Origin of the sequence: Dyadobacter luteus, assembly GCF_003383615.1 — a bacterium.
GTDB lineage: Bacteria > Bacteroidota > Bacteroidia > Cytophagales > Spirosomataceae > Dyadobacter > Dyadobacter luteus.
Genome location: NZ_QNUL01000031.1, coordinates 1 through 57671 on the forward strand (window position 1 = coordinate 1; position 57671 = coordinate 57671).

A 57671-nucleotide genomic window follows, 5' to 3' on the forward strand; every position below is an offset into this window, starting at 1 on the left:
CCATCAGCTAACGATAAGTACTGCAACTCTCGTTCGGGACTTGCACCCTATAGATATAGAACATGCCTGACACACACAAAAAGCAGACACCGGAGCGTCTGCTTTCATGTTTATACAACGTTGAGTAAATCAGCATTTTTTATTCCTCTGCTTTAAGCTGCCCGCGGATTTCGCCATCAGGAAATCTGGCAGTATGAATATTCACATAGTATAACCCGGCTTTCAGGTCAGCCACCTGCTGTTCGGTAAGTGTATCCTTGAATGCAAACGGAGTTGTAAAAGTGCTTCCAAGATTAATCACCACGGCACCAGTTGTATCCACAGCACCTTTATGTATGTGCCATGCGGTCGGTCGGAATAACGAATCGGCCGAAGTGGAATCGGCGGCAGCCGAATCACTATAAGTAATATTCAAACTAAGAATTCTTGTCTCCTGATCCAGTAACCCGTCCACTGCTCCTGTCGCAGTAGAAGTATTGCTGGGTACCTCATTTGCTCCTGAGAGCGTGGTTGTCACCTTTAAGTCAGCAAGCGGAAGCGGATCCGTCACGGTGTTTTCATCATCTTTACAGCCCAACGCCACAACAGCCAGAAAGGAACCCATTAATGCTAATTTTCTCATATGGTAAGCCATTTAGTAAGAAATTGGTTTGACGCCTCAATGGTAAATTTTAGTACCCAACAATCCAAAAACATACTAAACAACTACATATCAAACACTTAATACCAATCCAACAAAGTTAAAAAGTGAGTAAAAATGTAACTGATTGCCCACTAATACAACACAATATTGCCTGGCACGCAGTTATACCCTCGCACGGAACTGCCACCGATTATGCGACCAAAGCCACAATTCCGGTTCGCGCCTGATGGTAGTTTCAAGACAATTAAAGTAACGATCCATGATCTCAGCCTTCGTCGCGGTACCATCCGACAATTCCACAAATCGGAAACTGTATACATTACGTTTGCTTTTTCTTACATCCAGATAAAATGTAGCTGCAGATTTTCTTTCGGCAAGTCTTGCTCCGCCACATTGAACAAAGGTTTGTTGATTGAAAAAAGAGACTGCATCCTGCGTTTTACGAATGGGTCGCTGATCGGTAATCGACAAATAAACAGTGGGTGTATTACTTTGATGGCGAAGACAATGCTTGTACCAATCCTGCTTATCAATAAGCCTCATTCCATATCTGCCTCGCATACTTCTCAGTAAGTTGTTCATCCATTTCCATCCAACGGGCGAATAGCCGGTAATAACTTCACAGTCTACCACCTCAGGTAATGAAAGCAAATATTCCCAATTTCCATAATGCGAAGCAAGAATGACCACATCCTTCCCGTCGTTCAGAATACTGCCCGGAAAACCAGGGTTCTCATATCTAACCAAGCGATTTACCGCTTCTTCCGAACCAAAATGAATCAAAAAAAATTCTGTAAACAGATCAGCCAGATGCTGATAGTACCGTTTGAGAAACATTTTCCGTTCACGGGGTGATGTTGCTGGAAACGTACGCATGATGTTGCTGCCAATCACCTTTCTTCGGTACGGTAGCACATATACGAACAGTAAACTAACCATAGCTGAAACCAGATGGCAGGTTGCTTTTAAAAGGCTGAACCCAACTTGCCACTGCGGGAGAACAAAACGGACCAGTCCGGTTCTCCGGCGGGTATTGACGATTTCCATCACAAAATAATCTGGATTCCGCCTGTTACACCCACATACAATCCCTGAAAGTCACGGCGACCATTTTTACTCCACAGATAATTGCTTTTGAAACCGTATCCCCGATCTTGTGAATAATTCACGTAATTGACAGACGGACCGGCAAAGATTTCCATTTTCCCAAATCTATAAGCTGGCAGGATTCTGAAATGATGTTTGGAATAACTTCCCTTTTTAAAATCGGAGAGTTGTTGGGATACGATTTCGGTATTAATTCTGAAACGATTGCTTACGGGAATATGCGCCCCCAAACCAGATTCAATTCCAAACAGTGATTTATTGTCATCCATCAGATTGTAGCCTACTCCAAGAATTCCATACATGACCCTCCCCCCTGAACGAAATGTAGCCATGGTGGTAAGTGTCTCGTCTATAGATAAGCTGATCGACTTCTCCCCGGTTTTTATAAAATTTAATATTGCAATGGGGTAATCACTGCTGTCTGCTATATTGATCAGCCCTGCCAACTGCACTCCCTTCACTGTTTTGGCAATGTTGATCCCACCAGCGATTTGGTTTCCCGTATTTTCTGCTTTATTCAAAAATCCTGACACTTGCAGGCCTTTCGCATTGGCTTTGGTGATATTGGAAAATCCTGCAATCTGTACACCTTCGGAACTGCCCGAGAGATTCATAAATCCTGCCACCTGAGCTCCCGAAGCTTCATTTCTGATGATATTGGAAAACCCTGCGATTTGTGCTCCATAAGCAGTATTGCCAATCAGATTCACGGCTCCTGCTATAGTCGTTCCTTTGGAATTTTCTTTGATGATGTTGACACCACCTGCAATGGCAACGGCCAGCTCGTTATCAGATACGCCGGCGATAGTGTGAAGCGAGAAACGATTGGAATAATCGGCAGCCTTTACACCATTGGAACTAATCGGATACACGATACCTACATGTACCTGCCGCACGCTGTCGGACTGCCCGAATGATGATGAAATACTGAAAAGTATATGGTAAACCAAGGCTGAAATGAGTGATATCTTTTTCATTGTGTTTGTCTTTAATTCTGATTTTTTCAAACACATAGCAGGCAACCTTTCTATTGCAGGCCTTCAATAAGGTGGTTCTTCCTGTATGCGAAGTACCGACACTATTAAGGGGTTTTACCCTAAATTTTCAGCAAAATATTTCAGAAGAATCAGAGCATTTCGCTCTAATTAATAGGATTACAACAACTTACCATATTCATAAACCAAACCAAATTGCCAGCCCAGCCAAGCCGATGAAGATTTACCCGTGCCAAAATTCAGATAAGATTTGGGAGGATAAGCACCAAATCCAGCACTCCGGTCAGTTTGTTTTTCGGTCATGACCGATAGAGCCGGACCGGCAGAAAGAAGCAGTCTTTTGTTCAAATGCAAATTAAGTAAGGTCTGCAAACGAAGGATTCCGGGCATCGAATCTATATTTCCTGTATAGGCATTGTTCGTTGAAAGCTCAATAGCGCCGGATAAACCTTTATTGATCCTGAACTCTGTTCCAAGCCCGTAGCCGAAAAGATATGCTTTTTTGTCAGGTCGCCAATCAGCCCCCAGACTCAGGATGCTGTAAAGTCTGTTGGTTCCGGTCTTCCAGGAGACATTGGTTAAAGCAGATTCATTGGTGTAAACCGAAACAGCACCTTTTCCATGTTTGACAATGTTGATCAGACCAAAACTATAACCGGAAGAGCTATCTGCCACATTCACCACACCAATCTGCAGCCCCCTGAGATATTTCGCATAATTAACAGGAGCAAGCTGCAAACCACTTGATCTCCGGCTGGCGACATTCAATATTCCGCTGATCTGAGCACCGGAAAAATCGCGCTGTGCAATGTTCGCTCCACCGGTAATCTGGACGCCTTTGATCACAGACCGCATGTAATTAACACCGGCGGATATCTGAACAGCATGTATCAGAGAATCCGTCTTTGACCGTGTTCCTGCGACGTTGAAGAAACCTCCAATTTGTACTCCCCGCATTTCTTTGTTGACCAGATTTCCAAAACCTGATATCTGAACTCCTGCGAGTGAATCAAGCACATGGTTATGAAAACCCGCAACCTGTACACCCTGGACAGATCCGGCCACCACATTGAATATCCCCGCCAATTGCGCAACACGTACATTATTTTTGCTGATATTAAACCCTCCCGCTATTTCCAGCCCATTCACTCCGGCCGTGTATCCGCCCATCAAATTCATGGAAAATTTATTGGTCACCTGTCCGCTCATTCTGCCATGTGTTCCCAGGCCAGGCGTAAGAGAAGCCTGATACGGCAAAGCGACAAAAAAACGGCCGATATTCCTGCTTTGTTCTCTTAATCGGGATGAGACAAACAGCCTTGCCAGCCAGGTTCGGTCGCCGGCACTGTTATAAACCATCACTTCATCCAGATCGACTGCTTTGGGTATCAAGTCCAGACTCAGTTTGGTCTCCCTTTCATTTTTCACCACCAGCACCGTGTCTGCATAGCCGATTTTACTTACAGTCAGCTCCAACGGAAAAGTACGATCACGGAGTTTAAGTCTAAAGGTGCCGTCGTCCTGGCTCATTGTGGCAGTCAGAATTGTTTTGGAATAGATACTCACAAAATCAACAGGCTTACCGGTTTCCAGATCATGAATAACGCCGGTAATGTAAATATTTCTATCCTGAGGCGCTGGTTGAACTATAATGTAGTTACCCGTTTCTTTATACATGAAATTTCCGGCCAGCAACTGATCCAGCACGGCTTTCAAAGGCTTGTCGTGTACCGATATGGTAACTACGCTGTCCCCTGGTATGGAAGCTGTGTTATAGGAAAAATAGAAACTTCCCCGCGTACTCAAGGTATTCAGCACCTCCGAAACACGTTGCTTGTTAGCAGTAATACTCACAACCTGATTCAGTAATTTCTGCGCTGCACTAAACGACAAACTACTGACTGCGAAAAACACAGTCAGTAGTCCTATCCTTATTTTTTTAAAGGAAAAATATTTCATTCCGGAATGTAAGACCTATTTAAGTATCAAAGTGTCGCCGTTTTGATGGATGGTACAGGAGAATGTTTCCCTTATCACATGTAAATCTGCGGACAATGATTTAAGCTCCAAAGTTGTATTGAATTTTTGATCTGCCAGTTTTTTATTTTCAATGATGATGCGGGTATTGTAAACTTCGTTCAGCTTTGAGATTACTTCAGAAAGCGGAATGTCATTACAAACCAATTTACCCGTGCGGTAATATTTATAGAGTTCATCACCGCTTAGCTCCTTTTCAAGCTTGTTCTTTTCTTTGTGAACAATCACTTTTTCCTGAGGATGCAATTTTACCATCTCTGTTGATTTCTCCACCTCCACAAGCCCGGTTTCCACAATCACTTCTGTACTGCTTTCATTACTTTTTATATTGAAAGAAGTTCCTACTACCGTGACAGTAACGTCATTCACAGTAATAACGAATGGCTTCGACTTATCGGGCTGAACATCAAAGAAAGCTTCTCCTCTCAGTGTGACAGGTCGCGAGGCCCCGTGAGCAAAACCTTCAGGATATGAGATAGATGACCTCCGGTTTAGCGTTACCACCGAACCGTCAGGCAAAGTATCTACGAGCGCCTCAGCGCCTGCCTTTACAGTCACTAGTTCTTCAGGACGATTTCTGAACATGGAGAAATATACCGCCCATCCAACTCCCGCCATAACAACAATAGCAGCGGCTATTCTGAACAGATAATTGGGTCTGTTGCTATTCAATTCAATAACAGGCCTTTCATTTTCCGCAGTCCGCTTTTTGAAACGTTCCCAGGCTTCTTCTTCATTGACATCACTCGCCGACGCAAGCTCTCTGCTCTGTTGCCATATCAGTTTGAAGTGATTGTAATACTTCTCGTTTTCCGGATGCTGAGCCCGCCATTTGTCTACCTCGTCTCGTTCTGCAGGCAAGGCCTCATCCAGTATACATTTTACCAGAAGATCATCCATGCTATGATTAGGGTTTGTATTCATGACCATCTGTACAGGTTAGCCTAAGAAAAATAATAAAAATGAAGCCGGTAGAAAATCAACCAGTTTAATGCGAAGCAACCTTAGCGCTTTTCCCATTTGGTTTTCCACCGTTTTGAGTGGCAGTTCAAGCCGGTCAGCAATTTCCTGGTATTTCAATTCTTCAAAACGGCTCATCTGAAAAATGGTACGGCACTTTTCCGGTAACTCCTTCAATGCCACATCCAGTCTTTCTTCCAGTTCCCGCAGTTCAATGTTGTGTGAAGTGTTGTTCGTATTTTCCATTTGACTTACCGCATAAGTTTGGTAGGCGTCTCTTACTTTTAAATGCTTGATGTAATTCAGACTTTCATGATAAACAGACCGGTACAAATAACCGCTCACAGATTCTCTTATCTCAATCTGTTCCGTTTTTTCCCATAATCTGCAGAAGACATTCTGGACCATTTCTTCTGCCATCACCTCATCATGCAGAATTGTGCATGCATAAGCATGCAGCCCTTTGAAATATTTTTTAAAAACAATTTCAAATTCCTGTTCTCTGTCTTTACTCAGGTTTTGTCCTGCTGGTTCGGCAATATTCATACTGAAACTGTGTTCATATCATCACAAAAATAAGCGCCCGGCTTTGTTGTTCATCAGGATGACAACAAGTCGGACGCTTACCCTAATTTTTTTCAGAATTATTTTTTCTTCCTGGCAGTCGTGGTTGTATCTGGTCTGGATGTTTTGTAGCGTTTATCCGGAGTACCATCCTTTTTCAGGTTTTTGTTCTCTGTATAGCGCTTATCCGGCGTGCCGTCTTTCTTTAGTTTCTGGTTTTCCGAATAACGTTTGTCCGGCGTACCGTCAGCTTTGGTTTTGATCTCCTTTTTCGCCGGTGTAGAAGACGTGGCAGGAGTGGCAGTTTGTGCGAATATGTTTCCCCCTGCTACAAGAAGCGCCGCGACTAAAAGTGCTTTTAACTTTTTCATACTTACGAATTTTGAGTGAGTGATAGTTTTTTTATGTATTGTAAAAATACAGGAAGTATTCGTATTGTGTATATCTGATTGAACAATCCTGTTCAGGTCAGATGGTTCTCCGGTCTGAACGCCTCAAGGCGGTCTGAACGATATTACAACAGGAACCATAACCAACTACTTCACCGTTCAGCCTGCTGGCGCATGCAGACCGAAAAATGCCTCCGGTCTGAACGCCCCAAGGCGGGCTGAACGGTATAACCAATAAAATGCTCTAAACTCCGTTCAGCCTGCTGACGCATGCAGACCGGGAAAGCGCCTCCGTTCTGAACGCCCCAAGGCGGGCTGAACGGTATAGCTAACAGGAACATAACCACCTGCTCCGTTCAGCCTGCTCGCGCGTGCAGACCGGATCTAACTGATCAACAAAACCAATTATTAACTACTTTTGCATAGAGGAAATTTATACCCTTAATAAAGACTGAATCACAGATATGAATATCCAACAACTCGAATATATTGTTGCAGTAGACAATCACCGGCATTTTGTTCAAGCTGCAGAACATTGCAATGTGACCCAACCTACACTTTCGATGATGATCCGTAAACTGGAAGAAGAGCTGGGAATCAAAATATTTGACAGAACAAAACAACCAATTGTTCCTACCGGAGTCGGGCGCCAAATTATTGATCAGGCCAAGGTGATTTTGAGGGAAACCGGACGGATGAACGAAATCGCCAAGCATTTCAACGGAGATCTTTCCGGGGAACTCAAAATAGGTATTATCCCCACCATCGCTCCTTATCTTTTGCCACATTTCGTTCAGCCTTTTATAGAAGCTTATCCCAATATCAGGCTTCACGTATCGGAAATGATTACGGAAAGAATTATGTCTGAACTCAAAACGGGCAATATTGACGTAGGGATAGTTGCTACCGTATCAGGAGAAAATAGTTTGCAGGAAATTCCATTATACAAGGAGCGCTTCTACGCGTATGTCTCTGCCAATACTGATCTGTATAATAAGCAATACATTTTACCAGGAGATATCGAACCCAATGAGCTTTGGCTGCTGGAAGAAGGACACTGCTTTCGCACCCAGATACAACGCCTTTGCGAGTTGAGCAAAAGCAGTCGGTTTGGCAACAGCTTTAACTACCGTTCGGGTAGTATTGAAACACTGATTCGTATGGTGGATCGCAATGGCGGCATTACTATTTTGCCTGAACTGGCCGTTGCTGAGCTGTCCGAGGAACGAAAAAAACATATCCGCCACTTTCGCTATCCGGAACCTGCGCGGGAAGTTTGTCTGGTGGTGAACAGAGAACTAGTGAAATCGCGACTGATCGATGCTTTACACAAAGGTATTCGCGAATATATTCCCCAGATAATTGCAGAAAGTGACGAACAAATCAGGATTTATTGAAAAAATTAAATTTACTGATCAGGATCTAATCAAAACCAAATTTTTCTGATCTGGTACACTTTCTGCCAGATCAGGATCAAATTGGATTACATTTCTCAAATCCTACTCAGAAAAAGCCAAATACAGGTATAATTTAACACAAAAGCAGCCTCCATCACTCCTTTTCATTCTGTCCTCTTTCTCTGTGTATTTTAGGGGTTCTTGCCTAAATTCGCCGTGATACACCCTCACCCATGGTTTTTAGACTACATTCTTAAACAATCGAAAAGTGGATAAAGTACAAGCGTTTATGTCCCGTGTGATAAGTCGCAACCCGGGAGAAAATGAGTTTCATCAGGCAGTTCAGGAAGTAGCTGAATCAATCATTCCTTTTATAGAAGACAAACCAGTCTATCAGAAAGCCAGGATTTTGGAAAGGATTGTTGAGCCTGAAAGGATTATCATTTTCCGCGTTCCCTGGATCAACGATAAGGGAGAAATTGAAGTAAACCGTGGCTATCGTGTACAGGCGAATAGTGCAATCGGCCCCTACAAAGGTGGATTGAGGTTTCATCCATCGGTCAATCTGAGCACGTTAAAATTTCTTGCTTTCGAGCAAACCTTCAAAAACAGTCTTACTCAACTACCTATGGGTGGTGGTAAAGGAGGGTCTGATTTTGATCCTAAAGGCAAGTCGGACCGTGAAGTAATGACGTTTTGCCAGAGCTTTATGACTGAACTTTTCCGTCATATCAGTTCAGACAATGACGTTCCTGCCGGTGATATAGGTGTGGGAGGCCGCGAAATCGGCTTTTTATTTGGACAATACAAAAGACTTAAAAATGAATTTACCGGTGTTCTTACAGGAAAAGGTGCCAGCTACGGAGGTAGTCTCATCCGTCCTGAAGCAACCGGATACGGCGTTGTCTACTTTGTTGAACAAATGTTGAAACTTCGTAATGACAGCATAAAGGGAAAAACAGTTGTTGTATCAGGTTCAGGGAATGTAGCTCAATATACACTTGAAAAATGTATCGAACTGGGAGCGAAAGTGGTGACACTGTCTGACTCAGCAGGATACATCTACGACCCAAAAGGTATTGATGCTGAGAAATTTGCCTATATCATGCATTTAAAGAATGAGGTTCGTGGGCGCATAAAATCGTACGCTGACAAATTCGGTTGTACCTATGTGGAGGGCAGAAAACCATGGGAAGTACCATGTGATATTGCTTTGCCCAACGCTACGCAGAATGAGCTGAATGAGGATGATGCAAGATTGCTCATTAAAAACGGCTGTAAACTGGTCGCAGAAGGAGCAAATATGCCATGTACCAATGAAGCAATAGCTGTATTTGAAAATGAAGATATTATGTATGCTCCCGGCAAAGCCGCAAATGCTGGTGGAGTAGCTGTTTCCGGTCTGGAGATGTCTCAAAACTCACTGCGCCTGTCATGGACCCGTGAGGAAGTTGATCAAAGATTGCAGGACATCATGTTCAATATACATGCAACCTGCACAAAGTACGGACATACGCCCGACGGCAGAATGAGCTACGTACAAGGAGCCAACATTGGTGGGTTTGTGCGCGTGGCTGATGCAATGCTTGCCCAGGGTATCGTTTAATTTCGCTTTTAAATATAAGGTAAATGGTCAGGGAGCCGCACCCGCCATTTGCCTTTTTTTCTTTCTGACCTTGCTCCTTCTCTGAGCAAGCCTGCATAGCTTCCGCATATCCTACCCCACTTACCGTCTGGTCTGATTTTTTCTGATGTAAGATAAAAACGTATAGCCATGAAGATATCATTTTCACATTGAAGAGATTTCCGGATGGCTTTACTTTTAGTAAAAAGTAACATTATTTCCATCTTAAAATTCAGAAATACATGGGCCTGTTCGATTCATTTTCTCAGATAAGAAACATTCTTAAAAATATAGATCTGGCGGCGGTACACAAGCTTTCTCAGAAAGTTGACCTCAACAAACTCATGGGCACAGTGTCAAAAATGAGTGAGGAAGATTTGGCGAAAATGCTGAAATTCATGCAGGCAGGCTCCGGCGACAAACGCCCTAAACCGGAAGTCAACGGAGATTTTTACGATTTAAGTAAAACCTTGTCTGCGGAAGAAAAAGCGATCCAACTGAAAGTACGGGAGTTTATGGAAACTGAGATTAAACCTATAGCCAATGAATATTGGAACAAGGCGCACTTTCCTATGCACATCATCCCATTGATGGCTAAGCTGGACATATGCGGGCTTACCTACAAAGGGTACGGTTGTGCTGGAAAATCTTCGCTTTTGGAGGGGTTCATTGCCATGGAAATGGCCCGTATCGATTCTTCAATTTCCACATTTTTCGGAGTACACAGCGGACTCGCTATGGGATCCATTTACCTCTGCGGCTCAGAAGAACAAAAACAATATTGGTTACCGATCATGCAGCGTATGGAGGTCATCGGCGCATTCGGCCTCACGGAGCCGGAAGTAGGATCGGCTGCAGCGGGAGGGCTCACTACTACCTGCCGCAAAGAAGGTGATGAATGGGTCTTGAACGGACAAAAGAAATGGATTGGTAACGCCACATTCTCAGACATTACCATCATTTGGGCGCGTAATCCCGAGGACAATCAAGTAAAGGGCTTTATTGTACGGAAGGATAATCCGGGCTTTAAGGCAGAAAAAATGGAGGACAAAATGGCGCTGAGAACCGTGCAGAATGCATTGATCACACTTACGGACTGTCGTGTCAGCGAAGTGGATCGGCTTCAAAACGCCAATTCCTTTAAGGATACAGCCAATGTACTGCGCATGACGCGCGCAGGTGTAGCCTGGCAGGCAGTTGGATGCGGACGCGGCGCTTACGAACTGGCTTTGAAATATACCATGAAACGCAAACAATTTGGCAGACCAATTGCCAGCTTCCAGCTGGTGCAGGATCTACTGGTAACCATGCTCGGAGACCTCACTGCAATGCAAACCATGGTACACAGACTTTCCCAGTTACAGGACGGGGGTGATATTACCGACGAACATGCATCACTGGCCAAGGTTTTCTGTACACTGCGGATGCGCTCCATTGTGGACCATGCCCGTGAACTTTTCGGAGGAAATGGTATTCTGCTGGAATACGACATCGCCCGCTTCGTAGCGGATGCCGAAGCCATTTATTCCTATGAAGGGACGAAGGAAATTAATTCGTTGATTGTGGGAAGGGCGATTACGGGGGAGAGTGCATTTGTATAAATTCCTGCGCATGTCCGCAGCAGACAACTTATAAGACTGACTGCTGCGGACACTTTACTTTTCCCTATTCACAGATACTGGAATGAAAATTTAGATTCTTTGTTAATAATATGAAACGCCAATTAGCTTCAATAATTAACATGAATTGGATTACCATTACAAGTGAAGAACAAATACAGGATATTGCCAGATCTCAGGAAACCGCTATTATCTACAAGCATAGTCCACGCTGTATGACTAGTCTGATGGCTTACAGGCAGCTTAAATCAGAAGTAAGCGGTCAGCAGGATTTGAACGTTCCGATCTATATCGTAGACGTGATCAGCAACCGAAGAGAATCGCAGTTTATTGCGCATGCATTTGATGTTGAGCATCAATCACCACAGATACTTGTAGTAAAAAACGGGCAAAGCGTATTTGATACATCCCATGAAGGAGTCTCACTCCGTACCGCATTGTCACACCTGGCATAGGCCGTCATTTTTTTGATTGGGAAGTCGAAAGAATAAAAAATGGATCCAGTCCAAATATATGGAATAATTCCATATATTTGGACTGGATCTTATACTTATGGAAGAGCTCAACTACATTATTATATCTCCGGAAATGGTTTGGTTTGGCAATGGTATTACGATGAAAACCGTGGAAAGCATTTTAAAGAACTGTTGGGACAAGATGCCCGGACTTTCATTAAACTGCTTGAAAGTGGCAGGGAAGTTTACATTGAAGATATACTTCCCCGCACCTGACATATAAAAACAGACGTAATTACTTCCCTTTGGGCTTTAATGCAGAGTGAGGTTCGGGTAAAGGAATATACCCCGACTCCCCTTCTATAGCAGGATAATTTTGCTGTTGCCAATTGAGCTTTGCAGCTTCTATCAACTCGCGGTTTGTGGCCACGAAATTCCAGTAAATCAGCCGTTCCTCAGGAAATGGCTCTCCACCGAAAATATAAACTGTTGTACCAGCTTCCATCACAAATTCACACAGAGAGCTGTTTTTGGCTACCAAAATCCGCTTGGGTTCATGTACGACTCCTTCACTCTCCACTCCTCCTTCCAATATATACATCCCAGCCTCGCCAAAAAGATCCTTCCCAATGTTGATGGACTTACGTTCATCCGTTTTAATCTCTATCAAAAAAAGAGGACTGTAGACAGGGACAGGCGACTTTCTTCCAAAGGCTTCCCCGGCGATCAGTTTATACCGCACACCGTCCTGCTCCCACGCAGGAATATCAACTGAATCGGCATGGTAAAACTCGGGATCCATCTCCTCCAGCTCCTTGGGCAAAGCAACCCATATTTGTAAACCGTGTAATTCCTTATCGGTATGTCTCAATCGCTCAGGAGTTCTCTCTGAGTGAACAATACCTTTTCCGGCTGTCATCCAGTTCACTTGCCCTGGCGTGATCTCAATATGGTTATTGAGGGTGTCACGATGCATGATGGCTCCGTCAAACAAATAAGTAAGCGTTGACAAACCAATATGCGGATGAGGACCTATATCAATATTCTGATAATCTTTCAGATTGGCCGGACCCATGTGATCTATAAAAATGAACGGACCTACCATTCTTTTATTCCTGAAGGGAAGCAGTCGCCCCACCAGAAAATTCCCTATATCAGCCGGCCGCTCTTCAATAATGATGTTAATATTGGACATGGTGTTTTAAGATTTCGTTAACACAACCACAAGTTAGGTAACCTGCCGAAGTTTTGGAATGTATATTCTGCAAATTTCCGTTATTGCTTCCATTTGGCTGCATTAAGCAATAAAGGAACTCAAACAAAGCAAACTTTGGTTACATATATTTGTCGGGCTATACGTTTAAGAATCTGGAACGATTTTTGTTTGCAATAGAAAAGCCAAAAATCTGGATTTTCCAGCGCAGCTGCTTTTTCATACATTTGCCCCACAGCACCATGACTGAATACGAAGAAAACATACAGCACGAATTGCTGAAATGGCAGGAAAAGATGCAAAAGCGGCCTTCAGGATTGAACAGGCTATCTAAAAATGTACAGGATAAAATCAATAGTATGATTCCCGATCGTGTGCACGACATCATCACCACCAGCATCAAGCAAATGACACGGGGCGTTCTCTACGGAGCGGGCTTCACTACTACCCGTAATGTTCTTTTCAAGTCAATGGAAACTGCTGAGTCAGCGGTAAAAGAAAGAATTGAATTTTATAAAAAAGCAGGTGCAGCTGAAGGTGGTATTACGGGTGCGGGTGGCTTCATGCTCGCATTGGCAGAGTTTCCAATTCTGATAGGTATAAAGATGAAATTGCTTTTTGATATTGCCTCTTTGTATGGAAAACCTATCGACGATTACCGGGAACGCCTTTTTATACTGCATATTTTTCAGCTCGCATTTTCCAGCCAGAAAACCAGACAACGCGTATTTGAGCAGATGAAGAACTGGGATTCCAAGGCCGCCACATTACCTGAAGACATCCACCAGTTCGACTGGAAGGGATTTCAGCAGGAATACAGAGACTATATTGATCTTGCAAAAATGGCACAGCTTATTCCCGGAATAGGCGCAGCAGTTGGTTTGATTGTTAACTACCGTTTACTGAACCAGCTGGGTAAAACAGCCATGAACGCTTACAGAATGCGTTGGTTTGAGAGCACAAACCTGGCCGCCAGCCATGCTACGTCTGCCCTGACTGGCAATATCAGCTCATGAAAACAAAAAAGTATATTATTAACAGTTACAAGTTTATTCAGTCGTTAAACCGAATTTAATGAGCTCAAAGGAAAAAGTATTTACAAAAAGACTCGACTACGCTTTTCTGTCGGTGTACAACGGCTATGTATTCTTTCTGCGTTTTTTCAGAGAAGCCTTTCGTGGCAGAATGGAATTCCCGGAACTGGTAAAACAGTGCTACGCGATCGGATACAAGGCTCTGCTTCTGATCAGTCTTACCGGATTCATTACGGGAATGGTATTTACCAAACAGTCCCGCCCGTCTCTGGCAGAGTTCGGAGCAACATCATGGTTACCATCCCTTGTTTCTATCGCCATTGTACGTGCCCTCGCAGCCCTTGTTACAGCTTTGATCTGTTCCGGAAAAGTAGGGTCGAGCATTGGAGCCGAGCTTGGCTCTATGCGGGTGACGGAACAAATTGATGCGATGGAGGTGTCGGCTGTGAATCCATTTAAATTCCTGGTCGTGACACGTGTATTGGCCAGCACCATTACCATCCCGATACTGATGTTCTATTGTACCCTGGTGAGTTTATTGGGAGCTTTTTTGAACGTGACGCTTAATGAAGGCACAAGTTTTATAGCTTTTTTCGAAAACGCATTCGAACAAATCACTTTTCTGGATATCGGAACATCACTTGTAAAAGCCATAGCCTATGGATTCACGATCGGAATTGTAGGTTGCTATCAAGGATATAACGCAAGTAAAGGTACAGAGGGAGTAGGAAAAGCCGCTAACGCATCTGTGGTTATATCGATGTTCCTGATCTTTATTGAGGAAGTTATCATTGTTCAGGTATCGAATTATTTCAGAATATAGAAAGGCATGGCAAAAACCATAGATCACAGCACTCAGGTTATATCTGTCAAAGATTTATATAAATCATTTGGTGACCTCCATGTACTGCGGGGCGTTAATCTTGAAGTAAGTAAAGGGGAAAACGTAGTTGTACTTGGCCGGTCGGGAACAGGAAAATCGGTACTGATTAAAATACTGGTTGGATTGCTTAAACAAGACAAAGGATCCGCGCTGGTTCTGGGACAGGAAGTTTCGCAATTAAATGAGAAAGAGTTACGTCAATTGAGACTTAAAATCGGCTTTTCTTTTCAAAACAGTGCGCTATACGATAGTATGACCGTGCGGGAGAATCTGGAGTTTCCTTTGGTACGAAATGTCGAAGGGCTTTCAAGGGCAGAGATCAACGACAAAGTGGAGTCAGTACTTGATGCCGTAGGCCTTCTGCAAACAATCAACCAGGCACCATCTGAACTATCCGGCGGTCAAAGAAAACGGATTGGTATCGCCCGAACACTTATTCTCGAACCCGAGATTATGCTTTACGATGAGCCTACGGCCGGTCTGGATCCGATTACCTGTATTGAAATCAATGAACTGATTAACGAAGTCCAGGAAAAATTCCATACAAGTGCCATCATCATTACGCACGACCTTACGTGCGCCCGCCAGACAGGCGACAGAATCGCAATGCTTCTGGATGGCCACTTCACAAAACAGGGCACATTCGAAGAAGTTTTTGCCGAAAATGACGAAAGAATTAAGAGTTTTTACGATTATAATTTTATACAATAAGAATGGAAACATCAGCCAGAAAACGCTCTATCACGGTAGGTCTGTTTGTAGTTATAGGAATTCTCATCTTTGTCGTTGGAGTACTTACCATTGGCAGTATGAAAAAAGTATTCGCCACCAGCATTGCTGTGACAAGTATTTTTCATGATGTAAACGGGCTCAAACAAGGCAATAATGTTTGGTATTCCGGTGTCAAAATTGGCACGGTAAAAAAAATCCGATTCCTGGATAACTCTCAGGTAGAGGTAGTTATGAACATTGAGGAGAAATCTCAGGAATTTGTTCGTAAAAATGCCAAAGCCAAAATCAGTACAGACGGACTAATAGGTAACAAAATCATCGTTATATATGGCGGCACACAAAAAGTCCCGGCTATAGAAGATGGGGATCAGCTCGCGGTAGAGAAGATCGAAAGCACAGAAGAAATGCTCGCAGTGCTTTCAGAAAACAATAAGAACCTGTTAGGAATTACAAGTGCTTTCAAGACAATCAGTAAAAATATCCTTGAAGGAAAAGGCACAGTGGGGATGCTTTTAAACGATGAACGTCTCTACAACGATGTGGATCAGACCCTGGGCGCACTTAAAAAGGCATCAGTGAATGCACAAACACTTACTGCCTCCCTTGCCGGGTTCACTTCCAAGCTGAATCAGAAAGGTGGGCTTGCCAACGACTTCGCAACAGATACTGTAATTATGCGTGATATCCGCTCTACAATTGGAAAGCTAAATGAAACTGTATCCTCAGCAGGCGTAATGGTTGATAACCTTAAATCAACAACAGCAGAACTTAACTCAAATACGACAAGTCCGCTTGGCGTACTACTACATGATGAAAAAACAGCATCGAACCTGAAAGGGACGCTTCAAAACCTGGAAAGTAGCACCGAAAAGCTGGATGAAAATATGGAGGCGTTAAGATCCAACTTCCTGTTTCGCAGATATTTCAAACGTAAAGCTAAAGAGGAAGCTAAACAAACGCCCAAAACGGAGTCAACTGAAGCAGTGAAGGATACCGTAAACTAAGTTTTGAAAAAGTCCATCCGGTCGACGAATAATTTCTACAGTAGTTAATGAATACTTTTTCTTACTTTGTGAAAATTTAAAACCGACAACTTTTTTATTTGCGTTCCGAATGACCCTTCAAATAAATCCGGTACTAGACATCAATTATTTAAATCAAGTTTATGGAGATGATGCAAATATCATTCACCTCATTTTTGACGCGTTTCTAAGTGACTCAATGCCACGTTGGCACTCGCTAAAAACTGCATTGGACGAAGAAAATCTGAAAGAATCTGCCAGTATTGTTCACGGTCTGAAGCCTTCTTTTACAATGGCCGGCCTTACAGCAATAAGACCAAAAGTCGACCAACTGGAAAAGGACATAAAAGCGAAAGCTGAAATTGACAAACTTAAGCAGGCCTATCTGCATATCTCTGAAGAATTAATTCCGCTGATAGCTGTTATAGAAAGCGAGTCAAAAAGATTATCTGCTCTGTAAATTGATGCAAACATGACAGGCCTCCCGATAAAATCAGGGAGGTTTTTTCTTTTAGGCCTTTCTCTTTGCCTTTTCCCACACTGCACTCTGGCTTCCTGCAATATACCTGTTAATACCAGCGAGCACAGCGTAATTCATCACGCAGAAATAGTAGGGAACAAACAATGCCTTTACTTTAATTTTCCTTTTTTCCAACAACCAGCCCAGCCACGCCATGAGGTAAAACAGGATTTGTAAAACCAGCATCAGCACATACAGGGGCTCTGGTTCGTTTATGCAAATAAGCGCATTCAGAATCAAAGAAATAAAGAGCAGAAAAGGCGTGATGGTCCAGCGCAACACCCTGTGACTTATATATTGAAAACTCAACATGGGATATGCGAATGGATTCAGGAGCGGCAACAAACGCATGATTGACTGAATCCCCCCTGCGGCAATACGTACTTTCCGCTTCAATTCTTCCTTGATATTATCCGACGACTGCTCCGATGCATAAGCTTCAGGTTCATAAATAATCCGGTATCCCTGCTTGGCAATCAGCATAGAAATCATAAAGTCATCCAGAATTGTATCCGACTCTACGTGTCGGTATAAAGAACGGCGAACACTGAAAAGCTCTCCGGCTGCTCCCACAACAGAATAAAGCTCCGAGTCCCACTTCTTCAAGGTCGACTCATATTTCCAGTAGAAGCCCTCTCCCGCTGTTGCATCCGAAACTGCATCCTGCATTACACGCTTTTCTCCTGAAACCGCTCCTACTTCCGGATTGGCGTAATGCCTGACAATCAGTTTCAATGCTTCTTTATTCAAAAATGTATTGGCATCCGTATAGATAACAATCTCAGATTTGACAGCATCCATAGCACGGTGTATGGCATGAATCTTCCCTTTTCTCTCCGTTGAATGCATCAGATCGATTGTTCCTTTGTAACGACTAACAATCTCGGCGGAAGCATCTGTAGATCCGTCAGTTACGAACAACAGTTGCAACTTATCTCTCTCATAATCAAGAGACAGTGTATTCTGTATTTTTTCCTCCATGATACCCTCCTCATTATACGCAGCTACAATGAGCGTTACGGTTGGCATGTACTCACCGGGTTGCAGTACTTTGCGCTTTCCTTTAATCAAAATGCGAAATCTGACGAGAGCATAAAGCACAATGCCGTAACCGACGTACGTGTAAAATACAACAAACAGACTGAGCCAGAATAAAATTTTCATTTCGTTGAATTAATCTTAAAACCTAAATCGGCACTGTTGATACCATTTTTGAAATGCCAGAAAATCGCTCTGAAAAAAACAGGAATAAAATTATACTCCTTGTTCCGGATGTACAGTAGCAGGTTTCGGGGTATTACCGTGAGCATAAAGTAAAAACAGAATATAAAAAACCTGAATCCCGGAGCATTCCGACGAATAAACAATATTCTGTTTCTGGTCATAAAGTATTCTTTTAATACAGATCGCTTGCCAACAGACACTGACTCCTTGTGATAGATCAGCGCCTTAAGATTGGTATGGATTTCATAGCCAGCTCTCACTATTTTCTCGCACCAGTCAAGCTCTTCATAATACAGAAAATAGTTCTCACTCATCAGTCCACCTTTTTCAATGGCTTCCCTCCTGACCATCATAGCGGCACCATGCGCATAACCGGTAGAACCACTTTCCTGATCATATTGTCCGTGGTCTGTTTCAAACTGGCCCACACAGTGATTCCTTGCCAGGTAGTAATTCATTGGCGTATAGCCTGCATACTGCAACATACCAGGCTGGTCAAAATAGTGGATCTTGGGTGAGAGAATGCCGATGCGTGGATTAGCCTCCATCGTTTCAACTAACCGGGAGATCAGGTCGGGCGTTACTTCCGTGTCGTTATTGATCAGGAAAAGATAATCGCCTTTCGCTTCCCTTATACCCAGATTATTCCCTCCGGCAAAACCCAGATTAACCTCAGACCGGATAAAGTGAATATCGTTATACGCACTACTCCAAGCCGGAACAGGGTCGACGCGACTACCATTATCGACTACAATAATCTCCAGCGACGAATAGGTATTTACATCTCTGAGAGATTTCAATAAATCAACGGTAACTTCCGGCTGATTGAAATTAACAGTGATAATAGAAACAATTTTCATTCAAAAGCACAGAAGCGTTGAGTAGTAAGTTTTTGAATAATAGCAGAATCCAATATATGTGTGTAGAATTATTTCAAAGTTAATAATAATTGTGCTTTACGAACTATCCTCTATCCGGATTTAGAGCATTTTAGAGCGCTGTAGTTGCCCTATTACGTCAATGACTTCTTTGCAATGGCTTTTCCAGTTCCAGCCCTTCCAGCATGTGTGCCAGAATCGGGGCGCATTTTTCCTGGCATGAAGGATAAAACTGCCCGTGCTTCCAGTGAGCGGACTTCGGGGATACTCCCCACCAGAATTCTGCCATTGAAATGGGTTTCAACTGATGCTGAAAGGCATATTGCAGTAACTTCGGTGCAGCGCATTCACCAGCGCCGGCCGGAGGATTTTTATGTCCTGTAGCGTAAAAAATATCTCTTATGCTCTTTTCAATTCCGAATTGATTTAAAAAACGGTATTGGTCAAAAAGGTTGTTTTGCAGCTCGACAGATCTTCTCCTGCGTGTTTCTCTGACCATGTCAATTTCCTTTAAACTGCTGTTATTTCCCAGCAACTCCAGAGCTGCAATGCGGCGTCCATATTCCGAAATTTCCATCATGCCGCTATTTAGAAAACCGTCAAACGCAAGGCCGTCGTATACAGGAGGCACAAAAAACGAATGATGATTACTTCCCGCCAATTTACCGGAAAAAGCGGCCAGATAACCAAGTTTGCCCTCTTCTGTCATCACCACTAGCACTCCAAACATTTTCCCGATCACAGGCAGGCCATCATCAGCATCCAAGCCAAAATTGTGCTTCCACTCTTTCTGCGACAGCAGATGTGACTGCAACATTTTACATGCAAGAAGACTCAGCGGATGCGGGATGTAGTCAAACGGGAAGTTGAATTTTTCGGGGATGGGAATATTGGTAACCAGTCCATGCAACAACCTAAGGTTACATTCGTCAGCATAAACATCGTATATCACCAGCCCAGCGTTTAACAATACTTTCAGAAAATCAACAACTTGAACAAAACTAATTCAAAATAATCATTATCCGGCACATAAAACGAAATGTCGACACACTATCGATAAAAACATCAATCCTTTATAGAACTATTTCATATTTAATACAAATCGCTTAGTTTTATGAAAAATGATGAATCGGGCTTATTGGGAAGCTTAACGTTAGGAAAATACTCTATATTTAATCTGCTGTTCAAATAGTGAAAATCAAAAGGCTTCTTGAAATAAAGAAAGTTTCAAAAGATACGACTTATACTTTCCATGAGAATGAAGGAGGTCACATCGAACTTGAAACAAAGGTTCAGGAGTTATTATCGCTCTTTGAAAGAGCTCAACTCAGCAAAAAGCAGATAAGGACTTACCAAAGCCGCATCTCTCAGGCTCTGGAGAACACAATCACGTCCGAAAGCCCAATCAAGGCATTTAAAATGCTTGATCAGGACGAAACCCTTTCACGTGAAGAGCTGTTGGATGGATTCGAAAAATTGCTTTCAGAAAATCAGATTGACAGTAATATCGGACGCGTGATCAAACGAAGAAACACGCTTCAGAAAATCATTGTGAGCCTTATAGCTACTGTGTTAATAGCCGCAGGATTTGCTATGATCATCATGCCAGCTCCACCCAGTTTTGAAATTTTCACCATTTTCTACTTCAATCATAACGATGGAGTAACAGTTATGGATCTTATTTCATTACTTATCGTCTTATCCGGAGTTTTTCTCTTTGTTCAAACCTTCAATAAGAAATGATCGCATTTCCAGAGCCGACGAACAATATTAAAACCATTCTGCTGGTTGAAGATAATCTGCTTTTCAGAAAAGTGATGAGTTCTGCGCTGATCAGAGCCGGATACAACTGCGTACTGGCCACGTCAGCTCCGGAAGCGCTTCAACTGCTACTTCAGGAAGAGCCACATCTGATCCTTTCCGACTACGATATGCCGGAAATGAATGGATTCGATTTTCGACATGCAGTGCTGGCCAATCCACGGTTTTCCGATATTCCTTTCGTCTTCCTTACATCGCATACCGACAACTCGATGATTTTGGAAGGATTAAATCTGAATGCCCTCGATTATATCAATAAAGAAACCCCGCTGCCTGTAATCATATCCAAACTAGGTAACATTATTAAATCTCTGGAAAACGAGCATGTGAAGTCCATTCATGAACTAAGGACAGCCGCAGATACTTTAAATGTAAAATCCATCCCTTCGAAAGATCCTGAAATAAGGGGATTCCGCATAAACTTCTGGCATAAAGGCTTCCGTGGCTACCCGGGCGGCGATTTTATTGACTTTGTAAAAGTGGATGATCGGTTCTGCTTCGCTTTTCTGGGCGACATTATGGGTAAGAAATGGAAAGCATGGTTCTTTACTTTCGGATTTCTAAGTTATATAAGAGCTGCAATAAGATTTTGCGTGCTTGATGATGATTTGAGACTGGATAATATTGCTCACAAGATTAACAAACTTGTGTATATGGATGAAAGCCTGCAGAATATTCTGTCTAGCCTTTCACTACTCTTATTGGATAGCGAAACTGGCGAAATCCACTACACCGGCGCTGGCGACCTCCCCTTAATTAATCATCAAAGCGATGCTCAACTCACCAGCACTGTATTATCTTCGGGACTTTTACTCGGATTACTAGAAGATGGATTCTACGACAATCAAACTATTGTAATGAAAAAAGGAGACCAGCTCGCGATTTTTACCGACGGAATGATAGATATTCCCTCCATCGCCGGCAAGAAGACAGACTATCCCTTCTTTGTTTCTAAAATACAACCTTATTTAGGGCATTCGAACAGTTTCGATCTGATCAAACTCAACGTTCTTGATCAGATAACAGATAAAAATCAACTCGATGATGCCAGCATTATTTTTATAGAAAAAATATAAATCCTCATGATACTTAATGTAATAGAAAATGATAATGTAATCCAGGCCACAATTATCCCACAAGAAGCAAACCTGGTACATTCCGAAGCTTTTAAAGAAGAAATGATTACAATTATTGCCAATGGTGCCAACCTGGTAATCGTAAGTTTTGAGAATGTAGATTACATAGATAGTTCCTTTTTGGGCAGTTTGGTAGTAGCATTAAAATATGCTATGCCAAGAAATGTAGATATATATCTGGTATCTCTGAAGCCAGACGTAAAAAACCTGCTTACACTCATCAGAATGGATAAGGTCTTTAAGATATTCAAAGACTACCAACAAGCTCTGGAAACCTTAAAATGATTACATGAAAGAAAATGAAGAGCAACTAAGAATAGACTTCAGTAATAAGAGTGAAGATATATCCGACATTTTGGATATGTGCACATCGTATATTATAAAGAAGACTGCCGGCGATCTTGGGTCAGTAGTATTGTCAAAAGTAAAGTGGGTTCTTACAGAATTGCTTACGAATGCAATAAAGCACTCTGAAACAAGCACTTCTACTATATTAGTATCCATCAATAACGAGGAAATTATTCTACAGAAGCAAGATTCAGGCGCTCCGATGCAGTTTTACGATTCTTCGTTGAACCAAACGATCTCATGGCCAATAACAAATAAACTATATGATACTTCACATATCATTTATACCAGTAGTACTGAAACCCTGATTGCTCACATTGTCTCCGATGGATCAATCAGATTCCTGATTGAGGAGATTGAACCGGAAGATGTAAGGGAATCAATTTTGACGGACATGAGTGAACACTTTGGTCTGCTTATCATCACCAAATCATCTACCGAATTCTCGTATCTATATAGTTCGGATAAAAAAATGAACTTGTTCAAAAGTGTATTTAAACGCGAAATTCATCCCTAGTAAATAATAACTCAAATAGGGAACAAACCATCCTTTGGTAATTCAATTTTCCATTTTTCGAAAAATAATATCAGCAATTTCGTCTACTCTTCTTTCCCAGGTATTCAAAGCTGCAATCCGGAGTCTCTCAGCCAATAGCTCTTCACTATTGTTTTCCAACGCCTGGGATATCGCATCGGCAAATGATTCTGCATCACTGCAATAAGGAACAATCTCACCTGTAAATTCAGCTAAGTCAGGGTTGAAATCTGTGGAAACCACTGCCTTTCCAGCTCCCAGATACTCAAATAATTTCAATGGAAAAATGGTGCGGCTCACTTCATCATTCCGAAAAGGAATCAGAGCTACATCGAATCGTTTGATAACAGACGGCATCTCCGCGTAAGGAACAGGCCCGGTGAGCAGCACGTTATCAAGAGATTTGAACCATTCGGGAACAAACTCCTGATGAACCGGCCCCACCAGCGCAAATATTTTGTCCGAATGCATATGTGCTACTGCTCCCAAAAGCTGGTAATCAATACGTCTTTCAATAGCTCCGAAATAGCCAATAACCGGCCCGTTTAGCTGCGCCAATAAAGGATGAATTTTTAAAGACGGATCCAACACCTTACTGCTGTGCTTAAGATCAGCGGCATTGGGTACGAAGTAAGTAGCTTCGTTGAGTTGCTTTTTATCCCTGAACAATTGGCGGCTGCTGCAAATTACCACATCACTTTTTTTAACAATGATGTCCTCGGAAATCAATCCATGTTTCCTGTCAAACGGTAAAATAAGGGGATCCAGACTGTGATATACCTGCAGGGCAGGTTTCAGATGACCGGCCAACCCGGGGTAATGAAAATTATAGGAGTTGACAAAAATGAAGCTATCGATCTTATGTTTCCTGAAAATCCTTTTAAGCTTAAAAGCAAGCAACGATTCGTTCAATCTGAGCAAGGTTCTGAATAACCATCCTTCAGGCAAAAAATTTATGGATAATAACACTGAGGGGATAACATGCCAAAGGCCAGAATTATCAGAAGTCATCAGATTTGTACTAAACACGGATAAATATCCCTTTCTCTTACTAATCTGCTCCGAACCTCTTAATCTCCAATAGTCCTTGATCGTCAATGGATTTTCGACGTAGTATACCTTATTGTACCTGGCTAATAACCGGGCAGTGGTATAATTAGTCGATTCAATTTCAGAATCGATGCGCGGCAACCCGAAAACAATGATATTTTCCCCGTTGAGTTTCATTCTTCAGTGTTTGATAAATCCTCTTTCCCCAGTCAGCACGTCTGTTTTACACATTAATGCCTATATTTATACCCAAACTAACTGTACAAAGTTTGTAGGATTTTTCCATATGTGTAAATATCAAAAAATATTCTGTCAGCAGAATATTTTTTCAAGGTAATTCTGGAAAAACATACTTTAAATGATCGAATTCTCAATCTTTGCGACTCAACGTTATTCGAAAACATGAAAGATTACAGTGACGCTCTCCAACAAAAACTCAAAGGAAAGCGGATTTTATTTGTTGGTGTCAAATTCTATCACTTTACAGATGAGATTATCTCCAAACTCAAACAGCATGGTGCACTGGTGTCTTTTTATTATGAAAGAGACACCTCTATCGCATTCGGTTTTGCCAAAAGTTTTCGGCCATCCTATGCTGACAAGCTTCAGGAAAACCATTATAAATGGGTGATCTCAGATACGAGGAAAAAGGAATTTGATTACTTGCTGGTTATACGAGGCTACGAAATGAAGCCCTGGTTTGTGGAGCAAATCAAAAAAGACCATCCAGGTATTAAGACCTTACTCTATCAATGGGATTCATATAGCAATTGGGAATGCGACTACCGTCCTCTCATTCCCTATTTTGATGAAGTTAAGACTTTCGATCTACAAGATGCTCAGGAACTTGGATTATCCTATGTGCCTACATTTTCGAGTGACGAGTATGCCAGTGTGCCTCGGCAAACCCAATGTAAATATGATCTTTTCTACACAGGAGGCTACACCACACCAAGAATGGAATTTCTAAAGCAACTGATCGCCTACTCTCAGGAAAATAATCTTCGTTTGTTTACCCATGTAGTGATGCCAAGAAAAGCATTTCTGAAAGACTGGATCACAGGAACTCGTTATAACACTTCACTGATTTCCCTTAAAAGCCTTTCAAAATCAGAGTACCTGGAAATTTTCACTCAATCCAATGTTATCATAGACTACACTAAAGACAGTCAGGCAGGACTAACCATGAGATCACTGGATGTATTTGCTGCAGGCAAAAAACTTCTGACTAACAACGCTTTTGTAACCAGAGAATCCTATTATAACCCTGAGCAATCCAGAATATTCGATCCCAAAAAGTTTGAAGTAGACAGGGAATTTGCAACAACTGTAACCTCCTTCCCACGCCAGGACTTCTCAATAGATAAATGGTTAAATTCACTTTTCTCCTAATTTATCTCCAGCTAAACACATTTAAAAAGTCCTTTTATTTTAATCAGGTTATGAAAATATTATTTGATCATCAGAAATTTACAACACAGAGATATGGTGGTATAAGCCGGTACTTTGCCAACATCATCGAACAAATCAAACAATCTGATGACTTTACTTGTGAGGTGGGCCTGATCTATTCTAATAACTATTACCTTAAATCAAATGAAAAACCTTTTGATAAAGCGCTGAGCCGTATTTTTAAAACAGAACGCGCAGCCAGACAGCTTTTCAAACTGAATCAAAAGTATTCCAATCGGTTGGTGAGACAGAATAACTTTGACATCTTTCATCCTACCTATTACGACTCTTATTTTTTTGATAATCTAAAAAAGCCACTGGTCACTACCATTCATGATATGACCTATGAAAAACTTCCTGAGTATTTCTGGGCGCTCGATCCTCTTACGCATAACAAACGACTTCACATAGAGCGGGCTAATGCTATTATTGCCATCTCAGAAACCACCAAAAATGACTTGCTTCACTATCATAATGTAGATGAAAGCAAAGTATCGGTAATTTACCATGGTATTGATCCTGATTCTCCGCTGGACTTCGCTCCGGTGAGTAATCTTCCGGAAAATTATTTACTATATGTTGGAGACCGCAGCGGGTATAAAAATTTCTACCTGTTTATTGATGCATTCAAAAAAATAGCTGACAAATATCCTGATCTCAATGTAATTCTGACAGGGGGCGGCGGACTGGGTATTGCCGATCAGGAATTACTGCTTCGCCTCAAACTGAATGAAAGGGTACGTCATGTTCAGGTAACAGATGCTCAGCTTAATTTTTTGTATAAGAATGCAGTGCTGTTCGTTTATCCCTCTCTGTATGAAGGATTTGGATTACCTATACTGGAGGCATACAAAGCAAAATGTCCTATTTTGCTCAGCGATACCCCCTGCTTCCGTGAAATAGCACAAGACGCTGCAACGTTTTTCTCGCCTCACAGCAAGGAAGACATGATCTTTAAAATCGAAGGCTTCTTCTCAGACAGCAGCAAAAGAACACAACTGATTGAAAAGGGATTGGTAAGACTAAGGGATTTCCCTCTCGACAAATCCGTGGAGCAGACACTGAATCTTTACAGATCGCTGGTCTGAGAGGGTAATACATCGCGCCACACAAAACGGTCTGTCATAATTCCTTTGGGATGTTCCCGCCCTATTCTAAACCCAAACCAGTTTTTAGGAGCAATTACAAAGTTTTGCTTCGGGCAAATGTACGCCGCCCACCAGGCGAATGTGCTATTGGAAATAATCGCTACATCGGCATTCATAATCAACTGAAAATCAATAATTTCAGAATTTGAAGAGAAAATGTAATTATCTTTCTGTGGAAATTCTTTCTTTACAAATTCCATATCATCGCTCACAAAATAAACCTGATAAGAATCAAGGTTTTCTACCGAGTTCAGTTGTGTTTTGAAATACTCAATCGGAAGAGAAATATCCCGCTTACCATATGAAAGGTAATCGGTACGGCGGATGTGTACTACAACAGTTTTATTCTTACGGAATACTTCTCCAAATTTCTCATCAAACTGCTGCTTATACGCCTCTTTGATGACCGGCAATTGATCTTTCGGCAAATGCTTTATGTAAAAATCGGACTGAAAGAATCCGTTATAGATTGTCAGATTCTGTGGAGTGTGTTCTTTGGGAGCAAAGAAGTTCTGAACGAAAATATTTCTGAATGAAAATATTTTAGGTAACGTACGGGTCAGGCCGGAATACAACTTCGAGTTTAATGTGAGATTATGCCATGGTCCAAGATCAAAATACTTACCCAGATAAGCATGATGTGGATTAGGAAAAAAATAAGTCTGACTGCTATCCTTTGATTTCAGATATAACAAAAAATAGTACTGAAACAACTGATTTCCTAACCTGCCGTTAAAATTAACACCAACCATGGTTTACTGTTTTGGGGTATGATCCACCTGTCCGGTTTTCTTTTTCCATACAGGCAAAATATATTTCTCAAAAAATTCCGGATAGAACCGAAACATATAGACGATCGTATTCCCAAGACTTACATCTACCTCCTTTTTAAGGATAATCTGTGCCACAGCAAATCCCAGGATGTTCGAAATTAGTGTTGCGTAAGCCGCGCCCATTACTCCGTATTTAACTATTAACAGATAATTAAGAGCAAGATTGGCAACTGTGGTACCTACCACCACAAGAAAGGTTACACGCGTTTTTCCTATAGAATCCAGTATCGTTCCGAACTGACGGCCATAGGGAATCAGAAGGCAATACAGCAATGTCACCTGCAGAAGCGGGATGGAATCTGCATACTTTTCTCCTGCTATAAAATGAATAACATAATCAGAAAACAGATAAAGAAATAATACACCGGGAAATACAAGCGCCAATGTTGTCCCTACAGACTTTTCATACAAATATTTGATTGCCCCCTTTCCTTCTTCCTCCATACGCCTGGAGCTTTGCGGAAATACAACTACAGCGATAGCGTTACCCGGAATATCGATAAGATTTGTTATTCTGACAGCGATATTAAAAGCTCCCGATGCTGCCGGCGACAGCAATGCACCCAGCATCATCTGATCTACAGTACCTGACAGAAGTGAACTTACAGAAGTTCCAAAAGAATATTTGCCATAACCGAACAGCTTTCCCAGCCATGAACGGTCAATCGCAAAATTGAATGTGAAATTATGCCTTACATAGCTGAAAGCCACCAGTGTACTGATCATAACACTACCCAACTGCACCCAAACTAAATAGAGCAACTTCACCTGAAAATCCAATAAATAACACACTAAGACAAATCCAAAAAAGGAAGATTGCCTGATGAAATTATTGATAAAAATACCATTGAATCTGAGGTTAGCCTGTTCTACAGCGTTGAATTGGGTCAGAAAGCCGGTAGAGATAAAAACAAGTATATAGATATACATAATCCCCACCAACTGAGGTGAATCCCATATATGACTCAAATAAGGTGCAAACACAAAGATCAGACCTACACAAAATGCAGTAACCATACCGCTAATCGCCGTAGAAGCAGAAATAATAGCTGTGTGCTCGGATTTATCCGCTGCTGACAAATATTTTACCAACGCATTCTGAATTAAGCCGCTTCTGATCGCCTCCATAATGGTGGTAACAGACATAAACAACGTCCATACACCGAAATCCTGTTTGCTTAAAACACGTACCAGAATGTAGAATCCGGCAAAACCGAAAAACACACCAGAGAAGTTCTGGAGCACGTTGATAATCCCTGATTTAAGCCAATAATGATCTTTTTGTTTGGAACTCATGGTTGGACTACTTATTCAAAATGGCTCGCAACGTATTTTTTCACTTCCTCATCCGATTTTGCATGAAGAATGTCAGCACCCGAAAACTGCGGATACAACTTTTCAAAACACTTGAAGTGGTGTTCAGGCCCCTTCTTGGAAAGAATAAGATTAGTTCCACCAAAATAGCTTGCTAAAGTGGCAGTACCACCATGAATTGAGATGAACTTGTCTGCATTTGCGTAAACCATCATCTGCAGGTGATTGAAGTTTCTTGCTCCGGCTTTATTTTCCGTGAACAGATCCTCCATAAGGACAACCTCAGGGTACTCTTTCTCCAGCCAATTGAATTCATCAAGATCATATATATCACTATTATCCATCGTGATATTCTGAGGACGAGGTCTGTTGTAGATAATCGTGTACTTTTCTTTAAGTTTATCAAGCATAAACCCAAGCAGCTCAACACTGAAAAAACTCACGGGAGGACCATCCCACTCCATATTATAGCGATTTGCAATGATCAGGATAGGTTTGTCATAAACATATACATCATTACGATATTCCGCTTTGAGGGGTACAGGCAACCACTTTTCCATATTGTAGTTGTGACTGTATAATACACGGGGCATCTCAAAATTATAGTTACCTGCGTTTGTCCTTGTCGAAAAGTACTCCTCGTGATTGTCAGAAAAAAAGTACATTTCCTTTGTGTACTTCGAAGATTTTGTACTCTTGAGTGTACCGTTTTTATAATGCCAGTAAGCGAAAGGAAGTGCAAACTGTAATTCAGGCGCAAACTCGCCGTCAAAAGACAACTCCTTGTAACGGCTCTTAAAAATATAATCCCTGAAAAAATATCTAAGCTGGCGCAGCTGGCACAAGTAGGTATCCCGATAATAATATCTTACATCAATCGGTAAACGCCCATACTTAACCAGTACAATTAAGCTTAAAACTTTTTTTAACATGCTTGCATCGTTGAGTATAAGTAACTGGTGCTCTCTGAACAACCGGACTATGCGATTCCGCTCATACGCTCCACAATGTCAAAAGTAGAATTAATTTAGCAAAACCACATAGCAGCACTGAAATATCGTAGCATTATTTTTATCCTTTTGTTTGCACAATCCCAATTACCATTAACTTTGACAAAAATTTCTATTTTCCCTGTTTACTCAACAACCCACTCATAACTATCATGTCGCTTTTTAGCCTTCCAGGATGGGTAAAGTCTCATTTATTTTCTAATAAAAAATTTGATGACCTAACACCTGCTGAACTGGAAAGTCTAAGGACACGCATAAGTCTTTTCAAACACAGCGATCCGGATGTTTCTGTTGTTGTACCAGTATGGAATGAGCAGGATAATATTTTCAGAACGATATCATCCCTTACAGCCAGCACGACGAGATATAAGACAGAGCTGATTCTAATCAACAATAACTCTGGTGATAATACACAACGGGTTCTGGATCATCTCGGAACACTGAATTACTTTCAGGAGAAACAAGGAACTCCATATGCCCGGCAAATGGGATTGGATAAAGCCAAAGGGAGATATTTTCTCTGCGCCGATGCCGATACACTGTATCCTCCGCAATGGATAGATCTGATGGTCGAACCAATGGCCAGGGATCAGAATGTGACCGGTGTATATGGCAGATACTCGTTTATCCCGCCTGCAGGCAGCGCCAGGTTTGGTCTTTGGTTCTACGAGCAAATTACTTCCATGATCATCCGCATACGCCAGAACAAACGAGAATATCTGAATGTGTACGGCTTTAATATGGGATTCGTAACGAAAGTCGGGCAGGAAACAGGCGGATTCAATGTAGTAGGTGACCGAAAGTATAATGATGTAAAAGGTGCTGATTATCAAAACGATGCGGAAGATGGCAGAATGGCGAGAAATCTTAAAACACGTGGAAGTCTGTTTCTTGTCACAAATCCCAAAGCACGTGTATTCACTTCTTCGAGAAGATTGATGGATGACGGAAGCATATGGCAGGCGTTCCTGAACAGGGTAAAACATCAGTTAAAAATTTTTAAGGAGTTCACCTAAGATGGTTTTCATATATACACCGACGTATTCGTGACAGATTGAATTAACCTAACTCAACGTAATGACCCCAACAGACAACATCAATATAGTAGTAGCCAGTAACAATCACTACGCTATTCTGCTTGCTGCCCTTATTAAATCCATCGAGGTTCATCACAAAACCCCTGAAAAAATCAGTCTTTACATTCTGGATGACGGGATCTCGGCAGATAGCCAGAAGAAAATAAGAGCATCTGTCAGCAAAGAAATGGTGGAAATGCACTGGCATAAAACAAATACAGTCATTCCCAAAAATGTAAAAATCCCTGTTGACAAATCTGCATTTCCTGTAACTACATATCTGCGTTTGTTTGCCGACCAGGTAATGCCTGCTGACACGAAAAGGTTTATTTACCTTGATGTTGATATGATTGTAAAAGAGGATATCAGCAAGCTTTGGAACGCTGATCTGAAGGACAAGCCTATTGGAGCAGTTCTCGATCTTTCGGAAACAGCCGGAAGTGAATGGGGCGGCATTCCGAATTACAAGGAGCTGGGAATAGCACCTGAAAGCAAATATTTCAATGCAGGCATGATGGTGGTGGATGTACAGAAATGGAAAAAGGGCGATTTAGGTAACAAAGTAATTCAATGTCTTCACGACAACCTTGCTTCTGTTAATTTCGCAGATCAGTACGGATTGAATGTGGTACTTGTGAACCAATGGCAGGAGCTGGATCCTAAATGGAATTCTTTCGCGATCACTGATGTAAAGGACCCTTATTTAATCCACTATCTTGATATTAAACCAATTTTCAAATCCTATAACAGCATTCCCCGTTATCAGGACGAATTTTATACCTATCTACGACAAACTCCCTGGAAAAATCACAAACCCATTCCTGATTACGTACGGATTGCGCGCAAAGCCTACAACAAGGCTAAGAAAATTGTTTCGGCCTACTTAAAATAAGGATGCATGCCCAAATTTTCAGATGTAACTCTACTCATCACGCATTATAACAGAAGCAGCTCACTGGAGCGACTTCTGAAGGCCTTTTCGGATCTTGATTGTCATTTTGGGGACATTGTAGTGTCCGATGATGGCAGTCGCCCTGAACATCTTGAACAGCTTTCCGAGATCCATCGTACTTATCCTTACAGGCTGGTTTCAACGCCGGTCAACAGAGGTCTGGGAAACAATATCAATAAAGGGCAAGATGCCGTTAAAACAACATATACCTTGTATGTACAGGAAGATTTTGTTCCTAAAGCTATATTTCCTGCAAACCTTACCACCGCTCTGAAATTCTTGCAGCAACGTTCAGATCTTGATGTTATAAGATTTTACGCCTATTTCAAATATCCCTATCTTAAAAGCATAGGACAAGGGTTTTCTGAAATGGTTTTCCGTTTTTCTGCTCCCGGTTATAAAAAATTCTACTACTACAGCGACCATCCTCACCTGCGACGTACCAGCTTTTTTGAGAAATTCGGCAGATACCCGGAAGGAATAAAAGTAGAAGCTACTGAATACAAAATGATGATTTCTTTTCTGAAAAATAAAGGAAAGGCCCTTCAGTTTGACGACCCATCTGCGCTGTTTGATCAATTAAACTCATCTGACGAACCCAGCACAGTCAGTCGCAATAAATGGAGAGTTAATAACAATCCGTTGATTGTATTTTTACGGCATTTATATCGTCACATCAAATTTAACTATGATTACCTCCGGTAATTATTGATGAAAAAGGCATATATCAATAATCTCAGGGGGTTGGACCTTCTGCGTTTCCTATTATCCGTATCCGTGATAATATGGCACTATCAGCATTTTTTTTATCCGTTTATAAGCTTCGAAAAACGGGAGGTGTTTCTGACAAAACAGCCGTTTTTCCATTTTTTTGAGCTTTTCTATACCAAAGGTTATTATGCCGTTCAGGTATTCTGGTTGATTAGCGGTGTCATATTCTACAAGATATATCAGCAAAATATTTCCTTAGGCAAAATACGTCTTCCCCAATTTATGCTGAACCGGTTCTCCCGGTTGTATCCGTTGCATTTACTTACTTTGTTTATTGTGATCGGATTACAATTCTGGTACAATTCAGAATACGGAAGGTACTTTATTTATGAAAAAAACGGCGCTCAGTCTTTCTTTCAGAACTTACTGTTCGTGCAGGCGTGGGGCGACAACAGATTATCTTTCAACGGACCTACGTGGAGCGTTTCTATTGAGATAATGGTATATCTGGTCTTCTTTGGAATCTGTGCGTCCGGACTGATTCGCACAAGCTGGGGGCTTATAGGTGTGTTTATTTTCTTTATGATGATAAAAAAATGGGAGCTTCTCTTTGCCGGTGATGACCTGTCGTCCAGTATTTATCTCTTTTTTGCCGGCTGTCTTCTGACGCGTGTCTATGATATGGTGGCTCAAAACAGGCTTCAACAATCAGGAATCCTGCTTATCCTGTTTATTTCCTGGTACTCTACCCAGCATACACCAAGAATCATAGAGCCTCTATATGAGCGTGTTACAGGATTTTTATATCCTGATCTTCTCACTTTTTCTTTACTCTCGGTCTGGATCTTTATAGTTGTATTTAGTCATCAGTTTTTTGACCGCGTACCCGACTCCGTTTTTCGTTTCTTCGGGGATATGACCTACTCCACCTACCTCATCCATTTCCCCATACAGCTTCTGATGTTTCTGCTTCTAAAACCAGAATCTTACAGTACCTTTTTTGCTCCCTGGGTTTTTGTAATTTATCTGTTAGTAGTATTCGCACTCGGCCAGCTCACTTTTCGCTTTTTTGAAGTTCCCGTTCAAAACAAGTTGAGAGAGCTTCTGAAACGTTCCAAAATCAGTTAGCCGTGATCCTATGCTGCTTATCAATGCGATAAGTGATATGAATGATTGCGATTGCGAGATAAAAAAGAATATTATTGGGGTATTGCACCAGTGCTTCCTGTGGAAAGTTACCAATGTTAAGAGCAAACAGCACAAGTGTCATTGCCAGGCAATAGGCCCGTAATTCGGGATTTTTGATCCTGTAGAAGTTCTCAATTCCGGTTTTGAGCACAATAAACATCAGACAGCAAAATATCAGTAAACCGATCCATCCCATTTCCACTGCAACTCTCATATAACCACTATCGGGTGGAAAATTGGCAAGAAACGAATGGGGCGCAAAACGGACACCCCACATACCCGTCGCTCCTAAGCCGCCACCCATAGGATGTGAAAGAATATAAGGCTGAATGCGCTTTTGATTTTGTTTTCTCACATTGTATGATGCATCTTCCGATGGACGAAATGCACTCTGAAACCGCACCAAAGATGGGTTCGATGTGGGTGTAAAAATCAATACCACAAAGAAAAATGCTGCTACTGCCGAGAACAGCATAATCTGCCTGTTAAAATGCAATACAGCAAACATAACCAATGCTGCCGGGATGAGCACATAGGCACCCCTTGTCCCGGAAAACAGCATAGCATTCAGCATAAAAAGACAAAACAACGCCAATACAACTTTTTTCCAGAATGAAGTCGGGCCGGAAATGAGTGCAATACAAAGCAGCGCTGAAATAACCATGTTGTAGGAGAATTCAACCGGATCAGAAAAAATAGAGTACTTGCGCCAGTGCCCGTCAATAAACATCAGGCTGACAGACAACGGATCGCTCTCCATCCCGGCAAGCTCGGCAGGGGCAATACCAATCCATTCCTGCTTATAGGCATAAACCATAGCGACCAATGCCAGAGCCAGCCAAACTTTAAGCAGGATTCTAAGCGACTCAACCGTACGTATCTGATAGGCGAAGACAAAATACATGAGGGTTAGAATAGCAATCGGACGCACGGTATAAACCCACGCCATGCGTGATTCAGCCCATGGGTTGATGATCTGCAACATATTGTACCCGATCCAAATTAATAGCATAGAAGCCACAGGTCCAGTAAAAGCTGACCAATCCGGATTACGCTTTTGTTTAATAAAAAAGCCCAGCAACAGCAAAAACTGCATTCCATCCAAAACCGTCCCCATTGGGAAATTAATCCCAAAACGGATAAAGAAGAAAAGGCCGAACGCCATCACCAGCAGACAACAAATCCCGAAAACAGGATAAACAACCATGGCAATTACCGTTGGAATTCCTATCATGGCGACGATCAAAAGCATGCCCGCCACCATTCCCGCCTTTGCAGTCATAACACCTAGCAGAATACCAGCTAACAGCAGACACAGTACGCCGACGGGCTTCCTAAAAAACCTTTCCGGCGACCAGTCTTTTACTGTTAAACGTATATCTGTAAGTAGTTTCAATCTGGTAACTGATATATCCTAGAAGAATAATATTTTAAAGAAAAAGAAAAATACACTTAGTAAAGCAATCAGCAGGGCTGCTATCCGTGTACTGACCTGAATTCCGGACAGCTCCGGATCTGTATTCTCCTTTTTCGTTTTTAGATCAGGTAATATCTTCATGGTTTTTTCTCGTCTTCAATACCATGCTTTGTAGCGACGGAAATCTTATTAGCTCTTTTTGCTTTCAAAAGAGATAATAGCTGCAATGTCATAAAATGGGGAATTCGGTCCAATGACTTGTATATTTCCGGGCTCGTATGACTCATACGCAATGCCACTATAAAACCGGTAACAAACAGAGCCATTCCTGCCAACCAAAGCACTGCCAGAAAAGGCGCAGTCCAAATATTAATAAGGAAAAACAAGCCAGACAGAATCAGGAAGATGAAAAGTGGTGGCCTTAGGAGAACTACACCGAACAACAATCTGTTCCAGCTAAATTTCGCCAATCCGGATCCTATCAGGCCGAATCCCAGACTAAAATATTTGAACCAGGTATTGATCCACCGCGCCCTCTGATTCACCAATTGCTGAGAACCGGCTGTCTTTTCATCGTAAACAATTGCTTCAGGTGCAAATGCTATTCTATGTCCACGACTTACAATCTGATATTGCAATACTTTATCGAAACCTGCTCCGCTAACATCTCTCTTTTCAAGACATTCTCTATATAGCTCAGTCGTAAATGCCATCCCCGAACCTGCCAGGGTAGCTGACGAACCCGCTTCAAAAAGCATTTTGCCATCATAGAAATGATAATAAATATCACGGGCAGCATCCAGCCGGGCAAGCGTTGTATTGGTATTCTTTGCGTCTCTTACACCCTGTACTGCCTTATAGCCCAATTTGAAAAATATATTCAGTTGGGAGAGATAATCCGGCTCAACTATATTGTCGCTATCAATGATAGTGAGATGCGTATGGGGTCTTACGAAATGTTGGATTGCGTAAAAATGGGACCTCACATTTCCCGCTAATACTTGTTCAGGACGCAACAAGATGACACGTTCAGAAGCAAAATGAAGATTGGTAATGTCACACTTATCGGCAACAACATAGATCAGATAACGATCATAATCGGATTTCAGAATTGAATTTACAACATCAGGAAGCTGGCTGGTCTGCTCGTACGCTGTAACGATTACCGCATAGTCGGGTAATGAAGAGTCAGACAGTTTCTTAGAATTCTGTCCTCTTAAAACGGAACGAAGTAGCAGTAACAAAAGAGGAAAAACCAATTGAAAACCAATTAGTACCTGGCATATTACCCAGAAAACTTTGAGAATAACCATAACGTTGTTTGATTAGTTAGTTCCTCTGGTGTCATACCCCCCATCAGCCTGGGTAAACACCCACCCCGCAAACTTACTTCCCAGTGATTTCAGGTATTCAATTTTAGCCTTGTCTGCCGCATCGATTGTCTTTCCTGACTTAAATACAGAAACTACCACATCAGAACAGGCAATCCATTCCTTCGCTTTGTTCATCGATTTCAAAGAATCAGTTTCAACCAAAATCACATCAAAACGACTAAGCAGATAGCTGAATACCTCTTCTACCAAAGCTACATCGGCAAGCTCGTTCAACGAAACATCCCCCCCTTTGTTTCCGATTATTGCAAGACCATCGGCACCAACAGCCGCCAGTGCACTATTTTTATCTAAGAAAAGATCTTCTACGAAATTCTTTGTACCATTAATTTGTGTGATGTCGGGACTCGTAAAATTTCCGTCGATCAGCAGTACCCGTCGGTTCACTTTCGCAAACGCCCACGCCAATCCTTGAATCAGAAGCGTTTTACTTTCTCCATCTCCAAGACTCGTTACCGAGATTAACTTGGGACCTGCTTTTTCTGAGTCCAGCTCGTAGCGAATAGAGCGGATCAGGTTCCTCAGTATGGTCTTCGACTTATTACCACCTGCGTGATTCCCATAAAAATCAGGCACTTCTGAAACTCGATTGATATAGCCTATAACCGGAATACCACTTTCATTGGCCAATTGTAAAGGATAATTAACCGATTTATCAAAAAAGTAGATTACAAAGAAAACAAGCAGACAGAATGCAAAGCTTACTACCCCTGAAAGAATAAGCAACATCATTTTTTTTGATGGTTGGACATCTCCGGGCAATGCCTTTTCTGCTACTTTGAGGTATACAGGAAAACTGGATTCCAGAGTAGCATTATTGTAGCGCTGCAATGCCTCCATATATTCTTTGCTTGCAATATCAATACCGGTTTCAAATTCCTGAATCTGAGCCTCATTGGGCACCAAAGCATCGAACTTTCGGTTTAGCCTGCGTAATTCCTGCTGAATAGAAGTAATACTGTTTGCGGCTAATTCCTGTTCTATTTCCAGAGTAAGCTTTTGTGTCACAAGCCCTTCTTTCACAGTCATAGGGTTGTAGATATACCGGTCCGACGCATCCGCAATCTGAGAGCTTAATTTCTGCTGAAGGGAATCCAGACGAGTTTTATACGAAGGGTCAAAATTGTTTCGTACATAAGCATCATTAACCGAGCGAAGCTGCTGCTTGGTAGCCACGATCTGCTGATTTATGCCCGTCATGGCACTCTCAATATACTTTCTGTCTGCTGGATTAAATTTCTTGTCAATACGATTGATCGCAGCTGCATAGGCAACAATGTCCTTTTCAGCCCCCTCACGTTTTGCCTCGTATTCGGCGATTTGCCCATACAGACTTCGTGCCTGTTCATTTAGATTGAGTACGCGATTTTTGATCTTGAAATTCCGGAGCTCATTCATTTCCTGAGTGAGTATATTCCTTTTTTTATTCAGGAAATCGGTAAGAAATGTAATTGCCCTGGTGCTGTTTGTATCAATGCGGCTAGAATAGTAGGATATAAATTCCGAAGAAAGCGTGTTGATCAGATACGCTGATAACAGTGGATGATCAGTCTCAGCATCTATACTGATATAGTCGCTATTCCGGACACGGTATACCGATACTTTTGAAACCAGCGAATTGTAGTCATATCCACTTTCCCTAAGCAATGCAATCAGCTTAACATCTTGCTTATCCCCAGGTACAAGCTCTTGTTTGCCTTTCAGTTTCGTGTTGATGCGGCTGATCAACTTCGCCTTGTCAGACTGACCTAAATCTTCCGAAACATTTCTGAAGGCCGCCTGAGGCGTCTGTAAATCATGTAAAAGAAGTCTGAAAGAAACCTGGTCGAAGATCTTCTTAAGCATGATCATTTGCGTAAGATTGTCGAACTTCCTGTTTATCTCCGACTCCTGGTCCTTATCCGCCAGGCTCAGTACCTGATCAGTTTTATCTACAAGTCCGGTTGCAATGCTTCCATGTGATTTATATTCATCAGGCAGCTCTCTCACCAAAAAAAAACACATGACAAGTGTGAGCATAGGCACCCCTGTAAGCACCCATTTATTACGATACAGGAGTCTCAGGTATTGTATAACTTCCGTCATTTGATCTCTTCAAGTTTTTGTCCTAACAATTCTTCCAGGCTACTTTTTGCAATGTAAACGTCGGCTTCGGAAGTTATTTTTGTTTGTAGCTGTGTGGAATACATCAATAGGGCAGTATTGTAATTCTGAACGGTAGTTTCACCCTTTTCGAACCGGTAACGGGCATCCTTCAGTGCACTCTCTACGTCCAGCAGTGCCTCAGATTTTAATCTCAGAATTGTCTGATGCTGAATAAGTGTAAAGTAGCGTTTCCTGACATCAGCTTCCAGACTTCGTTCGTAAGTCTGTTTCTCAAACTCAGTAACCTTTACTTCTGCTTTAGCCTGTTTAACCTGAGTCGGTTTCTGAAGAATGGAACCTATGTTTACAAAAAAACCGAATTGATATCCTTGCAGAAAGTTGGGGTTAATACCACTTGTAGTTTGATTGGGATTGTAGAGATACGAAAGTGAGATAATATCAAAATAGGAAAGTTTAGTCCTTCTCACTCCCAGGTTTCCCATTTCTATACGGGAGTCATAAGACTTGATCTGCGGATAATTCTTTTTCGCAATTGCAACCAGCTTGTCCAGATATTCATAGGATATCTCCTGTGCAAGTGTTTCCTGTGCGCGAATTTCACCAAAAGATGCCAGGATAATTATCAATAAACCAATGTATTTCATTTACCTGATAGGTTATTACCCCTCTGAGCACATGCTCTTTTTATTAAAAAAAATTTAAACATCCTCAGATTGCAGAAGCGCCGGAAAAGTTTTCAAAATGATCATCATATCCATTTTGAAGGAGAAGTTTTTGGCATACTCAATATCAAGGGCTGCCCGCTCTTCTTCCGACATGTCCGCTTTTCCTTTCCCACGCTTCGTTACCTGCCAAAGCCCGGTAAGGCCGGCTGGTCCCGCAAAACGAAGTATTTTATTATCTGTAGTCATCTTCTCTGCTTCATAAAGAGGAAGAGGCCTGTTTCCAACCAGTGACATATCCCCTTTCAGAATGTTGATCAGCTGTGGTAATTCATCCAGACTTGAATTTCGCAGAAATTTCCCGATCCTTGTAATACGCGGGTCATTCTGAAATTTCATAAATGCCGCTTTTTGCTCCTTCTGCTGGTTAAAAACCTTCTCACAGATTTCCTTCCCATCCAGAAACAGCCTGCGATTACAGTAGCCGCCATTTCTGCATTCTTCACACATGTTAGCCAACTCTGGTTTTAAGTCGGTCTCTACATGTGCTGTATTGTACATATTGAGCGCAGCCATTTTGCGGATCAGCTGATCAGCGTCGGTGCGCATTGTCCGAAATTTGTAGAGATCAAAGATTTTATACCCGCTTCCAACCCTTTTAGATCTGTAAAAAACAGACCCCCTGGAATCAAGACGGATAGCGAGTGCAACCAGCAGAAAAACGGGCGATAACAACAAAACGGCTAAACCCGTAGACACAACGTCCATTGCTCTTTTCCACCATGGAGTGCCACTGCTCGAAGCGCTGATTTTTTCAGAAGCCAACCTTGCTACATACCACTGTCTTTTGGTAAAATAGTGCAGGCGTGTCAGCAAATCGCCCTCCGAGAAATCAGAAGGGAAAATATCATCAGCATGTTTGTCCTTGGCGTTGCGTATCAGTGCCTGGGTAAGCTTATCCACCATGATTACAAATGGTAAATTTCCCATGGCAGGATTGCTGCGAACCTGATCCAGCAATTGCCATCCCCCGCCTTTTACATGCGCCATGATCACATCTGCAGGAAAATAATCCTGTATAGCAGCAAGTAATGTTTCTCCATCTTCAAAATATTCAATCTGAAGATAGCTACCGTAATTAGCAGAAAACCAAAGATATTGTTCGAAATCCTTGCTCAGATAAGCAACCCGGTAGGTTGCTGAGGGAGAGATTTTGGTATCAGGATTATCTATTGAATGCAAATGCTTCAATTCCATGATGTTGAATAGGAAGGAACCTTGTTTACGAAAATCTTCTGCTTCTACGCAGTATAGCATTTATTTTTGCCTGCACTTCCAATGGATTGAAAGGTTTCAGCATAAAATCGTCGGCTCCCAGATTAAGGCATTGGATACGCTCACTGCTTTCATCTGATCCTGAAAGAATAACTATTGGAATATCCATATAAAGATTGCTTGCTTTCGCTACCTTAAGGAACTCCTTGCCGCTCAGGTTGGGCATATTCAAATCAGCAATAACCAGATCGATTTCGTTGCCTTCTTCAAGCCAAAGCATCCCTTCGGATCCATCGTGCTTAATGACGACATTAAAGTCCTTTTTTAGAAAATGTTCCAATATCTTACAAATACTGGGTTCATCATCTATAATCAAAAGTGTCTGTTTACTATCCATACGTTGAGTAAAGTCCATTCATTTTTTATAAGATTTCGCATATAGATATTTATTCCTTTTAATCGAAAAAAGAAAAAGCTTGTTACAACTACTTCCATATTCCCGTTCAACAGCAGTCTAAACATCCCTGTAAAATCTATTCTGACTGCGCAAAAAATACAAATAAAATGCTAACCAAATCTTTATTCAGCAGCCTCAAATCGTCATTTTCACTAATCCCTGCAAGATCAAAAAAAATTACTACAATTGAAAATTAACTTCTCAAATTACTTCTACCAGCTCGTGTTGCCACGTGTGACCGTATTAGAATTAAGTAGAATGCTACATTTAAACTGTAAAGGTCTATTGTGGTCACTTCAAATTACAAGTATTGCCTACAGATCAGATAAAGTTGGGTTACCAGCAGATCCAAACTGTTTACATTCAATCACTTTGCCCCTTTACAAGGGAAGCTATTTAAAGTGCATCAGGCTCCTAAAGCTTTCTTCAAAAGACTCAACGCCGAATCGCTGTAAGATAGCTGAAGAGCGGCCGACTGACCTGCCTCACTCATTTTTTTCCAGGTTTTTTGAAGAATGTCAATCATTTTTTCCTCCGACAACTTTAGAATAAGGTCGTCAAACTGATAAATCAGAAAGACAATACACAGTGCGTCCTCAATCGTTTGTACATCCGGGTCAGTTTTTAGCTTCTGTTTCCTGATGATTTCCGTCACACGGGTAATGGTCGACTCCTCATATCCAATATCATCCAGAATTTCCGTTGCTTTTTCTGCATGAAATTTCGAAAGGTCACTTCTCCATTTCAGGTATCCTACCCTTCCCTCGGGATAAGTGCTACGGGCAATTTCCCAACGTCCTATATGCTGGCTCCTGGATGCAAGCAACAACGGTTCTCCCGCTTCAGGATTCAGTTTAGTAACCCATTCATGTAGCCGGAGGGCATAAAAATACTCCGATGGGTACTCTACCCCATCCCAGTTTACCTTCTCAGGAGCTTGCTTGTTGTAGGTGTCAAATTTTTCAAAAGCTTCATCTAATTTCGCCATGGTGATTTTCCTTAATCTTCTGCTGTAAATTCTAATGCTATTTTGGTAGTGCGGGGATAATCGTAAGCAGTGCTGGATGTGCTCATCGTAAACTTTCCGGTGCTTACACCCGCCGGCGCGACGGCCCACGCTCCGCCTTGCTGCCCATCGGCACTGACTTCAATATTCTTATTTGTCCTGGTCCATTTCAATCTAAAAGGAGTTGGATCACCTTTAAAAACACCCTCAAAAGTTCCATCTTTTTTAAACTGAACAGTTTCCATATATCTTTCAAAGTCCACTCCACCAAACCGGCTCACTATCTTTCCGTCTTTCAGACTCTGAACATCATCGATGTAAATCTGACTGATCTTCCATTGTTTCACTGCGGTCAACCTTTCGGCTGCCTCTTCAGGATTTTGGGAACCGCTGCTACATGCTATCAGACAAGACAGCCAGCCAAGTACCAGCAGAATATTTTTAGCTTTGATCATATGCTTTAACAGTTTGGTTCTTTACAATACCAGATCACCAAACAACTTTTTCAATGTTACTTCAGCATCTACACAAAAGCCAGGATGAACCTTGGAGCTTTGCACCACACTGCTTCTGGTTGCGGTGAGCCAGCGGAAGCGGGATGCAATTGGCAGCGAACCAATAAAACCACCCGCTTTGCCTCCCGCACAAATTTGTTCAAAGGCAATCAGGTATGATTTAAGTTGATCTATATCTGCTTTTTTGCACAGCGCTCGTACCCTGCTTTCTTCTATATGGTATAATACTTTCAGAAAACGCTGACCAGGACAATACAAGATAATGCCTGCATTAATAAATTCTTCACGCTCCACCCTGGGTACAACGCGGATAACGGCGTACTCAAATAAGTGCTTTTCTTGCATTTTGGGCTTCGGTTACAAAAATTTCAGAAACAGACAATCTTGAAATCAGAAATCCTGAATAAACCTTGCGCATGGTTTCAGGAGTTTCATCGGGCGAATTGGTGATAAGCCAATCATCAGGTATCAGACCGACAATTGCCTCAATCTTATCAGCAGTAAGAATCGCTTTGAAAGCGGCATCCACCTTCTCCAGCTCAGATGCCTGGCGAAGCAACACATGATCTTTCACCTGTACAAACGGGCGCCTGGACTGCTCTTCCCAGTTTTCCCACGAATGATGGAAGTAAAGTGCGGCACCATGGTCAATCAACCACAACTCTTTGTGCCACATCAGCATGTTGGTATTTCGTGCGGTACGGTCCACATTAGTAAGCAGGCAATCCAGCCATACGATTTGTGACGCGAGCAGGGAATCTACTTTGGTAACGAGCGGGTCGAAAGTAATGGCACCTGACAGGTAATGCATCCCCAGATTTAATCCTGTACTCGCACGAAGCAAATCCTGAATTTCTTCATCAGGCTCTGTTCTGCCAAATGCTTCATCCAGATTGGCAAATACGATCTCAGGAATTCTCAATCCCAGAAGTCGTGAAAGTTCTCCTCCTATCAGTTCAGCAATAAGCGCTTTTAATCCCTGACCGGCTCCCCGGAATTTGAGTACATATAAAAAGTCGTCATCAGCTTCTGCAATCGCCGGCAGAGACCCGCCTTCTCTGAGTGGGGTCACATACCGTGTCACATGCACATGGCGCAGTTCCGGTGGTTGAAAGTTCATAGGTGATGTATCATATTAAAGTGTTAAAATTAGAATCATTTCTATCAATCCCTTTGGGTATGGACATAAAAAATGCCGGAACGATTCCCCGCTCCGGCATTTTCGGTATTCAAATTGTACATTTTACTTGTCCAAAGTCAAGGCTTTAAAGCTTCTGGTTAGGTCAGTAAGTGATTTTTCAACACCCATACGTTCCAAAGACGAGGCACCCACAAAACCCTGTGCATCTGTTTTTTCCAGAATCACTTTCACATCCTCAGGCGTATTCACCGGGCCACCATGAGCAAGGAAGAATATATCAGGATTCACCGCGCGGGCAGCTTCAATAATTTTCTGAGTTCTCTGAATGGCGTCATCCATGGTACATGAAGCATCCACCACACCAATTGAGCCACCTACTGTAGTCCCTACATGTGCAATAATCGCATCAGCACCGGCTTCTGCCATTTGTCTTGCTTCCTCTGGTTCCGCTACATATACAATCGAAAAAAGATCCATTTTGCTCGCCAGGCGAACCATCTCGACCTCTTTATCAAATCCCATTCCGGTTTCTTCCAGAACATTACGGAAATGTCCGTCTACTATCGAATGCGTAGGAAAATTGTTGATCCCCGAGAAGCCCATCTCCTTCACCTTCAGTAAATGATGCCACATTCTTCGGCGAGGATCAGAGCCATATACTCCGCAGATTACAGGAATTTCTTCTACTACTGGTAAAACTTCAAATTCTCCGATTTCCATGGCCACAGCGTTGGCATCACCATAGGCCATCAACCCGGCAGTAGACCCGTGACCAGCCATTCTGAAACGACCCGAGTTATAAATAATGATCAGATCTGCCCCACCTTTTTCTATAAACTTTGCACTGATACCCGTTCCGGCACCCGCTGCAATGATCGCCTTGTTTTGCTGAAGAGTGGCATTGAGCCTGTCTCTTACTTCTTGTCGGGTATAAGGGTTACCCTTCCCTGTCCATGGATTTGGCATAACAGTATTTTACTTTGACACTAATTATATATTCTGTTTATATTTTTTTCTATTTAAAGCTCCAGCATTCCCAATAAGGTGTCTACAAGCAACCCTGCAAATTCCTCGTCGTTGATATGCGCATTCATTTCTATCAGACTGACTTTCTTGCCAACTTCATTTCTGATTGAATCAAAAAGAACTTCGTTAACTGCGGGTCTGTAGAAAACATTTCCTACCGAATCTATTTGCGAAATTCCTTTGAGAGGAATCACAACAGCTGCCGCCGCCGCTGACCTGTTCACATGCTCCACCAGCCTTTTGCCCAGGATCATATTTTCCTCCTCATTAGTTCGCATCAGCGTTACATCAGGTGCCCAGCTATAGAATTCACGTTCTTTATATTTTGATGGAATGGTGTCAGGATGGGCAAAATTAACCATATCCAAACATCCCGGTACGACTACCTGAGGAAGGCCCATTTCGGTGGCAGCACTCAGCCTGGTCGGGCCAGCACTGCATATCCCTCCACAAAGTTCGTCAGCCAGTTCAGTTGTAGTAACATCCAATACCGCATCAAAACAACCTTCCCGTATCAAAGCTTCCATGGCTATTCCTCCTACTCCTGTAGCGTGAAATGAAAGTACTTCATAACCTTTGGCTGTGAGCAAAGCAGTACAAAAATCAACACAAGGGGTAGTGTTTCCAAACATGCTGATGGCAATACTTCCTTTCTTGTCCGCACTTTCACGTGCTGTTGTAGCAGCCATGGCGCATACGGCTGCAGCGGCCTGAGAGATGATAGGACTAATGATACTGTTCAGCCCCGCCACATCTACAATGGAAGGCACCAAAACAATATTTTTGTTTCCCACCTGCCTCGAAAGATCTTTGGCTGCCAATGTACTGATACAAATCTTTGGTATTCCTAAAGGTGCATGTTGCATGGCTTCGAGGGCAATATAGGTTCCTCCGCCACCACCCATGCCTACAATAGCCTTAATCTCTCCACGCGCAATCAGCTGATCTATAATTTTTCCTGCGCCTGCTCCCATCACTTCAATCGCATGGCCACGGTCCCTGCTTCGGCGCAAATCTGCCACATTTGCACCACCTTCCAGTGCAACAATCTCAGACTCGAAATCGATATGGAACCGATCAGTACTACCCATCACACCCGTATTCATCATGATCACACGCTCACCATGTGATAGAATACACTCCCTGAGGTAAGCAAAAACTTCCCCTTTCGTATCAAAACATCCTAATATGAGTACGGATTTCCCTGAAGACATTTTTTAGATTTAGCTGTTTACTGCAAATTAGCTATCGGCAATTAGCCATAAGCTGTCAGACGCTTAAATGAATGGTTATTAGCGTATTCAAAATCATTATTTATCTCCTAAACCAACAGGTCTGTCATTGCGCGACCATTCACTCCATGATCCTACATACAGAGATGCATCTCCGAAACCGGCCTCGGATAAAGCCAGTAACGTGTGGCAGGCCGTCACGCCGGAACCGCAGTGCACAAATATATTTTTGACTTCCCTGTTGCCAACGACATCGCTATACTTCTCACGTAGTACTTCGGCGCTCAGAAACTTTCCATGTTCATCCAGATTGCTCAGATAAGGCACATTGACAGCGCCGGGAATATGTCCTGCTACCAGGTCAATTGGTTCACTTTCTCCCCTGAAACGGTAATTTTCTCTTACATCAATCACGAGAAACTGATCGTCGGCTGTAGCACGAGCCACATCATCTATATCAACTGTAGGCTTAAGCCATGAATCAAATGTATATATCGATTTCCCCACTGTAGCTTCTTCACCAGTTTCAATCTCAACTCCTTCTGCAACTGCAGCCTGCAATCCACCATCCAGCACATATGTCTGCTGATGACCTGCGGATGTCAGCATCCACCATAAACGCGCGGCTGCATTACCTCCATTTTTGTCGTCATAAATCACGACTTTCGACGAAGGAGTAATTCCTTTTTCCGATAAAAATTGAGAAAATTCAGTTGGTGAAGACAGCGGGTGACGGCCACCATTTGCAGCGTTATCTGTTTTATGAGATAATTCAGTTTCAAGGTCGACGTAGCGTGCATACTTAATATGACCCGCCTTAAAACGTTCATGTGCATCAGCTCCGCCACGGGCATCCAGAATAATTACATTGTTTCCGTCAGAGGCTAATTTTTGAAAATCAGCTACACTTAAAATTCCCATGTTATAAATGTGTTTTATACGAGTCAATAAAGTTAATCCCATAAAATGGAATAGAAACTTTCATCTGCACAAAAAGTCAGCATTTATAAGAGGCAAAGGGCTGTGTTATCTCACTATGGATACTTTCACTTTCACGAGTTCATACTGATCCAACTGACTGGTAACTGCGAAAGCATTTTTGCCCAAAATACTTTCAAGTGTTTCGTTATCAGCATAAACCTGAGGATCGTAAATATCATCCACCAGCTTACCATTTAAGATATGCCCCCATACAGGATTATCGTCCGGCGAGTCTTTTCGTTTGAATGTTTGCATGATCTGAAGCTGATTAAATTTGTTTACTCAACTTTTCCAACTCCTCATTGCTGGGTTTGGCGGAGACAATTCCCTCATCAGGAACATTCATCTGAGCGGTCCAGGCAATCGCATTGAGTACAAGTTTTCTGAAATTATCGTCCTGCCAGTTGGTATGCATGTGTGCTCCTGTGAATCCGAACCCACGACCAATAGCAGGTCTGTCGTAGGCCCAGGCCATGATTTGCGGTTCCTTATTTTCAAGAACTGCCTTTCTGACAAACTTATTATTGGAGTGTGTTCCGTCTTTGAGCTGTAAAGTTGACTCAGGCGGAAGAGTTTGTAGTATAGGGGTTATGCCATTCATGCGGTTGACGAACCTCATGTGATAATACCATTCATCTTTTACCGCAAATGGTTTCACACCATTGGTTACAGGATGCTTCGGGATGGAGTCAAAGCTGGCTGTGAATATGGGGTTTACAGACCAATCAGTTTCAAAATACCCTCCTATCCATTTCTGAAAGTATTGTCCGCCTTCGCCCTTAGGAATTTCGAGCGCAAAGTGTAACATCACAAGTCCGGTACCTTTTGCCAGAATCTGGTCAAGCTTTGCAAGATGCGGCGCAAGTAAATGATCGCCTCCTCCGTCACAAAACACCACAATCGTATTAGCCTCTTTCAGCGGTGTTAAATCATCCGGCCAGCCCTGTATGACAAGTGTTTCAGATTCAGGATAAGCGGTTTTAAATTTTTCCGCCAGTAAAGTAGTACCACCTTTATGCTCATGTTCCCCCTTTCCATGACTGTCCCCTCCGGCGATAAATACGATTTGCTTAGGTCCTTTGATCCGTACAGGAACAGGCGGAGATACTGCCCTCCATACGAAAGCAGATATACCTATAACTAGTACCAGTCCTGCAAGAATCCATCTTTGATTTGCAACCATCGTTTTTGTTTTTTATCTCTGAATGTTTCCAACGTCTTAAACCATCAGATAAATTAGGGACAAAAACCACGCCAACCGACTTTACGCAACTCTACCGGATCTTCTGATAAGTGGAAGTCCTCCACATTTCTCCCAGATAGCGCGGATCAGATTTCTTTCTTTGACAGAGTGAGGATTGAAGTCGATTACAATTTCACCTTCGTTTATTCTTGTTTTGAAAAATTGTGCGTATTTATCCGACATCACAGATCTCGCCAATGCCCTGATCCCTCCATCGCGAAGATTCCCTACGACCATCATGGCCACGCCTGGAAAGGAAACGAACCTCCCCATAAAGCGAATTGCACTTTGTATAGCGTTGCCTGCGGCGGGACATCCGCCAAGTTGACTGGGATCCGGAAATACGTCTTTGTAGAACCGTTCCTTTGTATGTTCCGACATCATCAATATGATCTCGTTGGGAGCGTAGCCCATCTGTAACAGACTGTTATAAGCTACTTCCGCATCTTCTTTTGTTGCAAAAATCCCGGTTACCGTTCCCGCATCTTGCCTTTTGTTGCTAATGATTTCCATACGCTCATCCGATTTTAACAATTTAGAACGACGATATAATAAGAATTATACCACAACTTAAAAGAATAAGACAAATGATATACGTTTTGAGATATTCATTGTACGTTCTAGAAAGTCATCGAAATATGTAGATGCACTTCTACACTTTGAACAATTATTGATATTAACTGGCATGCCTCTTTAACTTATAACTATATTGAGGTACTATTAAAATATTCTTTGCTAAACGATCCAACCTTAACTATGAGCAATTTTATCAGTCTGAAAAGAACAGGTTCATTAATCATCGCCGGCCTACTTACAGGAATCGGTATTTCGGCGTCGGCCCAAACAGGCGTTGGTACCAAAGCTCCGAAAGGCGCTGAGGTATATCTTGATGGAAGCCGAAAAATGCTCGATGGCAAATGGATTTACTGGGAAGGACCCCGCTTTGCAGCCAAGCCTCCTATTAAATGGACTGTCGTAAACGACCCGGTGGACAAGGGGACTGTGATTAACTGCAATGACCCGGCTTCAGCAGGAGGTTTGTACGGATCAGCAGATATTGTCACAAAGAAAGAATTCCGCGACTTCCGCGCACACGTCGAATTCCTGATCACCAAACCCGGAGGCAATAGTGGTGTTTATCTTCAGAACCGCTATGAAATTCAGGTACTGGATGGTGACACTACATCACATGGAATGGCTGCCATCATTAATGAAACTGCCTCTCCTTATCATGCTTATAACGGAATCGGGAAATGGAATGCGTATGACGTATTGTTCCGTGCCGCCAGATTTAAAGACGGGAAACTGGTTGAACAACCTGTGGTAACGCTCTATTTCAATGGTAAAAAGGTGCATACCAATCATCATATTGCTCAGGTTTGGGGTGGGCCTAATTCCGGAATTGATGGAGGTAATGATAAAGGAAAAGGAATTACGGATCGTCCGGGTGGATTGAAGTTGCAATCGGAAGGGCACGATGTACTCTACCGCAACATCTGGATTAAAGAAGAAAATCTGACCAGTGCGGATACCGATTTCTAAAAATCATATCCTGACTGTTTGAAAAGGCCTGACCAATTTGCTCTCAAATTGATCAGGCCTTTTTTGGGAATACGAGTTATTTCTAAATTTCAAGAAGGCTTTTAGCTATTTTTGGAAATAGCAGATTAACAGTAACATCGAACAATTTATGGAATATCGGGTGGTATTTGATTTTGAAATAACATTCACAAATGGAGGCGGGATACAAGGTCAGGATTTCAGGCTGGATATTGAGGGTGCTGAAATTTCAGACACATTTCTGGCCGACTACATTGTGAAGGATTTAAGGTTACTGATGGCCGGGAATGTAACTATTCTTAACAAAAAATATGTACAGGAACCTCATAAACGCCTCTCCACCGATCCGCTTACCGAAGGAACGCTTATCGATCTCAGTCATGTGATTTTCGATGGACTCATTACTTACAAAGGATTACCCGCACCAATTATATGTGACTTTTTGAGCAGGAAAAATGCTGTTGGCAAATATGAAGAAGGAACTACTTTTCAAATCGGCAAAATAGAGATGGTGAGTAATACCGGAACTTACATTGATTGCCCGTTTCACCGCTATGAAAACGGAAAAGATCTCTCAGAGACATCATTAGAAGCTTTTGCAAACCTTAAAGCTGTCACTATTGACGCAACCAACACAATAGAAATTGGCAAAACTCTCTTTGAAAATAAAGAAATTAGAGGCAAGGCAGTTATCGTGCACACGGGTTGGTCAAAGCATTGGAATACCGAGACTTACTTTGAAAATCATCCTTATATTAACCGCGAGGCAGCAGAATATTTGCACGATTGTGAGGTAAAGCTTGTTGGGATTGACAGCCATAACATTGATGATACAAGAGGAAACAGCCGCCCCGTTCATACCATTCTGTTAGGTTCGGATATTCTTATTGTTGAACATTTGTGCAACCTGGATCAATTACCCGGGGACGAATATCTTTTTAGCGCTGTACCACCCAAATTTAAGGGTGTGGGTTACCTTTCCGGTGAGAGCTTTTGCAACTCTAAAAAATTAAAACCCGATGTCTGATATAGAAGAAGAAAAGTCGAAATTCACTTTCAAAACCAAACTGGAACTGCGTTGGAGTGATATGGATCAACTGGGACATGTGAACAATGCGATGTATCTCACTTATTTTGAGCAAGCCAGAATCGAATATTTACATGAGGTATGCAAATGGAACTGGACAGAAACGGGTGCCATACTCGCCAACGCTTATGTAGATTACCACCGCCCGGTTGTTTACCCTGCCCCAACTTATGTTTATGTCAGTGTGAGTAAAATGGGAAACAAAAGTTTAGAAATCAGCTACATGATTGTTTCAGTAGTGGACGAAAAGGAAAAAATCATGACATCGGGTTACACAACGCTGGTCGTGTTTGATTATTCAAAACAACAAAGCATTGCCATTCCCGACAAAATCCGGGCAGAAATAGAAGCTTACGAGAATCGAACTTATTAATAGCCCACACGTAATCTGACAATGAAACTACTATCCACCCTGCTGATCTCTATTTTACTGTTTTTGGGGCAATCAAGCTGTGCGCAACAATTCGACCTGAGCAAACTTGATACGTTTTTTGACACGCTCAATATCAACAACAAAGCCATGATGAGTGTGGCTATTTCGAAAAACAGCAAACTGATTTATCAAAGATCCATTGGCTACGCATCCATTGCCGACAATGTAAAGGCAAGTGCTGCAACGCAATATCGGATTGGATCCATTTCAAAGACTTTCACTTCATCAATGATTTTCCAGCTCATTGATGAAGGAAAACTCTCATTGAATACAACGCTGGATAAGTTCTTCCCTTCCGTGGCCAACGCATCCGGGATAACAGTTGGCAACCTGTTGAGTCACAGAAGTGGAATTCACAGTTTCACCAACGATGCCGAATATCTGCAATACATGACAATGCCCAAAACACAGGACGAAATGACGGCGATAATTGCCGCATCGAAACCTGATTTTGAACCCGGAACGAAAACAGAATACAGCAATTCCAACTACGTTTTACTGGGTTACATCATTGAAAAGATTACCAGGAAGACCTATCCCGAAAATCTGAAACAAAGGATCACCTTAAAGCTGAATTTGACGGCTACCCATTATGGTGGAAAAACGGATATAGCAAAGCAGCAGAGTCATTCCTACAAAATGATTCAAAAATGGGAATTACAACCTGAAACGGATATGAGTATCCCCGGTGGCGCCGGAGCAATTGTATCTACACCTGCTGAACTAACTCAGTTCATAACAGCACTGCTACAAGGCAGGCTCATCTCAGCGAAGAGTCTGGAGGAAATGAAAACCATGCAGGAAGGTATGGGAATGGGGCTGTTTAAAGTTCCGTATAATTCTGAATCCGGCTATGGCCACAATGGCTCCATTGACGGGTTTGTATCTTCTGCCTATTACTTTCCGGGCGGAGAGTATGCCGTCGCCATATGTTCCAATGGCATTGCTTATCCTTTGAATGATATTCTCATCGCATTGCTGAGTACATGTTCTGGCAATCCGGTCTTGATACCTTCATTCAAATCAGTAACATTAAAGCCGGAAGAACTGGACAAATATGCAGGAGTGTATTCCAGTAAGGATATTCCCTTAAAAATAACCGTTACCAAAACGGATCATACGCTCACTGCTCAGGCAACAGGGCAAGGTGCATTTCCCCTAACTCCGACTGAAAAGAATAAATTTGTATTCGATTCTGCGGGAATAATTATGGAATTCAATCCCGGCGAAGGGACATTCAGGCTTAAACAAGGTGGTGGAAATTTTCTTTTCAAGAAGGAATAAACGGTCAAAAGATAACAATTTGTAACCCTTGGGCATAGAAATAATACAGGCGTTCAATAAAAACCGCCATTACTATGCTTGCAGAAAAATTCAATTTAAGAGGAAAAACAGCGCTGATTACAGGATCAAGCCAGGGAATCGGAAAAGGAATTGCAATCGCATTTGCAGAATATGGGGCAGATATTGTTCTGCATTACCGAAGTGATATCGAAGAAGCTGAAGAAGTTGCTGACGAGATACAAAAACTTGGGGTTAACGTGAAGTTGCTAGAAAGTGATTTATCCCTGCCCGGTGCTGTCAGCAATTTTACAGAAAGATTGTTTCAAATTACAAAATGTATTGACATCCTCGTCATTAATGCTTCCGTGCAGATTCCCTGTGAATGGAACCAGGTAAGAGAAAAGGATTTTGATATACAAACCCAGACCAATTTCAAAGCGACATTTCAGCTTATTCAGCAAGTTGCACCGCACATGCTGGACAGTGGATGGGGGCGTATTCTGACGATCGGGAGTGTGCAACAAGTAAAACCACATCCCAACATGATCGTATATGCTGCAACGAAATCTGCGGTACTCAATCTTGTACAAAATTTTGCTATGCACTTTGCCGATAAAGGTATTACGGTCAACAATCTTGCTCCCGGTGTAATAGGCACTCCACGGATTGAACAGGAGGTTCCGGAAAGCGAAGAGCGTATAGAAAAAAGATTAGAAACTCCCTCAGGAAGAATAGGACAACCGGAAGATTGTGCCGCTATGGCTTTGTTGCTATGCTCTGAAGCTGGTAACTTTATAACAGGACAGAATATTTTCGTAGATGGCGGAATGAGTCTGTAAGTTATCCACTCCCTTAAATACAATGAAAAACATTTTACTGACTGCAATTCTTCTTGCAACCTGCTTTACTTCTTTTGCCCAGCGTGGGAACACGTACGATGTAGGACAAATCAAAACGCCTATGGGTGAAATTCTTTTCTGGCTCTATGACGAGACACCCAATCATAAGGCAAGTTTTATCAAGCTCGCTAATGAAAAGTATTGGGATTCCTACACCTTCAATCGTGTGATCAACAATTTCGTAGCGCAGGGAGGCTGTCCTGATACACCAGAAGGATTTTCACAATCGCCCTACCTTCTCAAACCAGAATTCAATAGCAAAGTCAGGCACGTATATGGGGCAGTGGGTGCCGGGCGCGACGACAATCCTGAAATGTTGTCAGCGGGTTGTCAGATCTACATTGTTCAGGATAAAAAAGGCCTGGCAAGATTAGATGATAAATACACGGTTTACGGACAGGTTTTTAAAGGAATGGATGTAGTTGATAAAATCGTAGCCGTAAAAACTGATTCTACCGATACCCCCTTGACGCCCATTCCATTGAAAGTGAATGTTATCAAAATGTCAAAAAAGGAATTAATCAAGAAAGGTTACGCAGGCTTTTCCGATAAGTAAAAGTAAAAATCCCGGCTTATGATAAGGCCGGGATTTTTACTTTTACTTCTTTTTGTAATCAATTCTGAATACCGTGCCGTTCAGATCATCCGTCACATACAGTGCGCCGTCTGGCCCTTGGGCTAATCCACATGGCCGGTGCTGAATCGGGCCGGTGGGTTTTACCAGATCAGTTCCGGCGAAATTGTCTGCAAAGATCTCCCATTTGCCTGCTTTGCCATTCACAAAAGGTACAAATGCTACCAGATAACCTTTTTTGAGCTCAGGCGCCATGTTATGAAATGCGATAAACGCACCATTTTTATACCTGGCAGGAAACATATTTCCTGTATAAAATAGCAGCGCATTAGGCCCGAAATGAGCAGGAAAGGCTGCTACAGGATTTATTGCCTTTTCACCTCCCGTTTTCTTTCCATCTCCTCCATACTCGGGAGCCAGCATCTTTCTGTTCTGAAACTGGTCGTAATAGATGTAAGGCCAACCTGCATCATCTCCTTCTTTAAGTTTATACAACGTTTCCGCCGGCAGTTCAGCACTGTGTTTCGGTGTATAATATTGGGGGTAGAAATCATCAAATTTCCCTCGTCCATGGACGGTCGCATAGAGAGCGTCTGTTTTAGTATCCCAATCAATTCCTACTGCATTTTTCACGCCTGTCGCATACCGGATTCCATCTGAGAACTTTTGACCGGCTTTATTTGCGCTGAATTTCCATATACCTCCTGCAGAATCAAGAATCGCACAAGGTGACATTCCCTTTCCGCTACCTGCTTCACGACAGTTATCATTGTAAGAGCCCACGGTAACATACAGGTTGTTTTGTTTATCCATAGCGAGCGGCTTTGCATTGTCCCTGCCATGGTCCACCAGTCCCTCCACAATTCTCTCAGGTTTTTCGAAATCAATAATTTCTTCCTTTTCGTTGAGTTTATAGCGATATACTGCACTATTTGAAGAGCTATACAGATAGCCATCTCTGATCAGAATGCCTGTTCCGGGGTAGTCAGCAAACAGCTTTGTGTCATCAATCACACCATCCTTATTTGTATCACGGAGCAGATACATGCCCTTGCCTTCTCTCAACTTGGAAAGCTTCACATAAATATCTCCGTTTTTCCCTACTGCAATGTGCCTTGTTGGTCCCAGGTCCGTTCCCAATACGCGGGCAGTAAAGCCAGGAGGCAGTTTTAACTCCTTCGCTTCTATGACTGGCTTAGGGGCAACTCTTGATTGCCCTGTACTGTTATCCCCCATCCAAAAAGCTGAAAGGCCGGTAGAAAACGCCAGCAATACTGAAAAATGTAAAAATATTCTTTGCATATACTTTAAAAATGTAGGTTAAGTTTTCGATTGTACGAATATCCTAAAAAGCTCTGAATGCATGGGTTAATACTCAATTGCCAATCTGGATAATCTGAACTGCGAAAAAACATGCATAGTTTTTTTACCACAGTTCTATACAATTTATAAACCTTGAATTAAATTGCAGCCAAAATCTTCTTTACATTCAATTATTAAAACTAAAATCTGAAACGACATGGGACCATTTGGTGACGATGATGACGATTTTTATGATGACGACCTGTCGGGCGACTTTCCGGCATCGGATGACATTTTCCGTCGTGGCCTGAAAGATGAAGAAATCGACCCTGAATTTTTGGGACGAGAAAAACTGGCTGATGAAGACGTTGACCGCTGGGGAGATAAGGATGAGGATGATAAGGACGACGACGATTCGGAAGACCTCGATTCAGAGCTTGACGACGACGACGATCTTTAATCATATCCGGATCATCTCCGACGAAATGACCCATTCCACCCCGGAAGGGTCATTTTCAAATCTAATTCACAAATATTTCATCAACAAGCAGTAAGGCTCTCTTTCCCTTGTTCCGATGCCAGTCCGGAATGGTATTCAAAGGCCGGGCTACAATTTTCATACATGTAATTTTCTCTGCCTTAAAAGTAGTCTGTACAGTTTTCAGCACAGGCTTATCACCTTTTGCAGGCATGCCAGCTTTGAATTTACTCAGTAGCTTCATGTTGTCGGGGGTAGTTCCGCCCCAAATCTCTATCACTTCCGGTGGGAAGATACCTGTATCTTCTTCAATCATATAGTGTAACCCAACATTCGAAACTGATACGGGAGAGTCAAATTGCGCAAACAGTCCAAGATCATTGTCTCTTACCCCACCCCAGTTATTGGCCCAGGCAGGATTATTCGCACCGATTACGCCGAGTTTATGGTCAAAAAAAGTATTTGCCCCCTCAGCCTGGTGAACACGATTGAGCGGGAAAAGCAAACGGACGCTGTCAGGTTTGTATCTGCTTTTGAAAAAATCAAAGGTGGAAACATCGCTTCCGTGCCAACCTTGTTTAAAAGCCCTGACTTTTACAGGAGCACTTTCAGTAAGGCTGACACCCTCTTTAAAAATTGCTGATTTTACTGAGTCCGGTTCACTGCCATCCAAAGTATAGCGAAGCTCAACCCCCTTGATAGGATGTTTCAATTGTAATGGAAGGACGCCGGCAAAAATGACTGATTCATTTTTGATCTGAGGTGGATTCAGCTTTAACGGATTTTCACCTGTGTCTCTAAAACCATCTTCAAATATAACTCCGGGATATTTTTTCTTTAAAGTACTGATATCCCCTGCGCTGAGAGTAGTATTCCAAACGGTAAGGGACTTTAAGGCTTTTAACCCGGGCAATACAGATTCCAGGTCTTTTGCGCCAACTTTTGTACCGGCAATGGATATATTCCTGAGATGTTGAAGTTGAGCTAGATTTTTAAGTCCACTTGCGGTAATATCTGTAAAATTCAGATCCAGCCTTCTCAGGTTCACAAATTTTCCGATCGTTTTCAGATGCTCATCTTTGACCGGCATTTTGTTCAGATTCAGGGCTACAATCTGCTCCCTGACCTTTTCGAGTTCATCCAACTGCGCGGGACTAAACGCGCTCCGGTTGTATATATTCACCAATAATGCCGGCGAGTTCACCGCCACGGGAGTAATAGTGCGGTAATCGTTATTCAATCCTTTAATAACATCTGCATCAGCGGCTACGAAATTGTACTGATCAGAAGAAGAAGCGGGTTGCAACAACGCGGTAGCAAGCACCCTTAAAGAATCTGTTTCTTTCAACTCCGTCAGTTTCTGATTGAAATCCGGCTGCTGTTTCACCCACAACGACAACAAAACCAGTTCGTCGGCAGTAAGCTGAGACTTCCCTTTCGGTGGCATATGTTTCTTGTCAGTTTCCGGCAGATGTATTCTTTGAAAAAACAGTCCCGTTTGATCAGAAGCAAACAGTTTCCCCGACTTCCCTCCTCGTTTGATAGACTCAGAATCAGACAAAATCAGTTCACCCTTCACCTTTTCAGGATTATGGCAGCTCGTACACTTTTGTTCCAATATAGGTTTGATCACGTCGTTATAAACCAGCGCCTCATCCGGATTAACAGACTGTTTTTTCCGGTTAGCCAAAACTGGTTCAAAAATGAAATTATCTCCATGGGTTAGTTCCGC

61 protein-coding genes (1 of these 61 running past the window's edge) are annotated in these 57671 nt (G+C 42.3%); 27 read left to right on the forward strand and 34 right to left on the reverse strand.

The features are described from left to right. Positions 1–139 precede the first annotated feature (139 nt). From DSL64_RS24765 to DSL64_RS24795, 7 genes are all read right to left on the reverse strand, one after another. Positions 140–622: a CHRD domain-containing protein gene (locus DSL64_RS24765; RefSeq protein ID WP_115833709.1), complete on the reverse strand. Its 483-nt coding sequence runs from the start codon at positions 620–622 to the stop codon at positions 140–142. Positions 623–805: 183 nt separating this feature from the next. Next, a complete protein-coding gene (locus tag DSL64_RS24770) occupies positions 806–1690 on the reverse strand; it encodes a lysophospholipid acyltransferase family protein (protein WP_115833646.1) in 885 nt (294 codons plus the stop codon). Next, on the reverse strand, positions 1690–2727 hold the full coding sequence (locus tag DSL64_RS24775) for a hypothetical protein (protein WP_115833647.1): 1038 nt from the start codon (positions 2725–2727) through the stop codon (positions 1690–1692). Before DSL64_RS24775 ends, DSL64_RS24770 begins: the two co-directional genes overlap by 1 nt. Positions 2728–2904: 177 nt before the next feature. Continuing rightward, on the reverse strand, positions 2905–4704 hold the full coding sequence (locus DSL64_RS24780; RefSeq protein WP_115833648.1) for an STN and carboxypeptidase regulatory-like domain-containing protein: 1800 nt from the start codon (positions 4702–4704) through the stop codon (positions 2905–2907). A 15-nt stretch (positions 4705–4719) separates the two neighbouring features. Next, positions 4720–5706: a FecR family protein gene (locus DSL64_RS24785; RefSeq protein WP_115833649.1), complete on the reverse strand. Its 987-nt coding sequence runs from the start codon at positions 5704–5706 to the stop codon at positions 4720–4722. A 15-nt stretch (positions 5707–5721) separates the two neighbouring features. Continuing rightward, complete coding sequence (locus tag DSL64_RS24790) at positions 5722–6288, reverse strand: RNA polymerase sigma-70 factor (RefSeq protein WP_115833650.1); 567 nt, start codon at positions 6286–6288, stop codon at positions 5722–5724. Positions 6289–6386: 98 nt separating this feature from the next. Then, positions 6387–6677 carry a hypothetical protein gene (locus tag DSL64_RS24795; RefSeq protein ID WP_115833651.1) on the reverse strand — a complete coding sequence of 97 codons (291 nt, stop codon included), beginning with the start codon at positions 6675–6677 and terminating at the stop codon, positions 6387–6389. A gap of 482 nt (positions 6678–7159) precedes the next feature. On the opposite strand from DSL64_RS24795, the gene DSL64_RS24800 reads away from it, so the two are divergent. Continuing rightward, positions 7160–8092 carry a hydrogen peroxide-inducible genes activator gene (locus DSL64_RS24800; RefSeq protein WP_115833652.1) on the forward strand — a complete coding sequence of 311 codons (933 nt, stop codon included), beginning with the start codon at positions 7160–7162 and terminating at the stop codon, positions 8090–8092. A gap of 268 nt (positions 8093–8360) precedes the next feature. Next, a complete protein-coding gene (gene gdhA, locus DSL64_RS24805) occupies positions 8361–9698 on the forward strand; it encodes an NADP-specific glutamate dehydrogenase (protein WP_115833653.1) in 1338 nt (445 codons plus the stop codon). 8 nt (positions 9699–9706) lie between these two features. Here the strand turns inward: gdhA and DSL64_RS29040 are convergent, their stop codons facing one another. Beyond that, complete coding sequence (locus tag DSL64_RS29040; protein WP_158547978.1) at positions 9707–9868, reverse strand: hypothetical protein; 162 nt, start codon at positions 9866–9868, stop codon at positions 9707–9709. A 90-nt stretch (positions 9869–9958) separates the two neighbouring features. Here DSL64_RS29040 and DSL64_RS24815 point away from each other — a divergent pair, with 90 nt between their 5' ends. The 3 genes from DSL64_RS24815 to DSL64_RS24825 all read left to right on the forward strand — a co-directional run bounded on the left by DSL64_RS24815 (position 9959) and on the right by DSL64_RS24825 (position 12066). Then, a complete protein-coding gene (locus DSL64_RS24815; RefSeq protein WP_115833655.1) occupies positions 9959–11317 on the forward strand; it encodes an acyl-CoA dehydrogenase family protein in 1359 nt (452 codons plus the stop codon). A 140-nt stretch (positions 11318–11457) separates the two neighbouring features. Then, complete coding sequence (gene ytxJ / locus DSL64_RS24820; protein ID WP_115833710.1) at positions 11458–11790, forward strand: bacillithiol system redox-active protein YtxJ; 333 nt, start codon at positions 11458–11460, stop codon at positions 11788–11790. A 39-nt stretch (positions 11791–11829) separates the two neighbouring features. Continuing rightward, the gene (locus DSL64_RS24825) at positions 11830–12066 is read left to right on the forward strand and encodes a hypothetical protein (protein ID WP_115833656.1); all 237 of its coding nucleotides are present in this window, start codon (positions 11830–11832) and stop codon (positions 12064–12066) included. Between the two features lie 19 nt (positions 12067–12085). Here DSL64_RS24825 and DSL64_RS24830 read toward each other — a convergent pair whose 3' ends face one another. Continuing rightward, entirely contained in the window at positions 12086–12985 is a 900-nt protein-coding gene (locus tag DSL64_RS24830) for a pirin family protein (RefSeq protein WP_115833657.1), read from the reverse strand. Between the two features lie 260 nt (positions 12986–13245). Here DSL64_RS24830 and DSL64_RS24835 point away from each other — a divergent pair, with 260 nt between their 5' ends. The 5 genes from DSL64_RS24835 to DSL64_RS24855 all read left to right on the forward strand — a co-directional run bounded on the left by DSL64_RS24835 (position 13246) and on the right by DSL64_RS24855 (position 17134). Then, complete coding sequence (locus tag DSL64_RS24835; protein WP_115833658.1) at positions 13246–14019, forward strand: EcsC family protein; 774 nt, start codon at positions 13246–13248, stop codon at positions 14017–14019. A gap of 58 nt (positions 14020–14077) precedes the next feature. Beyond that, on the forward strand, positions 14078–14860 hold the full coding sequence (locus DSL64_RS24840) for an MlaE family ABC transporter permease (RefSeq protein ID WP_115833659.1): 783 nt from the start codon (positions 14078–14080) through the stop codon (positions 14858–14860). 6 nt (positions 14861–14866) lie between these two features. Beyond that, a complete protein-coding gene (locus DSL64_RS24845) occupies positions 14867–15631 on the forward strand; it encodes an ABC transporter ATP-binding protein (RefSeq protein WP_115833660.1) in 765 nt (254 codons plus the stop codon). Positions 15632–15633: 2 nt separating this feature from the next. Beyond that, a complete protein-coding gene (locus DSL64_RS24850; RefSeq protein WP_115833661.1) occupies positions 15634–16656 on the forward strand; it encodes an MlaD family protein in 1023 nt (340 codons plus the stop codon). A gap of 109 nt (positions 16657–16765) precedes the next feature. Continuing rightward, positions 16766–17134 carry an Hpt domain-containing protein gene (locus tag DSL64_RS24855; protein WP_115833662.1) on the forward strand — a complete coding sequence of 123 codons (369 nt, stop codon included), beginning with the start codon at positions 16766–16768 and terminating at the stop codon, positions 17132–17134. Between the two features lie 51 nt (positions 17135–17185). Here DSL64_RS24855 and DSL64_RS24860 read toward each other — a convergent pair whose 3' ends face one another. From DSL64_RS24860 to DSL64_RS24870, 3 genes are all read right to left on the reverse strand, one after another. Further along, positions 17186–18358 carry a glycosyltransferase family 2 protein gene (locus DSL64_RS24860; RefSeq protein WP_115833663.1) on the reverse strand — a complete coding sequence of 391 codons (1173 nt, stop codon included), beginning with the start codon at positions 18356–18358 and terminating at the stop codon, positions 17186–17188. Beyond that, positions 18355–19278 (reverse strand): glycosyltransferase family 2 protein, encoded by a 924-nt coding sequence (locus tag DSL64_RS24865; protein ID WP_115833664.1) that lies wholly within the window; start codon positions 19276–19278, stop codon positions 18355–18357. The genes DSL64_RS24860 and DSL64_RS24865 overlap by 4 nt, the downstream gene beginning before the upstream one ends. Before the next feature lie 157 nt (positions 19279–19435). Then, positions 19436–20248 (reverse strand): pseudouridylate synthase, encoded by an 813-nt coding sequence (locus tag DSL64_RS24870; RefSeq protein ID WP_229217220.1) that lies wholly within the window; start codon positions 20246–20248, stop codon positions 19436–19438. Positions 20249–20487: 239 nt separating this feature from the next. On the opposite strand from DSL64_RS24870, the gene DSL64_RS24875 reads away from it, so the two are divergent. Genes DSL64_RS24875 through DSL64_RS24890 form a run of 4 tightly spaced genes read left to right on the forward strand, consistent with a single transcriptional unit; the run spans position 20488 to position 23118 of the window. Then, positions 20488–21039 carry a hypothetical protein gene (locus tag DSL64_RS24875; protein ID WP_229217221.1) on the forward strand — a complete coding sequence of 184 codons (552 nt, stop codon included), beginning with the start codon at positions 20488–20490 and terminating at the stop codon, positions 21037–21039. Then, positions 21036–22193: a response regulator gene (locus tag DSL64_RS24880; protein WP_115833665.1), complete on the forward strand. Its 1158-nt coding sequence runs from the start codon at positions 21036–21038 to the stop codon at positions 22191–22193. Before DSL64_RS24875 ends, DSL64_RS24880 begins: the two co-directional genes overlap by 4 nt. 6 nt (positions 22194–22199) lie before the next feature. Beyond that, positions 22200–22538, forward strand: coding sequence for an STAS domain-containing protein (locus DSL64_RS24885; RefSeq protein WP_115833666.1), 339 nt, complete (start codon positions 22200–22202; stop codon positions 22536–22538). Between the two features lie 4 nt (positions 22539–22542). Continuing rightward, positions 22543–23118, forward strand: coding sequence for an ATP-binding protein (locus DSL64_RS24890; protein ID WP_115833667.1), 576 nt, complete (start codon positions 22543–22545; stop codon positions 23116–23118). Between the two features lie 42 nt (positions 23119–23160). On the opposite strand, the gene DSL64_RS24895 is transcribed toward DSL64_RS24890, so the two are convergent. Beyond that, positions 23161–24363 carry a glycosyltransferase gene (locus DSL64_RS24895; protein ID WP_115833668.1) on the reverse strand — a complete coding sequence of 401 codons (1203 nt, stop codon included), beginning with the start codon at positions 24361–24363 and terminating at the stop codon, positions 23161–23163. A 225-nt stretch (positions 24364–24588) separates the two neighbouring features. Between DSL64_RS24895 and DSL64_RS24900 the strand changes: the two genes are divergently transcribed. Then, positions 24589–25578: a WaaS/CpsH family glycosyltransferase gene (locus DSL64_RS24900; protein ID WP_115833669.1), complete on the forward strand. Its 990-nt coding sequence runs from the start codon at positions 24589–24591 to the stop codon at positions 25576–25578. 50 nt (positions 25579–25628) lie between these two features. Then, positions 25629–26726 carry a glycosyltransferase family 4 protein gene (locus tag DSL64_RS24905; protein WP_115833713.1) on the forward strand — a complete coding sequence of 366 codons (1098 nt, stop codon included), beginning with the start codon at positions 25629–25631 and terminating at the stop codon, positions 26724–26726. Here the strand turns inward: DSL64_RS24905 and DSL64_RS24910 are convergent. From DSL64_RS24910 to DSL64_RS24920, 3 genes are read right to left on the reverse strand one after another with little or no spacing between them, the layout of a single operon-like run. Then, a complete protein-coding gene (locus DSL64_RS24910; RefSeq protein ID WP_115833670.1) occupies positions 26708–27538 on the reverse strand; it encodes an alpha-1,2-fucosyltransferase in 831 nt (276 codons plus the stop codon). The genes DSL64_RS24905 and DSL64_RS24910 overlap by 19 nt on opposite strands. Before the next feature lie 3 nt (positions 27539–27541). Next, the gene (locus tag DSL64_RS24915; RefSeq protein WP_115833671.1) at positions 27542–28915 is read right to left on the reverse strand and encodes a flippase; all 1374 of its coding nucleotides are present in this window, start codon (positions 28913–28915) and stop codon (positions 27542–27544) included. An 11-nt stretch (positions 28916–28926) separates the two neighbouring features. Then, positions 28927–29865 carry a hypothetical protein gene (locus DSL64_RS24920; protein ID WP_115833672.1) on the reverse strand — a complete coding sequence of 313 codons (939 nt, stop codon included), beginning with the start codon at positions 29863–29865 and terminating at the stop codon, positions 28927–28929. A gap of 230 nt (positions 29866–30095) precedes the next feature. On the opposite strand from DSL64_RS24920, the gene DSL64_RS24925 reads away from it, so the two are divergent. The 4 genes from DSL64_RS24925 to DSL64_RS24940 all read left to right on the forward strand — a co-directional run bounded on the left by DSL64_RS24925 (position 30096) and on the right by DSL64_RS24940 (position 33810). Next, a complete protein-coding gene (locus DSL64_RS24925; protein ID WP_115833673.1) occupies positions 30096–30959 on the forward strand; it encodes a glycosyltransferase family A protein in 864 nt (287 codons plus the stop codon). A gap of 61 nt (positions 30960–31020) precedes the next feature. Next, positions 31021–31911, forward strand: coding sequence for a glycosyltransferase family 8 protein (locus DSL64_RS24930; protein WP_115833674.1), 891 nt, complete (start codon positions 31021–31023; stop codon positions 31909–31911). A 6-nt stretch (positions 31912–31917) separates the two neighbouring features. Continuing rightward, positions 31918–32676: a glycosyltransferase gene (locus DSL64_RS24935; RefSeq protein ID WP_115833675.1), complete on the forward strand. Its 759-nt coding sequence runs from the start codon at positions 31918–31920 to the stop codon at positions 32674–32676. Between the two features lie 6 nt (positions 32677–32682). Then, positions 32683–33810, forward strand: a complete 1128-nt coding sequence (locus DSL64_RS24940) for an acyltransferase family protein (protein ID WP_115833676.1) — start codon at positions 32683–32685, stop codon at positions 33808–33810. Here the strand turns inward: DSL64_RS24940 and DSL64_RS24945 are convergent. The 16 genes from DSL64_RS24945 to DSL64_RS25020 all read right to left on the reverse strand — a co-directional run bounded on the left by DSL64_RS24945 (position 33803) and on the right by DSL64_RS25020 (position 48835). Beyond that, positions 33803–35266, reverse strand: coding sequence for an O-antigen ligase family protein (locus DSL64_RS24945; RefSeq protein WP_229217222.1), 1464 nt, complete (start codon positions 35264–35266; stop codon positions 33803–33805). The genes DSL64_RS24940 and DSL64_RS24945 overlap by 8 nt on opposite strands. A gap of 158 nt (positions 35267–35424) precedes the next feature. Next, positions 35425–36600 carry a glycosyltransferase gene (locus DSL64_RS24950; RefSeq protein WP_115833678.1) on the reverse strand — a complete coding sequence of 392 codons (1176 nt, stop codon included), beginning with the start codon at positions 36598–36600 and terminating at the stop codon, positions 35425–35427. Between the two features lie 12 nt (positions 36601–36612). Then, the gene (locus DSL64_RS24955; protein WP_115833679.1) at positions 36613–38763 is read right to left on the reverse strand and encodes a GumC family protein; all 2151 of its coding nucleotides are present in this window, start codon (positions 38761–38763) and stop codon (positions 36613–36615) included. Further along, positions 38760–39428, reverse strand: coding sequence for a TolC family protein (locus DSL64_RS24960; RefSeq protein WP_115833680.1), 669 nt, complete (start codon positions 39426–39428; stop codon positions 38760–38762). Before DSL64_RS24960 ends, DSL64_RS24955 begins: the two co-directional genes overlap by 4 nt. A 54-nt stretch (positions 39429–39482) precedes the next feature. Next, a complete protein-coding gene (locus DSL64_RS24965) occupies positions 39483–40703 on the reverse strand; it encodes a sugar transferase (RefSeq protein WP_115833681.1) in 1221 nt (406 codons plus the stop codon). 25 nt (positions 40704–40728) lie between these two features. Next, positions 40729–41118 (reverse strand): response regulator transcription factor, encoded by a 390-nt coding sequence (locus DSL64_RS24970; RefSeq protein ID WP_115833682.1) that lies wholly within the window; start codon positions 41116–41118, stop codon positions 40729–40731. A gap of 466 nt (positions 41119–41584) precedes the next feature. Then, positions 41585–42166 carry a DUF4202 domain-containing protein gene (locus DSL64_RS24975; RefSeq protein ID WP_115833683.1) on the reverse strand — a complete coding sequence of 194 codons (582 nt, stop codon included), beginning with the start codon at positions 42164–42166 and terminating at the stop codon, positions 41585–41587. 11 nt (positions 42167–42177) lie between these two features. After that, on the reverse strand, positions 42178–42639 hold the full coding sequence (locus DSL64_RS24980) for a hypothetical protein (protein ID WP_115833684.1): 462 nt from the start codon (positions 42637–42639) through the stop codon (positions 42178–42180). Between the two features lie 21 nt (positions 42640–42660). Then, complete coding sequence (locus DSL64_RS24985) at positions 42661–43044, reverse strand: DUF3037 domain-containing protein (protein ID WP_115833685.1); 384 nt, start codon at positions 43042–43044, stop codon at positions 42661–42663. Then, positions 43022–43819, reverse strand: a complete 798-nt coding sequence (locus tag DSL64_RS24990; protein WP_115833686.1) for a HipA family kinase — start codon at positions 43817–43819, stop codon at positions 43022–43024. The genes DSL64_RS24985 and DSL64_RS24990 overlap by 23 nt, the downstream gene beginning before the upstream one ends. 123 nt (positions 43820–43942) lie before the next feature. Beyond that, positions 43943–44806: a phosphoenolpyruvate hydrolase family protein gene (locus DSL64_RS24995; protein WP_115833687.1), complete on the reverse strand. Its 864-nt coding sequence runs from the start codon at positions 44804–44806 to the stop codon at positions 43943–43945. Positions 44807–44859: 53 nt separating this feature from the next. Next, positions 44860–46080, reverse strand: a complete 1221-nt coding sequence (locus DSL64_RS25000) for a Tm-1-like ATP-binding domain-containing protein (protein ID WP_115833688.1) — start codon at positions 46078–46080, stop codon at positions 44860–44862. Positions 46081–46176: 96 nt separating this feature from the next. Continuing rightward, positions 46177–47019 carry a sulfurtransferase gene (locus DSL64_RS25005; protein ID WP_115833689.1) on the reverse strand — a complete coding sequence of 281 codons (843 nt, stop codon included), beginning with the start codon at positions 47017–47019 and terminating at the stop codon, positions 46177–46179. Between the two features lie 105 nt (positions 47020–47124). Then, a complete protein-coding gene (locus tag DSL64_RS25010; RefSeq protein WP_115833690.1) occupies positions 47125–47334 on the reverse strand; it encodes a hypothetical protein in 210 nt (69 codons plus the stop codon). A 13-nt stretch (positions 47335–47347) separates the two neighbouring features. Next, positions 47348–48262: a ThuA domain-containing protein gene (locus DSL64_RS25015; RefSeq protein ID WP_115833691.1), complete on the reverse strand. Its 915-nt coding sequence runs from the start codon at positions 48260–48262 to the stop codon at positions 47348–47350. A gap of 81 nt (positions 48263–48343) precedes the next feature. Further along, positions 48344–48835 carry a hypothetical protein gene (locus DSL64_RS25020; RefSeq protein ID WP_115833692.1) on the reverse strand — a complete coding sequence of 164 codons (492 nt, stop codon included), beginning with the start codon at positions 48833–48835 and terminating at the stop codon, positions 48344–48346. A 243-nt stretch (positions 48836–49078) separates the two neighbouring features. Here DSL64_RS25020 and DSL64_RS25025 point away from each other — a divergent pair, with 243 nt between their 5' ends. The 6 genes from DSL64_RS25025 (at position 49079) to DSL64_RS25050 (ending at position 54141) form a co-directional block, all read left to right on the forward strand. Then, on the forward strand, positions 49079–49864 hold the full coding sequence (locus tag DSL64_RS25025; protein WP_115833693.1) for a 3-keto-disaccharide hydrolase: 786 nt from the start codon (positions 49079–49081) through the stop codon (positions 49862–49864). 148 nt (positions 49865–50012) lie between these two features. Further along, the gene (locus tag DSL64_RS25030) at positions 50013–50909 is read left to right on the forward strand and encodes a cyclase family protein (protein ID WP_229217223.1); all 897 of its coding nucleotides are present in this window, start codon (positions 50013–50015) and stop codon (positions 50907–50909) included. Further along, a complete protein-coding gene (locus tag DSL64_RS25035) occupies positions 50902–51342 on the forward strand; it encodes an acyl-CoA thioesterase (protein WP_115833694.1) in 441 nt (146 codons plus the stop codon). Before DSL64_RS25030 ends, DSL64_RS25035 begins: the two co-directional genes overlap by 8 nt. 21 nt (positions 51343–51363) lie before the next feature. Then, positions 51364–52686: a serine hydrolase domain-containing protein gene (locus DSL64_RS25040; RefSeq protein ID WP_115833695.1), complete on the forward strand. Its 1323-nt coding sequence runs from the start codon at positions 51364–51366 to the stop codon at positions 52684–52686. A 74-nt stretch (positions 52687–52760) separates the two neighbouring features. Then, positions 52761–53525 carry an SDR family NAD(P)-dependent oxidoreductase gene (locus DSL64_RS25045; protein WP_115833696.1) on the forward strand — a complete coding sequence of 255 codons (765 nt, stop codon included), beginning with the start codon at positions 52761–52763 and terminating at the stop codon, positions 53523–53525. A gap of 22 nt (positions 53526–53547) precedes the next feature. Continuing rightward, on the forward strand, positions 53548–54141 hold the full coding sequence (locus DSL64_RS25050) for a peptidylprolyl isomerase (protein WP_115833697.1): 594 nt from the start codon (positions 53548–53550) through the stop codon (positions 54139–54141). 42 nt (positions 54142–54183) lie between these two features. Here the strand turns inward: DSL64_RS25050 and DSL64_RS25055 are convergent, their stop codons facing one another. After that, complete coding sequence (locus tag DSL64_RS25055) at positions 54184–55395, reverse strand: PQQ-dependent sugar dehydrogenase (RefSeq protein WP_229217224.1); 1212 nt, start codon at positions 55393–55395, stop codon at positions 54184–54186. A gap of 283 nt (positions 55396–55678) precedes the next feature. On the opposite strand from DSL64_RS25055, the gene DSL64_RS25060 reads away from it, so the two are divergent. Then, the gene (locus DSL64_RS25060) at positions 55679–55921 is read left to right on the forward strand and encodes a hypothetical protein (RefSeq protein ID WP_115833699.1); all 243 of its coding nucleotides are present in this window, start codon (positions 55679–55681) and stop codon (positions 55919–55921) included. Positions 55922–55982: 61 nt separating this feature from the next. Here DSL64_RS25060 and DSL64_RS25065 read toward each other — a convergent pair whose 3' ends face one another. After that, positions 55983–57671 carry the 3' portion of an FN3 associated domain-containing protein gene (locus tag DSL64_RS25065; protein ID WP_115833700.1) on the reverse strand. It continues 480 nt past the right edge of the window, so 1689 of the gene's 2169 nt are visible here — the last part of the coding sequence; its start codon lies beyond the right edge, outside the window; the stop codon is at positions 55983–55985.

Coding starts and splice junctions, on each gene's coding strand:
- DSL64_RS24765 (WP_115833709.1), bottom strand. CDS start 622: ATGAGAAAATTAGCATTAATGGGTTCCTTTCTGGCTGTTGTGGCGTTG.
- DSL64_RS24770 (WP_115833646.1), bottom strand. CDS start 1,690: ATGGAAATCGTCAATACCCGCCGGAGAACCGGACTGGTCCGTTTTGTT.
- DSL64_RS24775 (WP_115833647.1), bottom strand. CDS start 2,727: ATGAAAAAGATATCACTCATTTCAGCCTTGGTTTACCATATACTTTTC.
- DSL64_RS24780 (WP_115833648.1), bottom strand. CDS start 4,704: ATGAAATATTTTTCCTTTAAAAAAATAAGGATAGGACTACTGACTGTG.
- DSL64_RS24785 (WP_115833649.1), bottom strand. CDS start 5,706: ATGAATACAAACCCTAATCATAGCATGGATGATCTTCTGGTAAAATGT.
- DSL64_RS24790 (WP_115833650.1), bottom strand. CDS start 6,288: ATGAATATTGCCGAACCAGCAGGACAAAACCTGAGTAAAGACAGAGAA.
- DSL64_RS24795 (WP_115833651.1), bottom strand. CDS start 6,677: ATGAAAAAGTTAAAAGCACTTTTAGTCGCGGCGCTTCTTGTAGCAGGG.
- DSL64_RS24800 (WP_115833652.1), top strand. CDS start 7,160: ATGAATATCCAACAACTCGAATATATTGTTGCAGTAGACAATCACCGG.
- DSL64_RS29040 (WP_158547978.1), bottom strand. CDS start 9,868: ATGGCTATACGTTTTTATCTTACATCAGAAAAAATCAGACCAGACGGT.
- DSL64_RS24815 (WP_115833655.1), top strand. CDS start 9,959: ATGGGCCTGTTCGATTCATTTTCTCAGATAAGAAACATTCTTAAAAAT.
- ytxJ (WP_115833710.1), top strand. CDS start 11,458: ATGAATTGGATTACCATTACAAGTGAAGAACAAATACAGGATATTGCC.
- DSL64_RS24825 (WP_115833656.1), top strand. CDS start 11,830: ATGGATCCAGTCCAAATATATGGAATAATTCCATATATTTGGACTGGA.
- DSL64_RS24830 (WP_115833657.1), bottom strand. CDS start 12,985: ATGTCCAATATTAACATCATTATTGAAGAGCGGCCGGCTGATATAGGG.
- DSL64_RS24835 (WP_115833658.1), top strand. CDS start 13,246: ATGACTGAATACGAAGAAAACATACAGCACGAATTGCTGAAATGGCAG.
- DSL64_RS24840 (WP_115833659.1), top strand. CDS start 14,078: ATGAGCTCAAAGGAAAAAGTATTTACAAAAAGACTCGACTACGCTTTT.
- DSL64_RS24845 (WP_115833660.1), top strand. CDS start 14,867: ATGGCAAAAACCATAGATCACAGCACTCAGGTTATATCTGTCAAAGAT.
- DSL64_RS24850 (WP_115833661.1), top strand. CDS start 15,634: ATGGAAACATCAGCCAGAAAACGCTCTATCACGGTAGGTCTGTTTGTA.
- DSL64_RS24855 (WP_115833662.1), top strand. CDS start 16,766: ATGACCCTTCAAATAAATCCGGTACTAGACATCAATTATTTAAATCAA.
- DSL64_RS24860 (WP_115833663.1), bottom strand. CDS start 18,358: ATGAAAATTTTATTCTGGCTCAGTCTGTTTGTTGTATTTTACACGTAC.
- DSL64_RS24865 (WP_115833664.1), bottom strand. CDS start 19,278: ATGAAAATTGTTTCTATTATCACTGTTAATTTCAATCAGCCGGAAGTT.
- DSL64_RS24880 (WP_115833665.1), top strand. CDS start 21,036: ATGATCGCATTTCCAGAGCCGACGAACAATATTAAAACCATTCTGCTG.
- DSL64_RS24885 (WP_115833666.1), top strand. CDS start 22,200: ATGATACTTAATGTAATAGAAAATGATAATGTAATCCAGGCCACAATT.
- DSL64_RS24890 (WP_115833667.1), top strand. CDS start 22,543: ATGAAAGAAAATGAAGAGCAACTAAGAATAGACTTCAGTAATAAGAGT.
- DSL64_RS24895 (WP_115833668.1), bottom strand. CDS start 24,363: ATGAAACTCAACGGGGAAAATATCATTGTTTTCGGGTTGCCGCGCATC.
- DSL64_RS24900 (WP_115833669.1), top strand. CDS start 24,589: ATGAAAGATTACAGTGACGCTCTCCAACAAAAACTCAAAGGAAAGCGG.
- DSL64_RS24905 (WP_115833713.1), top strand. CDS start 25,629: ATGAAAATATTATTTGATCATCAGAAATTTACAACACAGAGATATGGT.
- DSL64_RS24910 (WP_115833670.1), bottom strand. CDS start 27,538: ATGGTTGGTGTTAATTTTAACGGCAGGTTAGGAAATCAGTTGTTTCAG.
- DSL64_RS24915 (WP_115833671.1), bottom strand. CDS start 28,915: ATGAGTTCCAAACAAAAAGATCATTATTGGCTTAAATCAGGGATTATC.
- DSL64_RS24920 (WP_115833672.1), bottom strand. CDS start 29,865: ATGTTAAAAAAAGTTTTAAGCTTAATTGTACTGGTTAAGTATGGGCGT.
- DSL64_RS24925 (WP_115833673.1), top strand. CDS start 30,096: ATGTCGCTTTTTAGCCTTCCAGGATGGGTAAAGTCTCATTTATTTTCT.
- DSL64_RS24930 (WP_115833674.1), top strand. CDS start 31,021: ATGACCCCAACAGACAACATCAATATAGTAGTAGCCAGTAACAATCAC.
- DSL64_RS24935 (WP_115833675.1), top strand. CDS start 31,918: ATGCCCAAATTTTCAGATGTAACTCTACTCATCACGCATTATAACAGA.
- DSL64_RS24940 (WP_115833676.1), top strand. CDS start 32,683: ATGAAAAAGGCATATATCAATAATCTCAGGGGGTTGGACCTTCTGCGT.
- DSL64_RS24950 (WP_115833678.1), bottom strand. CDS start 36,600: ATGGTTATTCTCAAAGTTTTCTGGGTAATATGCCAGGTACTAATTGGT.
- DSL64_RS24955 (WP_115833679.1), bottom strand. CDS start 38,763: ATGACGGAAGTTATACAATACCTGAGACTCCTGTATCGTAATAAATGG.
- DSL64_RS24960 (WP_115833680.1), bottom strand. CDS start 39,428: ATGAAATACATTGGTTTATTGATAATTATCCTGGCATCTTTTGGTGAA.
- DSL64_RS24965 (WP_115833681.1), bottom strand. CDS start 40,703: ATGGAATTGAAGCATTTGCATTCAATAGATAATCCTGATACCAAAATC.
- DSL64_RS24970 (WP_115833682.1), bottom strand. CDS start 41,118: ATGGATAGTAAACAGACACTTTTGATTATAGATGATGAACCCAGTATT.
- DSL64_RS24975 (WP_115833683.1), bottom strand. CDS start 42,166: ATGGCGAAATTAGATGAAGCTTTTGAAAAATTTGACACCTACAACAAG.
- DSL64_RS24980 (WP_115833684.1), bottom strand. CDS start 42,639: ATGATCAAAGCTAAAAATATTCTGCTGGTACTTGGCTGGCTGTCTTGT.
- DSL64_RS24985 (WP_115833685.1), bottom strand. CDS start 43,044: ATGCAAGAAAAGCACTTATTTGAGTACGCCGTTATCCGCGTTGTACCC.
- DSL64_RS24990 (WP_115833686.1), bottom strand. CDS start 43,819: ATGAACTTTCAACCACCGGAACTGCGCCATGTGCATGTGACACGGTAT.
- DSL64_RS24995 (WP_115833687.1), bottom strand. CDS start 44,806: ATGCCAAATCCATGGACAGGGAAGGGTAACCCTTATACCCGACAAGAA.
- DSL64_RS25000 (WP_115833688.1), bottom strand. CDS start 46,080: ATGTCTTCAGGGAAATCCGTACTCATATTAGGATGTTTTGATACGAAA.
- DSL64_RS25005 (WP_115833689.1), bottom strand. CDS start 47,019: ATGGGAATTTTAAGTGTAGCTGATTTTCAAAAATTAGCCTCTGACGGA.
- DSL64_RS25010 (WP_115833690.1), bottom strand. CDS start 47,334: ATGCAAACATTCAAACGAAAAGACTCGCCGGACGATAATCCTGTATGG.
- DSL64_RS25015 (WP_115833691.1), bottom strand. CDS start 48,262: ATGGTTGCAAATCAAAGATGGATTCTTGCAGGACTGGTACTAGTTATA.
- DSL64_RS25020 (WP_115833692.1), bottom strand. CDS start 48,835: ATGGAAATCATTAGCAACAAAAGGCAAGATGCGGGAACGGTAACCGGG.
- DSL64_RS25025 (WP_115833693.1), top strand. CDS start 49,079: ATGAGCAATTTTATCAGTCTGAAAAGAACAGGTTCATTAATCATCGCC.
- DSL64_RS25030 (WP_229217223.1), top strand. CDS start 50,013: ATGGAATATCGGGTGGTATTTGATTTTGAAATAACATTCACAAATGGA.
- DSL64_RS25035 (WP_115833694.1), top strand. CDS start 50,902: ATGTCTGATATAGAAGAAGAAAAGTCGAAATTCACTTTCAAAACCAAA.
- DSL64_RS25040 (WP_115833695.1), top strand. CDS start 51,364: ATGAAACTACTATCCACCCTGCTGATCTCTATTTTACTGTTTTTGGGG.
- DSL64_RS25045 (WP_115833696.1), top strand. CDS start 52,761: ATGCTTGCAGAAAAATTCAATTTAAGAGGAAAAACAGCGCTGATTACA.
- DSL64_RS25050 (WP_115833697.1), top strand. CDS start 53,548: ATGAAAAACATTTTACTGACTGCAATTCTTCTTGCAACCTGCTTTACT.
- DSL64_RS25055 (WP_229217224.1), bottom strand. CDS start 55,395: ATGGGGGATAACAGTACAGGGCAATCAAGAGTTGCCCCTAAGCCAGTC.
- DSL64_RS25060 (WP_115833699.1), top strand. CDS start 55,679: ATGGGACCATTTGGTGACGATGATGACGATTTTTATGATGACGACCTG.